The sequence below is a fragment of the Gemmatimonadales bacterium genome, from assembly GCA_019637315.1.
Taxonomy (GTDB): Bacteria; Gemmatimonadota; Gemmatimonadetes; order Gemmatimonadales; family GWC2-71-9; genus SHZU01.
The window spans coordinates 1-48077 of sequence record JAHBVU010000024.1; the positions used below are offsets into that span (position 1 = coordinate 1).

A 48077-nucleotide genomic window follows, 5' to 3' on the forward strand; every position below is an offset into this window, starting at 1 on the left:
CGTGAGGTGCTGCGCATGGCGACCCGAAACGGTGCCGAGGCGTTGGGGATTCTCGATCAGACGGGGACGGTCGAAGTCGGCAAGCAGGCCGACCTCCTGCTGCTCGATGCGAATCCGGAGGTAGACATCGCCAGTACGCGCTCGATCGTCTGGGTCATGCGGGGTGGTACCCGCTGGATCCCCAGCGACCTGCTGGCGGGCCGAGCGAAGACTCGGCCCTGAGGTACGGACGATTGGTCAGGTGCGGAAGCGGGGCCGTGACGCTGCCTAGCGACCGAGGTAGACGGTGCCAGCCTTCATCACGAAGCGGACGCGTTCGATGGCGGTAAAGTCCCGCTCGGGGTCGCCCTCGACCGCAATGATGTCTGCCCACGCGCCGGGCTTGAGCACACCAAGCCGTCCGTCCATGCCCAGCAGCCGTCCATTGTTGAGGGTCGCCGCCTGCAGTATCTGGCTCGGCGTCATACCGGCTTCCCGGTAGGCAAACAGGACGCGCCGTGCGGATACCCCTTGGGATTGCTTGAAGTCGAGATAGTTGTCCGATCCGGCGGTTATGGTCACGCCGGCCTTGAGGGCCCTCCGCAGCCGGTCACGACCTCCTTCGAGGTAGTTGCGCACCATCCCGGGGTCGGGGGCCGGACCTCCTGGGTTCTGCAGCTCGAAGTATCGGACGATCGAGACGCTGTCGATGTCGGTCGGCGTCAGCGTCACGCCCTGCTTGGCCATCAGTGCCAGCGTCGAGTCGGCAATCTGGTAGCCGTGTTCGATCGAGTGGACCCCCGCCAACGCGGCGCGATAGACGGCCGCGTCACTGGTCGCGTGCGCGGCCACTCTGACACCATGGAGACTGGCCGAGGTCACGATGGCCCGCATTTCGTCGAGGGTCAGGATGCCCGGGTTCGGCGTCGCGTTGGAGAAGATCTTGATGACACGGGCGCCGAAGGTGACGTTCTCTCGAACCGCATCGGCGGCATCGGCAGGATTACGGATGACGCGGTAGTCCTCGTTGGCGAGGTGCTCGAACCCGGGCTTGAGGCCGGGAAACTGCCCACCGAGCGGGCTGAGGCCGGGCCCTGAAGGAATCAGGCGGGGGCCATCGACGCTGCCATCCTCGATCGCGGTCCGAAGCGCCACGTCGCCAAAGCGGCCGCTGTTGCCCAGATCCCGTACCGTCGTGAACCCGGCATGCAGGAAGCTCCGGCCGCGTGCCGCACCATGCAGCGCTCGGAGGGGCAGCCCTTCGGTCACGACTGCCTTGATTCCTTCCATGGTCAGACTGGCGCCCGTTCCCTCGAGATAGAGGAGATGGGTGTGCGCGTCGATCAGGCCTGGTAGCACCGTGTAGTGCGACAGGTCGATGACCCGCGCGCCCGCCGGCCGCTCGACCCGCTCGGCAACTGCAGCGATGCGCCCGTTCTTGATCAGGATTTCGCGGCCGGAAAGGAAGCTGCCGGTTTCGCTGTCGAAGAGGCGTCCGGCGCGGACGACCGTGGTCCCGGTGTCCGGCGGCGTCTGCGCAAGGACTGGCAATGATGCCAGGAGCGAAAACGCGACTACAACAGCCAACGGCTTCATTCAGGTCTCGGTGGTGAGGGGTACGATCAGGTCTAATCCAGCAGTGTCGGTGTGACAGTCGGCGCGGCTGATGCGTCGGGGCGCGGGTTTCGCGTGGACACGAGTAAGCCATCGGCGTATACTGGGATCTCTGCCAAGAGGCCCACGAGCAGGAGCGAGCCCAGTTGAATGATACCACCGTGGTGATTGCCGGTGCAGGCCCGGGCGGCCTCTGCCTGGCTCTGCTGCTGGAGCAGCACGGCATTCCGGTCCAGGTGTATGAATCGGTGCCGGAAGTACGGCCGTTGGGTGTTGGGATCAACCTGCTTCCCCATGCGGTCCGCGTCCTTGCGAGCCTCGGCCTGACGGAGGGTTTGGAAGGGCTGGGCATTCCGACCGCTGAGCTGCGTTACTACAACAGGCATGGCCAACTGATCTGGGCCGAACCGCGCGGGCGAGCGGCCGGATACAGCTACCCGCAGTTGTCCATCCACCGGGGCCAGTTGCAGGGACTGCTGCTGGAGACGGCACGGGCGCGGCTCCGCCCCGGCTCGGTTCAGCTCGGGTTGGCCCTGGAGGGTTGGCGTAACGAGCCGGACGGCATCACGGTATGGTTCCGCGAGCGGGGCGGTTCGGTGCGCGAGGTGCGCGGCGACTGCCTGGTAGCTGCGGATGGCATTCACTCCGCCGCCCGGCGGATTCTGGTGCCTGATGAGGGGCCGCCGCGTTTCTCAGGTCGCATTCTCTGGCGTGCGGTGTCAGAATCCCTGCCGTTTTTGGACGGCCGAACCATGATTATGGCGGGCCATCAAGCCCAGAAGTTTGTCTGTTACCCGATCTCAGCAGCTCACGAGCGGCGTGGCGCGGCGCTGTTGAACTGGGTCGCTGAACTCGCCCTGCCCGACGATGCTCCGCCGCCGCAAGACTGGAATCGCCAGGTGCCGAAAGAACGGTTTCTGGCGGAGTTTCTTTCCTGGACCTTCGATTGGCTGGATGTACCGGCGCTGATCGGGGCCGCGAGCCAGATTTACGAGTACCCGCTGGTCGATCGTGATCCGCTGCCGCGCTGGACGCATGGACGGATGACCCTGCTTGGGGACGCGGCGCATCCGATGTATCCCATCGGCTCGAATGGCGCCTCACAGGCCGTGCTCGACGCCGCGTGTCTTGCGGAGCAATTGAGTAGTGGGCTTGGTTCGGCGGAGGCGCTCGCCGCGTACGATGCCATCCGCCGACCGGCGACCGCACAGATCGTCCTGACCAACCGCGCCAATGGTCCGGAGCAGATCATGCAGATCGCCGAGGAGCGCGCTCCGAACGGTTTTGACGACATTGACGCGGTGATACCCAGAGCGGAACTCGAGGATATAGCGGCTCGTTACAAGCGGGTCGCCGGGTTTACGCTGCACGACGTCAATCAGGTTGCGAGCGGGGGTCCGGAGGCAGTCAGGCGCCACGTCCGCTCGGATGGCCTTCCCCTCTGACTCACTACCAGCGCAGACTAAGTCCGAAGGTCAGGATGTCGGCCGTGCCGAGCCCTCCCTCCATCACGGTGACGAGGCCATGCCAGCGGGCTTCGAGCCCCAGGCTCGGCCCACTGCGCAGCCGCGTCAACATCAGACCTGCCCCTGCGGATAAAGCAGGCTTGATATCCTGACCCGATCCGCTGAAATCGTAGAAAGGAACCCGGTTGCCGTCGGCATCCAGCACCGCGATGCGATCACGAAAGCGCGTGTTGTACGCTCCAACGCCGGCGAGGAGGTACGGGCGCAGCCCACCCTCGGCGAGCTCCCACCGCCCGAGAAGCGCAACCCGGATCAGCGAGCGCGTCACGTCTTCGGTCAGCACCCAACCAGCCTGATTGTCGAAGTACTCGATTCGCGTCGTATGGGTGCCCAGCGACTGAAAGCCGATCTCGGCGCCATACGTCAGCCGTCCCTTCCGTCGCAGCAGTTCGCCGCTGATCCCGAGGCCCCAGACCGCGTCGTCCAGCTCGAGACTTGACCCGGCGGTAAGCGCTAGTGCTGGCGACCAACCACCGCGCTCCTGGGCGCTGCCGTCCGTCCAGGTCGCAATTGTCAGAATCGATGCTGCAAGAATTGTCCGAATCATCGCGCGGCGCCGGTTGAAGTCGGCCCTATGATACGACGGGGGGCGTGACCCGGCCGTTACCCGCGATCGCGGACCCGGTCGAGGACATCGCCGATCGCGCCGATCACGAGGTCCGGCTCCGAGAGCTGCGGAAAGTGGCCGCTTCGGGTCGCCTTTACTTGTCGACCCAGCGGCGACAGGCCCACCAGCTGCCGCTGGTGCTCGGCGCGTGCCTGGAGCGCCTCGGTCGCGGTGGCCCACTGCATTGCCGGCTGGGTCCCCGTGACGACGACCAACGGGATAACGGGAAATGGCGGGGCCTGTCGCACCTCGGCGACGGTCGTTATAACCTGCTCGATCTCGGCCAGTGGGGACGGCGGCGATACCTTCCTCAGCATCCCTCGGATCAGTCGCTGAAGTCGGGTCTCGTGTTGCGCCATTCGCTCGGGGTCTTCGGGTGCCGTCGCGTCGAGCAAGACGGCGCCGGCGACGAGAGCCGGATGGGTTCGGGCGAAGAGATTGACGATCAGGCCGCCGAGCGAATGGCCAACCATGAGATAGGGCGGGGGTTGCTGCGTTGCGGTCAGCAGGGCCGTCAGCGATGAGACGAGATGGGAGCCCACCTGGGGCACTGCCGGCTTGGAGCTTCCGCCGATTCCCGGACGATTATAGGCAAACGTCGAGGTCCGACTGCCTAACGCAGCCCAGATCCGGCCCCATCCGGCAAGCGGCCCGCCGGCACCGTTGACGAGAACGACCGTTGGTGCCCCCGATCCGGTGACGGCATACTCGAGCGTTTCGCCACGAACATCGAGCGTCCCAGTCGGTCGTACTGGATCCATGGCGGCACTCGACCCCATCCGGTCTTTGGGCACGACCCAATCTGTGGGCGAGCCCTGCCAGTGTCAAAAGCGGATGAACTCGACGGTGCATTCCCCATCGTGTGCATCATCTGGCAGGATCAGCCCCGCGCATGCCATGCAGCAAGCGCGGCCGCTTCCTGGTCGGGCTTGATCGTAAAGCGCGGAGCAGGCCGGCCGCGATGGCGCCGCCGGCGGCGCCCGTTCGCAGGAGCTGCCAGATCGACGAGTTCGCGTCAGATCACTGCCGCGCAAGCGAGATCAGGTCGGGCAGCACGTTGCCCACTCTGACGGGATCAGCATCCCGCTGGCCCAGGCCGAAGTACAGCTGGGAGAACAGGGCGTAGAGTGCGTTGTAGCGCTGGTGCGCCTCAGGGTCAGGCGCGACGATCCGGTACGGTGGGCAGAGCGCCCTCTGCGCCGCGTCGATACTGTCATAAGCGCCGGCCGCAACGAGTGCGAAGATCGCAGCGCCGAGGCTGGTGATCGATCGCTCGGGCACCAGGACGGGGGCGCCCATCACATTGGCATAGACTTGGTTCAGGGTCTCATTGTGCTGGGGAATTCCGCCGGCATGGATCAGTCGGCGGACGGGCACGCCGTGCTCCATCATGCGTTCGAGAATGATGCGTGTGTGCATGGCGGTCGACTCGATGGCCGCGAACAACTCATCCTGCGCAGTATGGCCGAGGTTCCAGCCCAGGGTCACCCCACCGAGCCAGGGATTGACGAGGATGGTGCGATCGCCGTTGTCCCAGGCCAGGCGGAGGAGCCCGGTCTGCGCAGCCCGATACCGATCGAGCCCGCGCGCGAGCTCGTCGACGGGCTGGCCAGCCCGTCTGGCGATGGCTTCGAAGAGCTGCCCTGTGGCAGACAGCCCGGCTTCGATCCCGGTGAACTCCGGGTGAATCGACCCCGGTACGACGCCCGATACGCCCGGGACGACTTCGACTGATCGGGTCACTGCCATGATGCAGGTCGAGCTGCCGATCACACTGACCGCATCGCCCTCGGCGATCCCAGCGCCGATCGCGTCCCAGTGGGCGTCGAGCGCGCCAACCGGAATCGGAATCCCGGCGCGAAGTCCAAGCCGTTCCGCCCACTCGGTCGACAGCTGGCCGGCGGTCTGATCCGAGGTGGCGTAGCGGCCGCGCAGCCAGCGAGACGCCCCCGCCAGCAGCGGGTCGACCTTCTCGAGCAGGGCATCGGGCGGCAGCCCGCCATGATCGGCATGCCACATCCACTTATGACCCATTGCGCAGACACTTCGGGGCATGGCTGCCGCGTCGGTGATGCCGCACAGTACGGCGGCAATCAGGTCGCAATGTTCGGCTACGGCAACGACCTCATCCCTTCGCTCGCGGTGGTGGCGGAGCCAGTGCAGCACCTTCGCGAACCCCCACTCGGAGGAATACACTCCGCCGCAGCGGGCCAGGCCAGGAAAACCCTCCGCCGCCGCCACGTCGGTGATTCGCGCGGCCTCCACCTTGGCGCGGTGATCGCACCAGAGATAGTAGTCGTCGAGCGGCTGCAGGCCCCGCCCAAGGATGACGACGGTGGAACCGGTCGTATCGATGGCGAGTGCTGCGACGTCGCGCCCATCGACGCCGGCCGCGCGGAGGGCATCTCGCGTGGCAAGCGTCAGCGCTTCGAGATGCGCTCCGTGCGCCTGCGTGGCAAAGTCGGGGTCGTCGGCGCGATGGTGGACCGGGTATGGCGCTACGCCAGTGCCCAGAACGCCCACGTGATGATCGACCAGCGTGACGCGGACGCTTTCCGTTCCGAAATCGATGCCAGCGACAATCATGGTGTTGTCCGGACGATTCGCTCGGTCGGGAGCGTGATCCGATGTGGCACGGAATCTCCCGCAAGAATCTTCACTGCGATGTCGATCGCTTCCCGACCACCTGTCGGGTACACGAACGTCGCGGCGAGCTTGCCGTCGGTAACGGCCTGCACGCCGCCGTCCAGACCGGGAAGGCCGTCGATCCCGACGAATCGAATTGCCGATTCGCGCCCCTTGGCCCGAGCCGCCAGCCAGGCGCCTACCGCCATCGGATCATTGTGCGCGTAGACCAAGTCGATCCGTTGGTGCGCCGACAGCGCAGCCTCCATCTGCGTCACCGCTTCTTCGCGGAGCCAGTTGGCGACGGGGTCGTGGATGATGCGAATGCCCGAGAAGGACGCGATTGCTTCGCGGAATCCTTCGCTGCGATCCCGGGCTGGTGTGGAACCTGGCAGACCTTTGATCTCGACCACGTTACCGCGCCCGCCGAGTACTTCGGCAACGAACTCCCCCGCAGCGCGCCCGATCGACCGGTTGTCGGCGCCGATGAAGGTGGTGTAGCTGTCACCCTCGATTTCGCGATCGAGCACGATGACGGGAATCCCTGCCTCGAATGCGCGGCGTACTACGGGCGTCAGCGGCTTGGCTTCATTGGGAGAGATGATCAGCAGGTCGATCCGCTGCCGGATGAAGCTTTCAACGTCAGCAACCTGGCGGGCGTTGTCCTGCTGAGCATCCGCATAGACGACCTGCAGGTTGGGGTGAGCCGCGGCCGCTGCAGCAATCTCCGCATTCATCGCAACGCGCCACGGTTCGCCCAGGTTTGCTTGGGAGAATCCGATGACGGTGGCGCCGCCGGACCCGCGGCCGCATCCCGCCGCCAGTACGAGCGCGGTGAGGACGAGCCAGCTACGCGCGCCGCCGCTGGAGCCAGACCGCCAGGAGAATGATGGCGCCTTTGAGGATGAGCTGAAGGTTGGCGTCGACATTGTTGAGACCCATGATGTTGTTGATGATGCCGATGATGAGAATGCCTACCAGCGTACCGCCTACGGTTCCCACGCCGCCGCTCAGGGACGTTCCCCCGATGACCACGGCGGCGATGGCGTCGAGCTCGTAGGCTACCCCATCGTTCGGGTTGCCCTGTTCGAGCTGCGCGGCATGAATCAGCCCGGCCAGTGCCGCGAGCGTTCCTGACAGCACGTAGACCCAGGCGGTGTGGAACCCGACCCGCACCCCCGAGAGCCGCGCTGCCGACTCGTTGTCGCCGATGGCATAGACATAGCGCCCGGCGCGCGTGCGGGCCAGGAAGAAGCCGACCGCGAGCACGGTGGCAACGAACAGCACGGCGGGCGCAGGGACATAGGGGATGATCGGCGCCGCGAGCGCGCGAACCGACTCGGGGGCTCTCCCCTCACCGAAACCCAGCGGAATGGCGGTGCCTCCGCTCAGCCAGCGGGCTGCCCCGCGAGCGGCGCTCATGGTCGCAAGCGTGGCGATGAACGCTGGTAAGCGCCACCGCGCTACCACGATCCCGTTGAGGAGCCCCCATAGCGCACCCGCGCCGAGCACCAGTACGGTGGTAGTGCCCAGGCTGTAGCCGTTCATCAGCAGCATGGCCGAGAGCGTGGCGCCGAAGGCCAGAACCGAGCCGACGGAAAGATCGATGCCACGGGTGATGACGACCGCGGTCATGCCGACCGCCAGGATGCCCTTTTCAGACACCTGGCGGAGGATATCCGTCAGATTGCCGATGTCGAGAAAGATCAGCCGGCCGCCGCGCACCGGCGAGAAGATGATGGCGAGGATCAGTACGGCGACGAGGCCCAAGGCACTGCGGTAGCGCGCGAGCCAGCTCGCTGCGCGCCGAACGGACGAGGGCGGGTCCGGCGGGGGCAACGGTCCGTCGGATCGAGGGTCGGGCATGGCGACTCCGCGTGTATCGGAAGTAGCAGGGTCGGTCGTACCAGCAGCCGCCGCGAGAATCCCTTCCTCGGTAGCGTTCGACCGATCGAACTCGGCCGTGATCCGTCCGTTGCGGATGACGAGGATGCGATGGCACTGCGAGAGAATCTCCGCCAGGTCGGATGATACCAGCAGAACGCCGAACCCACCGGCGGCCAGGCGATGTAGCTCCTGGTAGATGTCGGCCCGCGCCGCCAGATCGACCCCCCGGGTCGGCTCGTCGAGCAGCAGTACCGTGGGCGACGCAAACAGGCAGCGGGCCAGGAGTGCTTTCTGCTGATTGCCGCCGCTCAGCGTCCCGATCGGTACTTCGGGGTGGGCAGCTCGCACTCCGGTCTGGGCAATCAGCCCAGCCGCTGCCTGCCGCTCGCCTTCGCCTGACAGCACTCCGAACCGGCTGAGGCGGTCGAGCGCCGAGATCGTGATGTTCCGGTCGACGCCGAGCTGGGGAAAGATCGCATCGGCCTTGCGCTCTTCGGGCAGCATCACGAGCCCGGCGTCCCGCGCCTGGGCCGGGGTTTGCGGGGAGTAGCGGGTGCCGTCGATTGCGATGGTGCCGCTGACCCGGCCAGGGTGCGCGCCGACCAGGGACAGCAGCAGGTCGCTTCGCCCCGCACCAACGAGACCAGCCAGCCCGACGATCTCGCCGGCGCGGACCGTTAGCGAGATCTCACGCAAGCGATCCGAGCCGGGGCGTTCGGGGTCGGTCACCGACAGGCGCTCGATGGTCAGGACCTCGCGCGCACCATCGGGGACGGGAGCGAGCTCGCTGGGCGGGACGTCGCGACCCACCATCAGGCGAATCAGACTGTCGGGCGAAAGGTCCGCCGCAGGTTGGGTTGCGATCCGCTGTCCGTCGCGGAGCACGGTAATGCGGTCAGCGAGTGAGAGAACGTGCTCGAGCTTGTGCGACACGTAGACGATGCTGGTGCCGCTCGCCGCGAGGGTGCGGATCAGCCGCTCCAGTCGGGCTTCTTCGTCCGCGCCGAGCGCGGCGGTGGGCTCGTCCATGATCAGGCAGCGGGCATTCAGGGACAGGGCTCGCGCGATCGCGACGAGCTGCCGGTCGCCGGGCGACAGCGAGCCCAGCAGGACCGCGGGTGAGATGTGGGTTCCGCCGACCGCGTCGAGGTGGGTTCTCGCGGTGGTTGCCATGGCCGAACGGTCGATGGTGCCGAGTGCCGTGCGCGGTTCGTGGCCGAGCAGGATGTTCTCGCCGACGGTCAGCGAGGTGACCAGTTGCAGTTCCTGGGGAATCATTGCTACGCCTGCCGCGATCCCATCGCGCGGGGATCCCAGCCGACGCGAGACGCCCGCAATGCGCAACTCTCCCTCGTCGCCCTGGAGTTCGCCACACAGCAGGCGACCGAGTGTCGATTTCCCCGCGCCGTTCTCGCCGACCAACGCGTGGATCTCGCCAGGTCGCACGTCGAAGTCGACGCATGATACGGCCCGGACACCGGGGAAACCGATGCCGATGCCGCGCGCATCGATGAGGGGCACGCCGTCGACGGTCACCGCTCTCCGGCCGGCTGATAGCGGTCGAGCTCGTCGTCGATTGCGCCACAGAGGGTCACCTCGATCCCCAACTCTCGTGCCATAGCGGCTTTCCGGGCAAGTCCACGTCGAGCGAGGGTCGCATCAGGGGCGTAGACGACCTGGATGTGATTCGCCTGGTGTTTGGCCATCAGCTGATTTCGCGAGACGCCATACAGGACCGCGTGCATGATCGGCCATTGTGGCGTTGTGGCCTGCCACCGGCGCTCGGTCTCCCCGTCCGAAAGACGCACGACGCCACCGCGACCGATGTCCATGCGCAGCCGGTCGTCTTGAACGTAGATTCGGCTCCAGACGATCTCGCCGGGTCGACTGACCCCTTTGAGGGTCGAGCCCCCGCGCGGGAAGTACATTGGTGGTTGCCGCTCGCCCCGGGCTCCAGCGTACCCGTCAATGAAATGCGACGCTGGGGCCGCGCCGGAAATCTCGAATACCCAGACGAAGCTGTCGACGCCACGGTCCTGAACCGGAGCCCCCCAGCGAACGTCATGCAGAGTGTTCGATGGATCGAGGCCCAACTCGGTCCAGGTGATGTCCGTCAGCAGCGCATCGATGCCGGCGCACTCGTCCACTTCGTTGAAGTGCGGCACGGCGCGCCCCGCAAAGAGCGGCGTCCCGTCGAGGCCCGCGACCGGTGGCCGATCCGGGTTGTTGAGCAGCCCCTCGGTCAGGTCGGAGGCCACACAGGTGTCCTTGAGTCCCTGCTGATACTGAATGCCGATGGCCGCACACCCGAACGCATCTGCCATCCTGACAGCAGCCTCGTACATCTGGAGCCCCTCGAGCACCTGGGCTTTGGTCAGGGTGGTGGCCTCGTCCTGGCCGAGTGAAAACTGCATCCCGCGATCGAGGAGCCACTGATAATGGCGCTCCGCGTTGGCCTCGGGCACTCGCTGCATCTCGGCGTAGAGTGCGCTTTGGCTCAGGCGCTCCTTGAACAGGCCCATTGCGTGCAGCAGGTGGTCCGGCACGATGGCGTTGTACATCCCCATACAGCCCTCGTCGAACACACCCAGGATCGCCTGCCGATCTCGCAAGGCGGCGCCGGCCGCGCGTCCTGCCGCGATGTCGGCCGAGAGATCCGCACCAAGCATAGCATCCTGGAACGGGCGTGCATGAGACACCTCGTGCCGGATCGTGCCGGTCTCAAGCCAGCTCCGGAGCGCGGCGCGGGCAAACTCATCGGTGAAGTCTTCGCTCCAAATCGTGGCGTAGGGAATACCGGCCTTGGTGAGGGAGCCATTCAGATTGAGCAGACCAACCAGGCCGGGCCACTGTCCGCTCCAGTTGGCCAGCGTCAGGATCGGGCCGCGATGGCGGGTCAGTCCTGCCAGCACATGGCTGGTGTACTGCCAGACCGCGACCGCCACGATGAGGGGCGCATCGCGATCGATGCTGCGGAAGACCTCGATTCCCCTGGCCTGACCGTCGATGAAGCCATGCCCTTTCGCAGGGTCGACCGGATGGCCCCGGACTACTCGGCCGCCCATCGACGCCAGGGCCTCTGTGACGGTGGCTTCGAGCGCCAGCTGCGCGGGCCAGCAAACCTGATTGGCAGCGAGACGCGAGTCGCCACTGGCAACGAGTACGATATCGGAACGTGTCATGCGAGCCTCAGGGGCGACCCATCGTCGGTCCGCCAGTGTTCATCTGCTTCGGGATCCGGGTTGCGGCCGGCGGCAGCGGCGGAAACGGCTTGTGTGGCAGGGTCTGATACCAGAACGCCACCGTGTAGTTGTTGTCCGAACGGTGATTGGCGTGACCCGACTCGATCGAGAAGCGAAGGGATTTCTGGAAGGCAACCGGAGAGTCGGTGTGAAAGCGGTAGACGGTCCAGCCTGCGCCACGGTCGTCTCCACCGTTGACCGGGTTGCCATAGCGCTGGAACGCGAAGGTCGGCCGCTTGCTGCCAAACGCGTCGATTCCGCAGCCACCGTAACACCAGGCGCCCAGGTAATAGTCCTCCGCGCCAGTGCCGTTGATCTGCGGTGTAGTTGCGCCGTCGATGTAGAACATGTCGTCGCCCTCCCCCCACCAGTCGCCCTGGTTCTGCAAGATGCTGTGGGTCACGCCCACAAAATGCCCGCGGCCCTCCGCCTCCATGATCAGATAGTTGCCGGCGCCGTCCTTGTTGGGGCGCCGGTTCACCAGGGTGTCGCCATTGCGGGTCCAGTCTGTGGTCCATCCCGGAAAGGGCGTTGCCTGACGATACTGGGCATGGAAGTACCCCATCGACGCCGGCAGGGAGCTGTGCTTTTCCCAGTCGATGTTGTAGTAGAGAGACAAGGTCGGCAGATCCCCCTCATTGGCGACCGTGATGACCGCCCCCTTCTGGAAGGGCATCGGGAAGTAGCTATTGAGCGCCTTCTGCGAACCGACCGACAGCGGACCCGATTCGTAAACCAGGTACTTGCCCAGGCCCAGGCCGAAGAAGTCGCCGATCGGCGCCTCGACGCTCGGGTTGGTCTGGCCGTCCCAGTAGATTCGCAGCACCAGATTCTTGAGGTGCCAGCGATCGGTGCTGTTGATCGTGAACCACATGTGGGTAATGATTCCTGGCCCCGTCATGCGCGCGATGGTTCGCACCTCGCCGGGCATCAGGCGCTCGCGCCCGTTGCCATCGTCGTTGGCCCCCGATGTGTCCGCACTGGAAACCCGCTGAGAGGTGTAGGAACGAAGGAAGGGCAGGTTGTCCAACTCGCGTCGGATCTCTTGAGTCTCGATCCTGACCGGTACGACCAGGGCAACTGCCACGGCGAATGCGACGAGACGCATGAGCTCTCCGGGGTCAATGTTCGGATGCGATTTGCGGGAGGCAGGACAAGAGGTAATATGAGGATATACAATTCTGTATACAAGAACGTCCGCTGTGCGCCGCGGCGCCTGGTGGGCGAATCGACGTGACCTCGACCATTCCTGTCATGACTCGGATCCTGTCCTTCTTGGCGGTTGCCGTTGTTACGATGCCGCTCGCTGCTCAGACGCAGATGGCCGATCTCCCCGGAGTCGGCCTGCGGGCCTATGCCCGCCTCGACGAGTTGGCATTTACGCGCCCGATTGTCGGATATGGCGCCGTCACCAGCCGGGATCCGTCCGGGAAGAACGACGACGGGTTCAGCGGTGCGCACTCGTTTCTTCGGAAAGAAGGCAGCGGCCTCGTGATCGCGGATCTCGTGGGGCCGGGAGTCGTGACCCGTATCTGGACTCCCACGCCGACCGATGATCCGATCGAGTTCTACTTCGACGGTGAGAGCACACCGCGACTGCGTCTCCCGATGCGCCAGCTGTTTCTCGACGGACCAGAGCCGTTCCGGCCACCGCTGGTCGGCTTCGGCGCGGGTGGGTATTTCAGCTACGTGCCGCTGTCGTACGCCCGCTCGCTGAAAGTGGTGGTGCAGGGACCTCGGGTGCAGTTCTACCAGATCAACTATGCCAAGCTGGCCGATACGGTCGGCGTCAGCAGCTATTCGCCGGGCCGACTTCCCGACGTAGCGGCGGCAGCACGCTTGCTCGGGTCGGTTGGTCAGAACCTCTCGGGCTTTACGGCGCCGCCGGGCAGTTCGGTGTCGCGCCAGGTTGCGTCAGGGAGGCTCGACCCGGGACAGCGCAAGGTGCTGTTCGAGACTCGGCGCGGAGGTCGTCTGGTGGGTTTGCGCATCGGGCCTGCCTCGACCCTGATGGACGAGGGTCGCTCAACTCGGCTGCGAATCTTCTGGGATGGGTCGCCCGACCCCGCCGTCGATGCGCCGGTGCTGGACCTCTTCGGCGGCGCGTGGGGTCGGCCCGCTATGGCAGGGCTGCTGGGCGGCGCCATTCGAGACACAGCCTATCTCTGGTTTCCGATGCCGTACGACCGATCGGCCAGGGTCGAGCTGCTGCAAGCTGCGGATGGGCCTGCCGTCGACGTGCATGCAGAGATCTTCGAGGCCAACCTGCCGCGTCGTGCCGGCGAAGGGCGGTTCTACGCCGTATGGCGCCGCGAGAACCCGACGACCCTCGGGCAACCATTCACCTTTCTGCGGACCGGCGGGTCCGGACACGTCGTGGGATTCGTACTGCAGGCTCAGGGGCTCGGAACCGACGGCACCCTGTTCTTCGAGGGCGACGACCGCGTCGTGGTCGACGGGGACACACTGATTGCCGGAACCGGATCCGAGGATGCCTTCAACGGGGGCTGGTACGATGTGCCGGGGCGCTGGGACGGGCGCCGGTCGCTGCCGTTGTCCGGCTCGCTCGGCTACTCGAATCCGCTGACGAGGACGGGCGGGTACCGGTTCCTGCTTGCTGACGCCTATCCCTGGCTGCGCAGCATCGATTTCACGATCGAGCACGGCGAGGACACCGACAACCTGATCCCGACGGACCACGCCTCCGTCACATACTTCTATGCCGAGGCGCCCCCTGACTGGAGATCGACGGAGTTTACCGAGGCGACCCGACGGCCGGTGCGTCCGGATCGGATCGTGCTCAACGTGGGGTGGTCGTCGCCGATCATTTTCTTCTCGTCGCGGTTTGCGACGCTCAGCAAGGGCCCGGAGCCTGGTGTGGGTCGGCACCTGTCCTTCGTGGGAGACAGCATACCCGAGTTGGGGCGCCACGTCCTGAGCTTCTCGGCCCCGATTCCGACCGCCGGCCGGTATCGTGTCTCGTTGACCCCTGTGCTCGGCCCCGCCCAGGGTACGGTCCAGCTGCTGCTCGATGATCAGCCGATCGGTCGTCCGCTCGATACTCGATCGGACACCAGGAAAGCGGGCGAGCCCACCCCGCTTGGCGAGCTGGTCCTGGAGGCCGGCGAGGCGGCCATTCACCTCCGGATCAGGCCCTCGATTCCCGGATCGCAGCGTGCAGCACTCGACGTGATCCGGATCGTGCTCGAGCGGATCGGGCCGGCCGAGTAGCGTCACGACACGCCGACGCCGAGCCTCGGGAACCCTATCGGAAACCTCGCACCAGGGCCATGAACTCCGCCGGGCGCTCGACTGCCGGGATGTGGCCGGCGTCGGGAATGGTTGCCAGCTGCGCTCCCGGAATTGTCCGCGCCAGGTGCTGTCCGATGGCAAGCGGAACGAGATCGTCCTGCTCGCCCCAGATCAGCAGAGTAGGCACCTTGATCCGGGCGAGCTGCTCGTCGGACGGCAAGCCTCGGAGGAAGCCGCTGTCCTGAATGATTCGCTGTCGAGTTGCCTCATGGTCTCGGCGCGGTTGTGTTGCCGCGAAAGCGCGGGCCTCTGCCAGCGCGACCGTGTCGGCAAAACCTCGGGCTCCCGGGTCCAGATGGCGCAGCCCGATTGCTGCGCCCACCAGCACCAGGCCATCGACCGAGGGCACCGCCGAACCGACTTCCGCCGCCCGAATCGCGTAGTTGGCTGCGACCCAGCCGCCGAACGACTCGCCGATGAGCACCACGCGATCCAGACGGAGGGCGTGTATCAGCTCGGCAAGATGCTCCACGAAGGCGTTCTCGTCATAGCGCATCTCAGGCACGTCCGACGGCGCAAATCCAGGCAACTGCGGAGCGACAACGCGGTGGGTCTGGGCAAGGTCGGCAATGACTCGGCCCCACTCGAAGGCCGCCGAGCCGCTGAAGCCGTGGAGCAGGAGCAAGGTCGGGCCCGAGCCGCGTTCGACATACTGCACCCGGTGGCCGCGCACCGTGACGAAGCTGTCACGCGGTATCTGCCAGTCGGGACGCGGGGAGGCAACCTGAGCAGACCCGATCGGAATCAGGTCAGCGTATGAGAGAGAAAAAATGAACAGGGCGAGGGATGCGACCGAGACTCGACGGATCCTATCGGACCGGTGGCACGTCGGCATTAGTACCCTCAACGTAAGTTTCCAGCGCCGAATCCGGATCCGCAGGAGCGGCGGGCCGCAGCTGATCAATCAGCGCGTAAGTCTTCCGGCAGCAGATCCAGGAGCATCCCGTCGTGATAGCTCCCGTCGGGGCCCCGCTCGTAGGCGCGCATCACACCCACGCGCCTGAAACCAACTCTTTCATAGCTCCGGATGGCGCGAACGTTGTCGGCCGCAGGGTCGATCGTGATCCGATGGTGCCCCCGCACGTCGAACAAGTAGCGACAGACCAGACCAATGGCCTCCCCGCCGTATCCCTTCCCCTGATGCGCCGTCGTGAGAAAGAGGTCGATCCCGGCGTGGCGGTAGTCGCGATGCAACTTCTCCCATCCGGCAATCCAGCCAATCACCTCGTCATCCAGAAGAATCACGAAGGTGGTTATCCGCTCGGCGCCGTCGGCGTCATCACCTGAGAGAAGCTCGCGCCGATCGAAGTCATCGTCCGCTTCGCTCCAGTGCTTCGCAACGGCGGGCTCGCGCAGGATGGCAAGGAGTCTCGGAAGGTCCTCTTCGCGAGTTGACCGCAAGCGGACACGGGGCCCCGTCAGCATCAGGTCATCACGGTTCATCCTCAAAAGCTAATCGGGCTACCTCTCGCTAGGGCTCTGAACGGCCATAGATGGCGCGCTCCACCCTGCGCAGCGTTGCGATGACCCGCGCGTCATAGAAGGGGAGAACCTGGAATAGCAGGATCACGCCAATGCCGCTGCCCGGGTCGATCCAGAAGTGCGTGTTCGCCAGTCCGGCCCAGCTCAGACTTCCGGCTGAACGTCCATCCGGCCCGGCCGTTCGGGTGACCTGAAACCCAAGGGAAAACCCGTCATCACCGGCTCCCAGAGGAAACGCTTCGGAGAGAGCCGGATTGGCACCGGGCTGCAGGGCCACAGCGAGGCCCTCCAACTGGTCGCGGGTCATCTCCCGGACCCACACCGAGTCCAGCAGGCGGACGCCGGCGCGGGCCCCGTTGCCCAGGATCAACTGGACGAACCTGGCGTAGTCCTCTGCGGTCGAGTGCAGGCCGCCGTCACCGCGCCCGTCGAAGTGAACCGAGTCTGGCCGTGGCGTTGCGTGCAGTTTTCCGTTCTGTCGTCGATAGACTGCCGCCAGCCGGGCTGCGCTTGTCTTGGGCAGGCTAAATGAGGTGGTGCTCATCCCGAGCGGGCCAAAGATGCGCGCTTGATAGAACTCGCGCAGCGGCATTCCCGTCACCCCCTCGATGATCCATCCGAGGTGTGCCGTACTCATCCCGTATGTCCATCGTGTCCCGGGGTCGTGCAGTAAGGGAAAGGCTCGATCCCTGAGGTTCGTATGCCTGGCAAGCGCGAGGGCCTCGTTGCTCGAGAAGGGATAGGCAATTCCCGAGGTGTGTCGGAGCAGGTCGCGGATCGTGACCTCGCGCGCTGCGGGGCGGGTGACAGCCGATCGTTCTGCCGAGTCGACCCGAACCAGAACCTCTCGCCCGGCAAGCTCCGGCAGATACCGGGATGCGGGGGCGTCGAGGTCCACCTTTCCTTCCTGCACCAGCACCATGATGCCGAGTGAGGTGACCGGCTTGGTCATCGACTGGATCGGAAAAATGGCGTCCAGGGTCATGGGAAGTGGGCCGGAAGGGTCCAGCGCTCCGAACGCCTTATGGTAGAGAATGCTGTCGCGGGACGTGATCAGGGCGACGGCGCCAGGAACGTCTCCGTTCCGGACCGCTGCCTGCAGGACAGAATCGACGGCGGCGAAACGGGATCGATCGATGCCGTAACCGGGTGTCGATCCGCATCCGCCGAGTGCGGCAGCGATGAGTGCAAGCGCGATCGTGTTGCGAGCTGGCCGAGTCATCGTTCCAATCTACTACTGCGATGCCAGGCCTTCCTGTTGACGCAGCCGTGCGGGAAACCCGACTGAATGACTAGTCGATTCTCGTTGAACAAAGCCGCAACGATAGGATCTGTGATTACCTGCCATAGACCCTGATGATGCATCGATTCCCGGGTGCCCATAGCACGGTTTACCACGGGACAACGCAGGCTCGAGCGAGTAGATTGCATCGAGATACTTCATCCGTGAGAATCGAGGTTGGTTCTCCGGTACCACCTGCTGCAGGAGATTGAGACGTGGCTGATACGAAGGCCGAAGCAAAGTGCCCCTTTCCCCATGTCGCCGCCGGCGGCGCCGCGAACAAAGACTGGTGGCCGAACCAGCTGCGCGTAGACATGCTGAATCAGCATTCCGCCAAGTCCGATCCGCTTGGTGCGGACTTTGATTACGCCGAGGAGTTCGAGAAGCTCGACTACTGGGCGCTCAAGAAGGACTTGCTCAAGCTGATGACGGACTCGCAGGACTGGTGGCCTGCCGATTTCGGTCACTACGGACCGCAGATGGTTCGGATGGCCTGGCATTCAGCCGGTACCTACCGGAGCGGTGACGGTCGCGGGGGTGGTGGCCGCGGACAGCAGCGTTTTGCCCCGCTCAACAGCTGGCCCGACAACGTCAACATCGACAAGTCGCGTCGCTTGCTGTGGCCGATCAAGCAGAAATACGGCCAGAAGATTTCCTGGGCCGACCTGATGATCCTGGCCGGCAACGTCGCGCTCGAGGCGATGGGGTTCCGCACCTTCGGCTTCGGAGCCGGCCGTGCCGACACCTGGGAGCCGGACAACGACGTCAACTGGGGTAGCGAGAAAAGCTGGCTCGCCGGCGACCGGCGCTTCAGCGGCGACCGCGAACTCGATCCGCCGCTGTCCGCGACCCAGATGGGCCTGATCTACGTCAATCCCGAAGGACCGAACGCCAGTGGCGATCCGCTTGCTGCGGCCAAGGACATCCGGGCCACTTTCGGGCGGATGGGGATGGATGATGAGGAGACGGTGGCCCTGATCGCGGGCGGGCACACCTTCGGTAAGACACACGGCGCGGCCCCTGAGTCGCACAAGGGTGCCGATCCGGAAGGTGCCTCGATCGAGGAGCAGGGCTTCGGCTGGACCAGCAGTTTCGGTTCGGGTAAGGCGGGCGATGCGATCGGCAGCGGGCTCGATGTGACCTGGACCCAGACGCCAGCCCAGTGGAGCAACTTCTTTTTCGAGAACCTGTTCAAGTACGAGTGGGTTCAGGAGCGGAGCCCGGCTGGCGCGATCCAATGGGTGGCCAAGGATGCCGAGGCGATCATCCCGGACGCGCACGATCCGACGAAGACGCGTAAGCCAACCATGCTGACCACGGATCTGACGCTTCGGATGGACCCGGAGTATGCCAAGATCTCGCAGCGTTTTCTCGATAACCCGCAGGGATTCGCCGAGGCGTTTGCGCGCGCGTGGTTCAAGCTGACGCATCGCGACATGGGTCCGCGCGCTCGCTACCTCGGTCCCGAGGTGCCCAAGGAAGAGCTGATCTGGCAGGATCCGCTTCCCAAGCCGGACTACGCACCGATCGGGTCGGACGACGTGGCGGCGCTCAAGCGGGAGATTGCGGCCTCGGGATTGTCGGTTTCGCAGCTGGTGCAGACCGCCTGGGCGTCGATGTCGACCTTCCGGGGCGGTGACAAGCGCGGTGGTGCCAATGGCGCTCGGATTCGCCTGGCCCCGCAGAAGGACTGGGAGGTCAACCAGCCGGCGCAGCTGGCAACGGTGCTGGCTACCCTGACTGGGGTGCAGGAGAAGTTCAATCAGTCGCTGGGTGGCGGGAAGAAAGTCTCGCTGGCTGACGTGATCGTGCTGGCTGGCAACGTCGGTGTCGAAGCGGCGGCGAAGAAGGCCGGGGTTGCGGTCGAGGTGCCCTTTTCGCCCGGACGTGTCGATGCCAGTCAGAATGATACCGACGTAGAGTCGTTCAACTACCTCGAGCCGGTGGCAGACGGCTTTCGCAATTACGGCAAGGTACCTCTCGGTGCGCAAGCGGAGCATCTGCTCATCGATCGGGCGCAGTTGCTGACCTTGACCGCCCCTGAGTTGACGGTGCTCGTTGGCGGCCTGCGCGTGCTGGGCAACAACTTTGGCGGGTCGCAGCACGGTGTCTTTACCGCTCGGCCGGAAACCCTGACCAACGATTTCTTCGTCAACCTGCTGGACATGCGAACCGAGTGGAAGGCTACCTCGGAGGCGAAAGACGTCTTCGAGGGGCGCGACCGCAGCACCGGTGAGGTCAGGTGGACCGGTACCAGGGTCGACCTCGTCTTCGGTTCAAATTCGATACTGCGTGCTTTGGCCGAGGTGTATGCAAGCGCGGATGGGCGGGACAAGTTCGTAAAGGACTTCGTCGCCGCGTGGACCAAGGTCAGCAACCTGGATCGGTTCGACCTCAGGTAGCCCGAGAGATGGCCTGTCGGGCGGCGATCTTCGCGATCGATGCCCGACAGGCACCGCCACCATCTGCGTGTTCCTCCCTGCTCGATTCCCGTCGATCATCACCAGCACATCACCGGCTTTGGCGCGGGCTTCGCCGCGCTGCTGTGCATCCCGCCCGCCCGGGTCTGGACCGTATGCCGCATGAGGTCTAGCTTGCGTCATTTCAGGAACTTTACCAGCGGGGGACCGTTTGTTCACCTCATCTCGCCAGTGCAGCGATCTGACGCTGCTATCCAGTGGTGTGGCCGTGATCGCAGCGCTTCTGCTCGGTGCCTGTGGTGCACCGGCAGTGCGTCCCGCACCGCCAGAGACTGGTGCGGGAGCCGTGCCCGTCGACACGGCGGCTCCGATGCTGGTCGTCGCGACACCTGATTCCGCCAGGTGGCGCGTGGTTGCCGTTGATACGATGGCCACAGGCCTCGAAGTGCCGTGGGCAATCGCCTTCACGCCGGACGGTCGTGCGCTGGTGACTGAGCGGGTCGGGCGAATCAGGTCGATTGATGCGCAGGGGCAGCTTGACGAAACACCGTGGGCGTCGATCGATGCCTACGCGCTCGCCCAGGGTATCAACCCCGAAACCGGATTGATGGGAATCGCCCTCGACTCGACGGCAGACGGACGGGAGGTCGTCTACACGGCCGTGGTCCAGCATCGGGGCAGCCAGGTAGGCGGCGATGGATTCATCGGCCGCATCGTCCGACGGATCCTCCATGCCACGGCGCCGCAGCGTGCCTCGCCGTTCGTGACCCGGGTGCTGCGCTGGGAACGCGGTCCCGATGGCCAGGCAAGCTCGAGTATCCTCGTCGACAGCATCCCCACGAGTCACTATCATGCCGGCGGTGGCCTGCTCCGGCTGGGCGACACATTGTTCCTGGGCACCGGCGACGGCACCTGGCCCAAGTATGCCGCGCGGAGTGACGCTGCGCCGGGCAAGATCCTTCGGATCGGGTTGCGTGGCGCGGATAGTGGTCGCCTGCGAGTGGAAGCGAGCGGCTTCCGAAACGTCCAGGGTATTGCGCGGCTGCCTGACGGTCAGCTGTTGGCCATCGAGCACGGCCCAACCGGGATGACCCAGGAACGGGGCCGCGCCGGCAATGACGAGCTCAATCTGATTCGGCGTGGCGCGTCGTATGGGTGGCCCGGGGTGTCGGGTACCGATCGCGCCGATGGCGTCACGATGCCGACCGTGCTCTGGCCGCTCGCGATTGCGCCGTCAGGCCTTGCACTGCTTCCTGCCGCACCGGGCGACACGGCCGTCACTGCATTGGTCTCGTCCCTGCGCAGCGGGATCTGGATGATCGAGTTGGCTCGCAGCGCCGACAGCTGGACTGCGCGGCAAGCAAGCCTGCTGGCCGGGCTGCCGTCGTCAGGGCGGATTCGCGCAGTGTCGGTTGCGCCCGATGGGTCGCTCTGGGTCACGACGAGCAACCGTGATGGTCGAGGTGGACCGCGTGCGGGAGACGACCGGATTCTGCGCGTCCGGGTGGAGCGGAACCAGGTCGTGCCGTGATGCCCCGGACCTCACGGAGCCGGGAGCATTCGGCAGCGTGACGCCAGCAGTCCGGTCGCCGCGCTGAGGTCGAGGTCTGCGAGCAGCAGCCCTTCCTGTCCGTACGGGCACCCGGAGGTTTGCCAGAGCGATTCGTATCCTGCTCACCTTGTCCTGCACGGTGGTTCTCCCTGAATTGCGAACCCGCGGCGGCACTTAGTCCGGGGCGATCCACTGCGGGTTCCAAACAGCCTCCCACAGGTGACCGTCGGGATCTGCAAAGTAGCCGGCGTAACCGCCCCAAAACGTCTCGTGCGCGGCGCGGACGATCGTGGCTCCTGCGCGCTGTGCACGGTCCATGATCCTGTCGACCTCGGACCGCGAGGCCACGTTGTGCCCGAGCGTAAACTCCGTGGCGCTCGGCGGTGCCTGCTGAAGGCCCGCGTCGCGAGCAATGCTCTGTCGGGGCCATAAGGCAAGGCGAAGGCCCGCTTGCAGGTCGATGAACGCGACGGCGCCATACTCGAACTCGGTGCCGACCACCCCATCAGTCGGGAAGCCGAGCCCGTCACGATAGAAGCACACCGATCGTTCGAGGTCGTCCACGCCGATCGTGATTACCGTAATCCGTGGCTTCATAGCGTTCCGAGATCCCGGGTGAGAGCGGCGGCCGGAATCGGCTTGCAGCCGCTGGTGTTCTGCCCGGCCCACAGCGACGAGAAGTCTCCCCGCCCCATACTCTCTGCCTTTGCGCGCAGCGGAGCGATCGCGGCAGCCGCCAGCGGAAAGCGTGGCGCTGCTGGATTGATCGGCCCCAGTTCCTGCATCAGCCGATTGACGATGCCCCTGGCCGGCCGACCGGTAAACAAGTTGGTCAGCGCGGTTGTCCGGGAGGATTCGCTTCCGAGTGCCGCCCGATGCACCGCACTCGTCGTCGCCTCGGGGCAAAGCAGGTAGGCCGTGCCAATCTGCGCACCGGCAGCACCGAGCGCCCGGACTGCCGCTACGCCCTGGGCATCGGCGATGCCTCCTGCGGCAATCACCGGAATCCGTACCGCGCGCACGACCTGCGGAACCAGTGCCAAGGTGCCGACCTGGCTGCCGAGGTCCTCGGAAAGGAAGATGCCGCGATGTCCGCCGGCCTCGACCCCCTGCGCAATTACCGCATCGACGCCGTGCGCCTCGAGCCAGACAGCTTCCTCGACGGTGGTGGCGGACGACAAGACCTTGGCGCCCCATGCCTTCACCCGTGCTATGAGGTCAGGCGCGGGCAATCCGAAATGAAAGCTCACGACGGGTGGGCGAAACTCTTCGAGCGCGTCCGCCACCGCCGCGCTGAAAGGCAATCGCGCAGGCTGCGCGGCGACCGTGTCCGGGTCGACCCCCAACTCGGCGTAGTAGGGAGCCAGAACTGCTCGCCAGGCTCGTTCCCGCTCAGCATCCGGCTCCGGCTGGGCATGGCAGAAGAAGTTGACGTTGAACGGAGCTGTCGTCCCGGCCCGAATGGCCGTCAGCTCAGCGCGCATGGCGTCGACGTTCAGCATGGCGCAAGGCAGCGACCCGAGCCCGCCGGCGTTCGATACGGCCACAGCGAGTGCCGACCCCTGTGATCCAGCCATCGGGGCCTGAACGATCGGGAGTTCGACCCCGAACAGGTCTCGCAGATCCACGCTACCGTCCCGCCAGCGCAGCGAGCAGCCGAGCCACCGCGAGTTCCTTGGCCTTGGCCTCGACTTCCACAGTCAGCGGCCACCCGAGCCACTCCTTGGGAAAGTCGGCGGGGTCGATGTAGTCGTGATGCCGGGCTGGCTTGGGGCCTTTCCATCCCTCGATCGGACTCGAGACATGGAACAGCGGCTCCCGCCGCCAGGTTGCCTGAGCCCGTTCGGTCGCCTCGGCCACGCTCAACCCGTCGGCCAGGCAGCGGTGGTGATGTACGTCGTAGACCAGCGGCACGCCAGTATCGGCGCAGACAGGCAGCAGGTCGGCTGGCGTGTACACCTTGTCGTCGTTCTCGATCGTCAGGCGGCTCCGAACCTGCTCCGGCAAACGCTCGATGTTGCGGCGCAGTGCAATCAGCGCACTGGTCTTGTCGCCATACGCGCCGCCGCCATGCAGGTTGATCGTGTCGGCGCCCACCCATTCCGCGATCTCGGCCTGATAGTTCAGCTCGGCCAGGGACTGTTCGAGCGTGCGCGGCGTCGGCGAATTGAGCACGACGAACTGATCCGGATGAAAGGAGAGGCGTAAGCCGTGCGTGCGAGCGTACTGGCCGCACTCCCGATACCGCGCGACGATTGCCTCCGCACCTGGCAGCTCTTCGATGGCGTAGCCCGCGGTCGGATGCGTCTTGACCGGCAGGATCTGACTGTTGATCCGAAAGGCGCCGATGCCGTGGCTCGCGCAGAACTCCAGCGCGCTCATCAGCGCATCCGCGTTGATACGACAGAGCTCGGCCAATCGCGCCAGCCGATCCTCGCGCGAGAGCCGGAGCATTGCCGTTGCGGTCGTTGTCCTGAACTTGATCGGCTCCTCTGCGAACAAGCAGCACAAGCCGAGGCGAAGCTGAGATGATGCCGCCCGATTGGATCGGACCTTCCGTGCCATGTACCCTCGCTTTGTCACCCTACGACGCTGCCCGCCTAAGATAAGCCTCGATGCCGTCGAGAACCCGCTGCAGACCGAAGTCGAACGATTCTTCCATCGTTCGCGGCTTGCCGTCGGACGGCGTCGTCAGGATTGCCGCGAACTGTGCGAAGCGCGGGTCGCCCACGGCGCGTCCCAGGTCGGCACCGACCGCGGCCGCCCACTGCTGCTCGGAAATGCCGCGCGCCCGGGCACGCGCCAGGGAAACTGAGGTATCCGAGGCGCCGCGGGTATAGCCGTCGACCACGCTGATCATCTGACCGAGGTCGGCCGGCCGGAGTCGCGTGCCTGCGAAGGCCGCTGCCAGCGCCTCGAGCCAGGCCAACCAGTTCGGCCCATGCGGCGCTGCGACGAAGGGCAACTCCGCCAGCCAGGGCCTCGAGCAGAGCATCGCCCGCTTGGCGTGCGCCCATCGCGACACCTCCTCTCGCCAAGTGCCCCGGGGGTTGCCGGGCGCGGGCGGCAGTCCCAGCGCCGCGTCCACGATTGCGTCGTACAGCGCTTCCTTATTGGGGAAGTAGCGATAGACGGCCATGGTCGTAAAGCCGAGCCGCGCGGAAACGGCCTGCATCGTTACGGCGCTCAGGCCCTCCTCGTCGGCGATGTCCATCGCCGCCCGCACCACGTCCTCCGGTGCGAACGCCGCTTTCGGGCCGCGCGTTGCGGGGGAGCGATCCTCCCAGAGCAGCTGACTCCGCCGCTGAAGGGCAGGGTCGGGCGCCACCGACGCCTGCATCACGTCGTCGTGCGTCAGGGTGCCGCCGGAGGGTTTCCCCTTCCTGGTACCACCTCGCCCGCCTGATCCTGCCGACTTCTTCCGTCCCGCCATAGTGCCCGCTCCGGCGACAGTATTGACAAACCTGAAACTGTGTATATCATATACTAGTACTGTGTACGTCGTATACTAATAACACCCCGGGCGCCGCGGTAGCCCGGACGGCACCAACTCAGGAGAAGTCATATGTCTCGCTCGTACCCTGCTCTCCAGACCGGACGCCTGGTAGTCGGCGTCCTTGCCCTCATGCTTGGCTTGACCACGGCTGCCTCCGCCCAGGACACCGCATCGGCGGGCGACAAGTTCGAGTTTCGGGTCTCGGGTGGTTACCTCGTTGCCACCGGCGCCCAGCGCACCCAGGTCACCGATGCCCAGGTGACTGCTGCTCAGCTTTCCTGGGTCGTCCACCCGCGTCTGGCGCTCAACGGCACCTTCGGCTGGGCCCGTAGCCGTGATCGCATCGCCGCCGGTACGCCCAAACTCGATGTCGTGAACTGTGATGTCGGGGGGGAACTGCGCACGGCGCGATGGTCGCTCGGCGGGCCGTTCTCGCTCAGTGCATTTGGCGGGCTGGGCGTCGGGTTCCGTAGCTACAACTACCGCAGCCTCGATCTCCCGGCGACCTACAACCTTGCCGGCTACGGCAGCGTCGGCGGCGAAGTCGGGATTGGGCGCGTCGGCCTGCGACTCGAAGCCCGCGACTACCTGACCGGCTTCAAGCCGCTTGCCGGGCAGGGTGGGTCGGCTACCCGCAACGACGTCATGATCACGGCGGCACTGCGTTTCAACCTCCGTCCCGTAGCCGGAGCCTGACCATGCCACGGACGCGACGCGACTGGACCATCCCTGCCGGCCTGATGGCGCTGGGCCTCGTGCCCGCAGTCGCGGGGGGTGCGCGGCTGGCTCAGCTGGCTGGCGGAAACACCGCCGGCACGGAGGCGGCCCGCTTCTTTGCGGCCCCGTTTCCGGTGACGATCCACATCGTCGCGGCAGTCGTGTACAGCATGCTCGGCGCACTTCAGTTCTCACCGGGCCTTCGACGCGCGAACCCCGGCTGGCACCGCATCTCGGGTCGGATTCTGATTCCCGCCGCCGTCCTGGTCGCGGTCACGGGGATCTGGATGACGCTGACCTATCCATCGCCGCCGAATGACGGCACGATGGTCTTTGTGGAGCGGCTGATTTTCGGCTCTGCGATGCTGATATCCGTAGTACTCGGCGTCGATGCCATTCGCCGGCGCCGCTACGCTGAGCACGGGGCGTGGATGATCCGCGCCTATGCCATCGGTTTGGGAGCGGGTACGCAGGTGCTGACGCACCTGCCGTGGTTCCTGGTTTCGGATCTCGAGCCGGGACCGACGCCGCGGGCGGTGATGATGGGGCTGGGGTGGGTGATCAACCTGGCCGTGGCGGAGCGGGTCATCCGCCAACCGGCGTCCAGGTCTGCTCGGGCTGCTCGCGACCATTCGCCGGGTGGGGGTGGTTGGCAGGGAGCTGGTGGAGAGGCTCCGCTGGGTGAACCCGGCTCCCTGGCCAGCCGATGATCCCGGCCCGTGCTGCAGCCCAACCCGACTCTTGGATCCTTTGCCCGCGCGGGTTCACAGGCCAATCCGCACGCCAGCGCGGATGGCAAGCATTGGGGTGCGGGATTCTAGTGGCGTGATGGTGACCTGACCGTCGGGATGGTCGACGATACTGCCTGGGGCCAGGTAGCTCGCGCGGCCGCCCGCGATGTATTGCGCGCCAAAGTCCAGAAGCACCTGGCGAGTTCCCGTGTGGACCGGGATGCTCACCCCGCTTCCAAGGTTCCAGCCGAACGCGAGGTCGGACTGGTTGACGCTGGACACCAGTGGATATCCGCCGGCCGTTGGTTCGATGCGGGTCGTGGTATAGAAGGCCTGGGCAGCGATGCCGCCATGGGCGTACACCGCAAGAGGGCCGAACGACAGCTCACCCTGGAGTCCCAACGTGATCGGTACCACGGCATTGGTGGTGCGGACCATGACCTCGACCCGGTCGCCGACCGTTGCACTGAACGCGGTTCGCCGGGATTCGTGACCATACTCCATCTCGCCGACCTCGGCCCGAATGCTCAAGCGGCCCGATCGGTCGAGCGGTATGGTCAGGGCGCCGGTGATCCCGTACCCGAAGCTGATGTTGTGCCCCAGGGCGCCGAGAGGCCGGTTTTGAACTGCGGCGAGGGAGACGGTGCTCCGCCCCCTTGCCTGAGAGAAGGCCGGAAGGGACATTGGACCTGCACCGATCGACAACACGAACATGACTCCGACGATGTATCGCATGACCGTCCCTGGGTTGGAGCGTTCTTTGTGGCAGCACACGCTGCGTTACCAATGTCTCGCTTGGCGGCGAAGTCGGATTGAACACAGGGGCTGACCTCGCTGCAGGCGGCCAGTCCGGGTCTGGAGTAGGGATCTGTGCGGAGGGCTCGTGACCTTGCTGACCGGTGATGTCGAGATGTTCTTGTGGGACGGTGGCTGCGCCTTCGTTGGCAACAGCGCTGCACGCACCGGGCTGCACAGCCACCAGGCGATCCAGCTGGTGTATGGCACCGATGCCGAGATCCGCCTCAGCCCGGCCCACGACGGACCGTGGGCAAGCTACCGTCTGGCGCTGGTCGCCTCCCATCAGCCTCACATCATGGATGCCACTGATGTGTCGCTGGGTGTGACGATGTTCATCGAGCCCGAGACCCTGGAGGGGCGGGCGCTCAGTGCGCTCTGCTCGCCGCACGGCCTCACCTCGCTCGACCCCGCACCTGCCGCTGCTGCCCTGAACGAGTTGTTTGAGCGATTCCTCGCGCGGCGGGGTGACGCTGCCATCAGTGAGTCGGCGCGCCGTGTCGTAACGCTCCTGACGGATGGAGTCGAGCCGACCGCGGTGACCAGCGAGCGGATCATGCGGGCCCTGGCGTGGATCAATGCCCACATCCGAGAACCAATCACCCTCGATGCGGTGGCGGCGGCGGTCTTCCTCTCGCCCAGCCGTTTTCGCCATCTCTTCATGGAGCAGATGGGCATGGGGCTTCGACCCTGGCTTTTGTGGCGCCGGTTTATGCGGACCTGGGGGATGATCATGGACGGTGCAAGCATCTCGCAGGCAGCTCATGAGGCGGGGTTTGCGGATGCGGCCCATTTCACCCGGACATCCAACCGCATGATTGGTGTAGCGCCGTCGGGGTTCCGTGTCTCGCGGTCTCCCGCAGCGCTAAAGAAGGGACCGCCCCCGGCGGCGAAGCCATAACAGCACCACGCCGCCTGGGGTGCGTACCGTCACGACACGGGGGCCTCGCAACGGCAGCGATCGCAGTTGCAGTCGGCGGCACACCGGGAGTTCGAATCACATTTGCAGTTCGAGCCACACTCGCAGTTCGAGCCACACTCGCAGTTCGAGCCACACTCGCAGTCCGAGCCGCACGCGCAGTCCGAGCCGCACGCGCAGTCCGAGCCGCACGCGCAGTTCGAGCCGCACCGGCAGTCGGCACCGCACTGGCAGTCGGCACCGCACTGGCAGTCCGAGCCGCACTGGCAGTCCGTGCAGTTGCAGCCAGTGCCAGACGCGTCGCTGTTACAGGGGGTGGCGGATTCCACGCAAGTACAAGGACCGGCGTTTCGGGTGGTGCTGCTGTTGTCGGCGTTCATGTCCTACCTCAGGTGAAGGGTTGATCCAAGGTAGGAACAATCCTGCTGGCACACTTGAACGCAGCGGCTGAGTTCTTATGGTCGGGTCGTGATCGCAGTGGGGGACCTCGGAGCCGGCTCGCTCTTCCAAAGGTGCAGAGTTGCGTAGCTCCTCCAAGGCCGCCACGGCTCCGACCGCTCTTCGGCCAACCGAGGGGACAGCCCTCCCAGGCGGTTCCGCACCACGGCATCTCCCGTCAGGAAGGCGTCCGGCCAGCCTAGCGCCCGCATTGCGATATACCGCGCCGTCCACGGTCCGATGCCCGGCACCGCCAGCAGCCGTTCAAGCGTCTCCTCGGCCATGGGGCCCGGCTCGAGCCGAATCCGCCCCGCAGCCACCTCGGTAGCCACCGCGACCAGGCACGCAGCCCGGGTCCGCACTATCCCTAATCCAGCCACCTCTGCAGCTCGAAGCCCCGCCACCCGCTCAGCCGTGGGCGTCAGGCAGTCGAGCCCCCCCGGTGCCCCCGCGATCCGCTCGCCGTAGGCCGCCACCACTCGCGCCGTCAGTCGTGACCCTGTCACCACCGTTACCTGCTGGCCCAGCACGGCGCGCAGTACGATCTCGAATCCGTCGAACGCCCCCGGCACCCGAAGCCCAGGGTGCCGAGTCACCGAGGCCGCCAGGAGCGGGTCCTGGCCGAGCCGTGCCACGATGAGGTCGGGCCGCGCCTCGAGGTCGAACAGCTGACGCAGTCGACCCAGGAGCGCCGGCAACACAGGCGTGAGCTCGTGCGGCAGCTCGACCAGGATCGACCGTCGCTGCGGCGCATGCTGGACCGAGACCCACCCTGTATGCGCACCAATCTTGACGGTGCGATGGTACCTGCCGTCAGCTACGACCTCGACGCCGGCCACCGCGCGAGTGCCCAGGAACTCGAGCAGCGCGTCCCAGTCGAAGGGCGGCCGGTATCCCAGCGGCAGCGTCAGCGTTTCGGCTGCTGCCGCGGGTGCCTCGGTCGCTTTGCGCAATCGGGTCGGCGGCATGCCATAACGGCGCAGGAACGCGTCGTTGAATCGCCGGAGGCTGCTGAATCCGCTGGCAAAGGCCACCTCGGTAACCGGAAGCGCAGTATCGGTCAGCAGTTGCTTGGCAAGAAGCAGGCGCCTCGTCAGCGCCAGTTCGATTGGCGAGACGCCCAGTTCCTGCTTGACCAGTCGACGCAGGTGGCGCGAGCTCCACCCGAACTGCGCGGCAATTGCCTCGAGCCCGCGCGCTCCGTCCGACAACCCCTCTTCGATTCGCGCGGCGACGAGATGCGCAATCCGGCGGGCATCGTCGACCGGCGCATGACCGGGCGCCAGCTCTGGCCGGCATCGCAGGCAGGGCCGGAAGCGCGCCTGCTCTGCAGCAGCCGGGGTTTCGAAGAAACGGCAGTTCGCCGCTTTCGGAGTCTTGGCGGTGCAGATCGGGCGGCAGTAGATCCCGGTGGAGGTCACCCCGACATAGAACACGCCGTCGAAACGCGGATCGCGCGCCTGGAGCGCGGTGTAGAGCGCGGTGGGATCCCGTGTCATGCGGGAAGTCTAGGGCGGCCGACCCGAGGTTGCTAGCCATTTTCGGACATGATTGCAGGGCGGACTTTGGCTGTCCGGAAATGGCGAGCCATAGGGCCCGTCCGGTGGTAGAATGGTGTCGTTTGCCGGATCAACGCCACCTTCGAGGTTGTCGATGCCTTCACCGGACCTGACCTACACCATTGGGAGCACAGCCCTCGGTCTTGCCCTCGTCGCTACAGACGCGGGCGGCATCGTGGCCGTGCTGCTTGGAGACGACACCGAGTCCCTGCTGCACGACCTGGCCGCCCGATTTCCGAGTGCCCGCGTGACGCGCGACGACAACGTCAACGCCTCGCCGCTCGCCGCTGTGATCCGCGCGGTCGAGAAACCTGATCAGTCCAGCACAGTGCCGCTTGCTCCGCGGGGTACCGCCTTCCAGCGTCAGGTCTGGGACGCCCTTCGCAAGATCCCGCCCGGCGCCACCACCTCATATACGGAGATTGCCCGCATGATCGGCTCACCGCGGGCCTATCGCGCGGTTGCCCATGCGTGCGGCGCCAATCCGATTGCCGTGCTGGTGCCCTGTCATCGGGTCGTGCGGAGCGATGGCGCCCTGGCCGGCTATCGCTGGGGCCTCGATCGCAAACGTCAGCTGCTGGCCCGTGAGGAAGCCGCTAGAGAAACAGTACCGCTTCGGCCATGAGGCCGGGGCCAAACCCCAGCGCCACACACGGCAGCGGCGCTCCGCGCTGGCGCAGCTGCTCGAGGATGAAGAGAATCGTGGGCGAGGACATGTTGCCGTAGTCGCGCAGGACTTCCTTCGACACGTCGAGCGCATCCGGCTCCAGCGCCAGCGCTTTCGCGGTTGCGGTAAGGATCCGCGGGCCGCCGGGATGCACCGCCCACGATCGCACGCTCTGGGTACCGAGCCCGACCGTGCCGAGCCAGGTGCCCATCCAGGCGCCGAGGTGCGTGGCAATGAGATCGGGCACCCGCGGGGACAGGGTCATCGCAAAGCCGTGATCCCGCACGCTCCAGCTCATCGCATCCTCGGAGTCCGGTATCAGGCACGATCCCGTCGCCCCGATCCGCCACGCACCTGGCGCGCCGTCCGGAGCCGCCCCGCCGATCAGCGCCGCCGCGCCGTCCGCAAACAGCGCGTTGGCAACTACCTTCTCGGGATCCCAGCCGTAGTGATAGTGCAGGCTGCACAGCTCGACTGCCGCCACCAGGATCCGCGCCTCGGCGTCGCTCTCCGCGATGCTTCGGGCCGCGCGCAGGCCGTTGAGCGCCCCATGGCACCCCATGAATCCGACATGGATCCGCTCGACGGTTCTCCGCAGCTCCAGATCCCGAATCAGCTGGATATCCACTCCAGGCGCCGCGAACCCGCTGCACGATACGGTGATGAGATGGGTAATATCCTCGGCCTCGACACGGCTCGCGCTGAGCGCGTTGCGCGCCGCCTGTGCAGCAAGCACCGGTGCGTGCTGTTCGTAGAGCCGCATTCTGGTGCTGGTTGGTGGCCCCCTGTCGTCCGGAGATGTCGGGGACGGGAAGGACGGATCGCGCGCCGCTTCACCCTCCAGGCCGGTGAGCAGGATGCTGTGCCGCCGCTTGACGCCAGACATTCGATAGAGCGCGGGTATCAGGCGCCGCTGATCGTCGTCGTGCCCGCTGTAGGTGGCGGCATACAGCGCTGCATCGGCCTGACTGATGCTGAACGGCGGCAGCGCCGTGCCCTGGCCCAGGATCGTGAATTTCACCGTGTTGCCGCTGCCACCGGGAGCGCCCGGTTGAGATGCTGGATGACCGGCCGAGCCAGCACCGGCGCACGATGCAGCAGGTCCAGGCCGGTGCGGACGAGAGCGGGGTGGCGGAGCAGCGAACGAAGCACGCGGCAGACTGCTTGTCGCGGTCGAATCAGGCTGCTGTATTGTGCCTCCCAGTCGCTGAGCAGTCTTGCCTGCCAGCCAGCGATCGCGCGCTGCGCAAATGGCACCACGGCATGACCGGACGCGAGCGCCCAACCGATGCCTTCGCCCGTGAAGGGTTCGACATAGCCTGCGGCATCGCCGGCCAGGAGAAGACGCTCGGCGCCCAGCCGAGTTCGTGACCGCGTGAGCGGCGGGGTGCCACGCCATGCTGCCGCGACGAGACCCGCCGGCACGGCGAGACCCGTCTCCTCGAGGATCGTGTTGACCAGCGCCCCGATGCCGCCGGCGGTCCTGATGGCAGCCGGGTCGAGGGCAGCTGCAATGTCGAGCTCGCCTGTCTCGGTACGTACCACGCCGACGTATCCATCCGTTCCGCACGCCATATAGATCGTGCCGGCCGGATAGTCCGTCGAATCGTCGTCGAGCGTTACACCGGCGCCGATCCGGGCGGTGCCGTCGACCAGCGCCCGCGGCATCTCCCCCGCATGGGCCGACTCAGCGCCAAGCCCGGCCGCGACGAGCACCACACTGGCGCGGACCGTCAGCTGCTCGATGCCCCGACGCAGGGTGACGTCACGCCGGTTGCCGCGGACCGGGCCTGTGATGGCAGTGACCTCGGGAAGAAACACTGCACCGGCCCGCGCAGCTTCGCCGACCAGGGCGGCGTCGAGCACCGAGCGTGACAGCACGCTGCCCCTCGGGAGATGCAGCGTTGCACTCCGATGCCGGGCATGGAGCTCGAATGCCGTGAGTGGCCGCGCGCCACAGGCGGGGATGAGCCCGCCGAGCCCCGCCTCGTCCAGCACGCCGAGAGCAACCCCGCCCAGGCAGGAGCCACACACCTTGTTGCGCGGCCAGCTGGATCGCTCGACCAGGAGCACCGAGTGCCCAGCGCGGGCGAGCCCTCGCGCCGCAATGGCACCGGCCGGTCCCGCGCCGATGACCAGGGCGTCCCATCGAGCTGCGATACCGGAGAGAGGGCGCGTCATACTTGTGCGGCGTTCAGGCGTGCCGTCAGCACGAACCGCTCGGGCCAGACCGGGCGCACGGTTGCCGCCAGTCCGGCGCGGGCGGCGAGCTGCCGCGCTTCGTCGATCGTAAATGCCGACCGAACGGACTGCGGACCGTCATACCGAACGATCTCGCTCCGGGTCAGCAGTCGACATGCAAGGTGCGCAAGCCCGAGCCCCGCGCGGGAGCGCACCAGGTCGGTGACGAGCACGAGCCGGTCTGCCGCCCGCGCCATTCCCGCCAGCACGGCAACAGCCTCGTCGTCGGCGAGGTGATGCAGGAAGAGAGACGACATCACGGCGTCGTAGTTGCCGCGAATCGGATCGCTCAGGACATCCTGTTGGTAGAAGCGAATCGAAACGCCGGCGCGCGCCGCCTGCTTCGCGGCGTGGTCCAGGGCGCGTTCGCTGATGTCGCAGGCGTCGAACTGCATCGGTATCCTCGCTCGTTCCGCCCGACGAGCAATCCGGATCGTGTTGTCGCCGCCGCCGCAGGCCAGATCGAGCACGCGCAGCGGGGTGGCGGTGTCCCGGGCCAGCCTGGCCAGCGGATGCCAGACGGTTCGGCCGCTCAGGCTCCATCCATTGAGACGCGCGAGGCCTTGGAGCGCATGCACATGACGGATCCCGTCGAGGCCGGGATGATCCATCAGCTCGGGGTGTCGCCGCCGTTCGTGCATGGAACCGTGCAACCCTTCTTCCGGATTCGCTGTCAGATCGAATATATCCCCGACATCCGCCTTTGAATCCGGACGGTTCGATGTTTCTCGAGCTGCAGCAGGATCTGCGCTATGCGGTTCGCAGTCTGCGCCGCACGCCGCTGTTTACCACAATTGCGGTGCTGACGCTTGCCCTGGGCATCGGGGCGAACGTGGCAATCTTCAGTGTGGTCGAGGCTGTGCTGCTCAGGCCCCTGCCATGGACCGACCCGGCCCGCCTCGTCAGTGTGTGGGACGGCAGCCATTCCCGGGCCGAGTTTGTCGGTGTGCGGGATCGGAACCGGAGCCTGGAGGCCGTCGCAGCCTATCGGGACCGAGTCGGCATTAGCCTGGGGGATGAACGCGACGCAGTGCGACTCCCCGGTGCCGCAGTCTCGGCCGACCTTTTCCGAGTCCTCGGAGCGAGCCCGGCCCTCGGCCGGGGCTTTGCCGCCGGTGAGGATCGCCCAGGGGTCGAGCCGGTCGTGGTGGTCAGTGACGCACTCTGGCGCTCCCGCTTTGGCGCCGATCCCACCCTGCTCGGCCGGCAACTCGATCTGGACGGCGTGCAACACACCGTGATCGGAGTGATGCCCGCCGAGTTCTGGTTTCCGCGCCGGGAGGTGCAGCTCTGGATTCCGTTGGTGCTCGATCCGGGGCAGGCCGGGGTCTTCTGGGGCCAGTACGGCCAGTTCATCGTCGGGCGATTGGCGCCAGGGGTGACCGGGTCGCAGGCGCGAGCCGACGTCCGTTCGATTGCTGAGCAATTGCGCTTGGAGAACCCGGTCTGGCGCCCGTCGGAAGAGCACTACCTTGCCTCGATCGACGTCATTCCGCTCGAGCGACGCCTGGTCGACCGGTCGAGCCGCCAGCTCCTTCTGCTGCTCCTTGGCGCGGTTGGCCTGGTGCTCCTGATTGCTTGCGCCAACGTGGCAAATCTCCTGATTGCGCGCGGCGTGGCCCGTGAGCGAGAGTTCTCCTTGCGGACCGCCTTGGGTGCCGGCCGTTCCCGCCTGTTGCGTCAGCTGGGTACCGAAAGCCTCGTGCTGGCAGCCTTCGGCGGTGCGGCCGGGCTGGGACTTGCGCTCGGTCTGGTCCGGGTCCTGGTCGCCATTCTCCCGGCGGACACGCCCCGTTTGGCGGAGGTCGGTGTCAATCCAAGCGTGCTTGCGTTTACCGCGGCGGTGGCACTGCTGGCCGGGGTCGGCTTCGGTGTGGTGCCCGCGTTCAGGCTCTCCCGCTCCGATCCGGGGCTCGCCCTCGGCGACCGGAGTGGCGGGAGTAGCCGGCATCGCACTCTGGCAGGCGCGCTCGTCGTGGCGGAGATCGCGCTCGCGGTGGTGATTGCCATCGGCGCCGGACTCCTGCTCCGAAGCTTCGGTCGGATTCTCGCCATCGACCCAGGGTTCCGCACCGAGCAGGTCGTCACCGCGAAAGTCAGCCCGCCGAGAGCGCGGTGGTCGGGGCCAGGCTTCGGGCCCCAGCCGGTCGAGATCGCCGAACGACAACGCGTCTTCTACCAGATGCTGACCGAGCGGCTCGAGGCGTCACCGGGCATCACCCAGGCGGCAGTGATCAATCAGGCCCCATTCGAGAAGACCAACGAGTCGATCGCGATCTGGGTCGACGGGTTCACGACCGACCGTAACAAGCTCGAGATTTGGAACCTGCGTAAGGTCTCACCGGGCTACTTCAGCACGATGCGGATCCGGCTGATCTCGGGGCGGGACGTCAGTGATACGGACGTCGCTGGCGGGCCCCTGGTGGCGGTGATCGATCAGGCGGCCGCGGACAAGTACTACCCCGGGAGGGATCCGATCGGAGCGCGGCTCAGCTTTCCGTGGCCGGGCTGGATGACTGTCGTCGGTGTCGTCGCCAACGTGGCCAACAACGACCTGACCGACAGGCCTGAGCCCACGATCTACGTTCCGTTTCCGCAATACTCCCAAGCCGAGATGACTGTGGTCGCGGTCGCCACGGGTGGGGTGGCCGGAGCGGTGGCGACGATTCGCGCCGTGGTGCGGGAGTTGGCGCCCGACGTGCCGGTCAGCGACGAGCGCACCATTGAGGACCGGATCAGCGAGTCGGTGGCGCAGCCTCGGTTTGCCGCGCAGCTGCTCTTTGCATTCGGCGTGCTGGCGCTGCTGCTTGGTGCGGTCGGGACGTATGGTTTGTTCGCCTACCGGACCCAGCGCCGGACCCGGGAACTTGCCGTTCGCATGGCACTCGGCGCCCGGGCCGGGCAGGTCGTCTGGGTCGTGGTGCGCGAGGGAGCAGTGCTGGCCGGCTCGGGCGTCGCGCTCGGTGTGCTGCTGGCGATCGGCCTGGGCCGGGTTCTCGATGGCATGCTGTTCGGGGTGGCCTCGGTCGATCTTGTCACCTTCGCAGCCGTCGCGACCCTGCTCCTGGCAACGGCGCTCCTAGCGACTTACCTGCCGGCGCGCCGAGCCACGCGCGTCGACCCTGTGACGGTCATTCGCGACAGTTGATGTGCCGCCAGGATCCGGGCAGGGTTACTCGCCGCCGCCGGCCGCCTCGATCAGCCGCAGGGCTGGCTCGCTCACGAAGATCGGTGCGTGAAAGCGTCGGCCCCAGGACAACGGGGTGACGTCACGATAGTCGTGACGGGTGGGGTCGCCATGGCCCGGGTGCAGCCGCTTCCAGATCGAGGCCCGAACGTTAGGCTCCGCACCGTACTGCAGCAGGAGTTCCGTGAAGGGCGCGGTGTAGGGTCCGCGCTTGCCATAATTCATCCAGAAGTTGGGCTGCGATACGACCGTATTGAACAGCGGCGTGTATCCCCCGAAACCGCTCGCCCCGACCGCGGCCCGCGCGTTCGGATCCGCCCCGGCCTCGAGGAGCCACCGGGCAATTTCCAGCTCGTCATAGTCGACGCACATGTGAAGCAGCGTCGTCCCGCCCAGGGGAGTGCCGACCGTGGCGTCGAGCGGATCACGACACCCCATCTCCGCCGGGTAGATCTCGCGGTGCGTGAAGGTGCGACTCAGAAGATTCGGATCGCTCCGCAGGTGGCGCTCGAGCAGATCGATCCGTCCCCGATGCAACGCCATGACCGGCGTGTCGGGGTACTCCAAACCGTGCTCTTCATACAGGCGCAGAATCGCATGCTTTGCCGCAGGCTTGCGACTGTCCGTTTCGAGCACGACGCTCACCGGCGCCAGGAGAGTCCCGGTGCTGTCCCTCACCTGCGCACCAAGGCTGAGCAGCAGCGCCGTACCCTCGGCGCTCAACGTGTATGCTGGCCCGCCGAGTGCATCCATTGGGACTGGCGGTCGGCCGCTCAACTCATACAGCATCCGCGCGGTGCCGACCTGACCCTGCAGTGCCGCCCGATCGACCGCCGATGCGAAGTCGGTGGCGCCGAGTGCCACGAGATCCCGGATGATGCGATCGCGGCCGAGGTTGGCGGCGTAGGTCATCGGCGGACCCCAGTTACTGTCTGCACGAATCAGAACCTGCTCGGTGAGCAGATGCGGGTTGCGCCCGATCAGAGTTCGAACGGCCTCCGCGTCATCGTTCCAGATTGCGGTCGCCATCCCGACCGCTTGGCCAGCCTGGGCCAACTGGAGGCCTGGTACCAGCGAGCGATTACAAGCTGCGCATCGGCCAGCTTGGCCTCGGAAGGGGCGATGGGATCCGGATGGAACTCCTTGAACGCCTCGTGTGCCGCAGCGTCTCCGTCTCGATAGGAGCGGAGCAGGTCCTTGGCTTGATGCTTGAGCTGGTCGAGATCGGGTCGAACGGGCAGGCGACGGACGGGCACGGCAAACCTCCTTGGTACGCCCGGAGTCCGCTGGGTCGGGCAAAGGAGGGCACGAAGGAACCGGCCTCAGGTCATGCGTCGGGTGGACTCGGTCCTTCCCGCGGACGGGAGGCGCCCCGCGCGCCTGTCCGAGAAGGTACGCGACCGGTCCGATCAGCCGCAAGATTCCGCCGACCGGGCTGGGTCTCGCCCACACCTGGCCGCCCTACTCGTTACGGTGGCCGGTCTTGCGTCCGGGGCACCGTTCTTGCATTTTTATGCACTATGCAAAAAACCATCGCCCTCGCCTTCTCCGGCGGTCTCGATACCAGCTACTGCGTTCCCCGGCTCGCCGAGCAGGGCTACGCCGTTCACACCGTCTACGTCAACACCGGCGGCACCTCGGCGGCGGATCTGGCGGCAATTCGCAAGCAGGCCGAAGCGGTCGGCGCGGTCTCGCATCACGAGGTGGATGCCCGCCAGCCGGTGTTCGATCGGTTCGTCCGGTACCTGATTCAGGGCAACGTCCTCCGGGGCGAGGTCTACCCCTTGAGCGTGTCGGCCGAGCGGACCCAGCAGGCCCTCTCGGTCATCGAGACGGCTCGGAAAATCGGTGCAACCGCGATTGCCCACGGCTCGACCGGCGCCGGCAACGACCAGGTCCGGTTCGACATCGCGATTCGAGTCCTGGCGCCCGAGATGGCCATCGTGACCCCGATCCGGGACGAGTCGCTCACCCGCGATGCCGCGATTGCCTATCTCGAGGCCCGCAAGCTGCCGGTGCCACCCAAGGCGGGCGCTTTCAGCATCAACAAAGGTCTCTGGGGTACCACCTGGGGCGGGGGCTGGACCCACGATACCTGGGCCGCGCCGCCTGCGGAGCTGCTGGACCCGCCCGCCGATGCGCCGGCGCCGGTCGATGCTGTGATCGGCTGGAAAGAGGGCGTGCCCGTATCGATCGACGGTAAGGAGTACGCGGGTGCCGACCTGATCGCGGCGATCAGCGAGTACACCGAGCGCTACGGCATCGGCCACAACATCCACGTGGGCGAGACGGCGCTGGGCATCAAGGGCCGGATCGGCTTCGAAGCCGGCGCAGCATTGCTGCTGATCACCGCGCATCGCGAGCTCGAGAAGTTGGTGCTCACCAAGTGGCAGACCTACTGGAAGGATCACCTGTCGCGCTTCTATGGTGACCGGCTCCACGAGGGTCACTATTTCGACCCTGCGCTTCGGGACATCGAAGCGCTGATCAGCAGTTCGCAGCAGCGGGTGACCGGTGAGACCCGCGTTCGCCTGGCGCCAGGTCGGTTCATGGTGACGGGAACGCGAAGCCCCTTCTCGCTGATGGACAAGTCCGTCGCGACCTATGGCGAAGAGAACCGGCTCTGGACCGGTGATGAGGCACGGGCCTTCGCGCGCATCGGCGCGATCCCGTCGCTGTTGGCGGCCAAGGTGGCCGAGAAGAATTCGGAGCGGAGGTAGGAACGTGGTACGCACGACACGGGTTCGGCTCGATCGGATTTCGTCCGCAACCAAGAACGCGCGGCTCAACACCGACGTGATCCTGGGCGACGAGATCCGCGCCGAGGAGGGGCAGATTCTGGCGGTTCGGATTCTGTCCGATAAGTCGAGCTACAACACGGTCGAGGATGTCTCGGGCCGGATGGTGTCACTCCGCGCTGGAGATATCCTGGCCGGCGTGCTGGGCTCGCGGCGCGCGCTCCGCGGCTACGCGGGTGAGGTGCCGGCCACCGTGGCGGTGGGCGATACGATCAACGTGCTGAACTTGGGCGGTATTCTCGGTCGCTGCACCTCGGTCAACCCCGACATCGGCCCGCCGTTCGACGCCGAAGTGCTTGGTGCGGTGCTGACCTTCCCCGATCTCGGCGATCGGGTCGGCCGTCCGGCCTCGATTCGGGATGGGGCGGTCGCAATGCCGTCGCACGTCGATCCGTCGACGCCGATCGTGTACGTCGTGGGCACCTGCATGAACGCCGGCAAGACCGTGGCGGCCACCGAGCTCGTCCGCGGCCTGGCTCGGCGCGGTCTCAAGGTCGGCGCCGTCAAGCTGACCGGCGTGTCGCTGATGCGTGACACCCTCTCGATGCTCGACGCGGGCGCGATTGCTGCGCTAGCGTTCAACGATGCCGGTATTGCGAGCACCCATGCCGGCCCCGAGACGGTGACCGTGGCCAAGGGGCTGCTGGGCCGGTTGGCGAGTCGGCATTCCGGGTCACCGGATGTCATCGTGGCCGAGCTGGGCGACGGCATCCTGGGCGAGTACGGCGTTCAGGACATCCTGCTCGACGCCGAGTTGATGAGCGTCGGTGCCGCCCACGTGATGGCTGCTCCCGATCCGGTGGCCTGCTGGGGTGCGGTCGAGCTCTATCGGAACCGGTTCAATCTCTCGATCACGGCCTTTACCGGCCCCGCGACCGACAATCAGGTTGGCCGCGACTTCATCACCAACTCGCTGGGCCTGCCATCGTTCAACGCGTTGCGCAATGCCGCCGGGCTGGTCGATGCGGTCGAGCCTGCGGTGCGCTCGTGGATGAGCAAGCGGGGAGCGGCGTAGTGAAAGTCGCGGTGATTGGCGGCGCCGGCTACGCAGGCGGTGAGCTGCTGCGGCTGCTGTTCCAGCATCCGGAAGTCTCGGAGATCAAGGCAACCAGCCGGAGCCAGGCGGGTAAGCCGGTCGGCGACGTGCATCCGGGCCTGGCGGCGTATCCCGACGTTCGCTTTACGGGCGAAACCCCGGGTGAGGCGGCCAAAGGCGCAGATGCGGTCTTCCTGTCGCTCGAGCACGGCGAGTCGTCCAAGCTGATGGGCGAGATCGTCGACGCCGGCCCCGGGCTGATTGTCGACCTTGCGGCGGATTTCCGGATTCAGGACGGCCGACTCTACGAGACCTACTACGGCGCGCATCCCGCGCCCGAGCTGGTCCATCGATTTGCCTACGGTCTGGCCGATGTCCGCCGGCAGGAACTTCGGGGTGCCAAGGCCATTGCGGCTCCCGGCTGCTTTGCAACGGCTGCCCAGCTTGCGCTGTGGACCCTCAAAGGGGCCCCGTTGGCTGGTGAGCCGGCGGTGTACGCGATTACCGGTTCGAGCGGCGCAGGGGTGCACCCGAAGCCGACCACGCATCATCCGGCCCGGGCGCACAACGTCTTTGCCTACTCCGTGCTCAGTCACCGGCACGAGGCGGAGATCGCCGAACAGTGGCGGCAATGGACCGGCAAGACGGGCGCGACGCCCCGCCTGCTGACCCACTCCGGCCCGTTCGTGCGCGGCATCTACGCAACCGTCCATGCGCGGCTGACAGAGCCCGCCGCGGAGGCAGTCAAGGCTGTTGCGACCGCGCTGGGTGCAGGCAGCCCTTTCGTGCGGGTCACCTCCGCGCCGCCGCAGCTGACCCACATCGTGGGCACCAACGACGCGCTGATCCATGTGACAGCCTCGCCCGATGGGCATGAGGTGGCGGTCACGGTGGCGATCGATAATCTCGTCAAGGGTGCGGGCGGGCAGGGTGTCCAGGCCATGAACCTGGCCCTGGGCCTCGACGAGACTGCGGGGCTGCGCATCGCGCCGGCCTATCCGATCTGAAGGATCCCGGGTCGCACCTGGGCGGCCCCGAACATGAAAGCGAGCCGATGAGTACATCGAATACCGGTGCGTGGCTGCCGGTCTATGCGCAGTTTCCGCTTCGCGCCGAGTCGGGTCAGGGCTCCTGGCTGATCGATGACAAGGGCGAGAAGTGGCTCGACGCCTACGGTGGTCACGCCGTGGCGTCGACCGGCCACTGTCATCCGGCGGTGGTCAAGGCGATTGCAGACCAGGCCGCCAAGCTGATCTTCTACTCGACCGCCATTCCGCATGCAGGTCGTGAGCAGCTGGCCGAGCGAATCGCGGCGCTCTGCCCTGATCCGCTCAACAAGGTGTTCTTCTGCAATAGCGGCGCGGAGGCCAACGAGAATGCGCTGAGCCTGGCCCGCAAAGTCACTGGCCGGCAGCGTATCGTCTCGGTGACAGGTGGCTGGCACGGCCGCACGGTTGCCACGCTCGCCGCCACCGATGGCGCCAAGTACGAAGAGGGCGCCAAGCGGGCCGGTATGCCGCTGTCCACCAAGGTGCCCTTCAACGACGTCACGGCCATTGGTGCAGCAGTCGATGATTCCGTCGCGGCCGTGATCGTCGAGCCGGTGCAGGGTCTGGCCGGCGCGCGCGACTGCTCCCCCGATTTCCTGCGGGCGGCCCGGATTGCCTGCGATCGCGAGGGCGCCGTCCTGATTTTCGACGAGGTGCAGTGCGGCGCTGGTCGCTGCGGAGCCTTCACGGCCGCCGAGGCGTATGAAGTCGTGCCGGATGTCCTGACGCTGGCCAAGGGGCTCGCGTCGGGAATACCGATCGGCGCCATGGTGGCCACGACGGCCATGACCTCGCGCCTGTCGGTCGGCGATCTGGGCAGCACCTTCGGCGGCGGGCCAGTCGCCTCGGCCGCTGCGCTTGCCACCATCGACGTGATCGTGAAAGACCGCCTGGTCGAGAACGCCGTCCTGGTGGGCGATCACATCCGGCGCGGCGTCAGCAAGCTCCCGGGTGTCACGGATGTCATCGGTCGCGGACTCCTGATCGGGATCGTGCTCGATCGGCCGGCCTCCGCTGTGCAGAAGGCACTGTTCGATCTCAAGGTGCTGACCGGTACCTCGGGTGATCCCTCGATTCTGCGGCTGATGCCGCCGCTTTCGTTCTCACGAGCGGAAGCCAACCTGTTGATTGACGCGTTGCGTCGGGTCCTGACATGAGAAAGCGCGACTTCCTCGCCACCGAGGATCTCGGGAAGGAACATTTCGAGGCCATTCTGGATCTGGCCGCCAAGGTCAAGCGGGGTGAGGTCACCGGTGGGCTCGAGGGCAAGGTCCTCGCCGCTGCGTTCATGGATCCGAGCTTGCGCACTCGCGCCAGCTTCGAATCGGCGATGTTCAAGCATGGCGGGCACATGATCGTGCTCGAGCCGGGGCGGAGCAGCTGGGCCTGGGAAACCGAGCGCGGCGCGGTGATGGAGGGCAACACGGTCGAGCACCTCATCGAAGCGTCCCGCGTGCTCGGTCGCTACGCTGATGCCATCGGGGTCCGGGTCTTTCCCAAGGGCACCGAGTGGGTCAAGGAGCGTCAGGACCGGGTCATCAAGGACTTTGCCGCCTTCAGCGAAAAGCCGGTGATCAACCTCGAATCGGCTCGCCGGCACCCGTGCCAGGGATTGGCCGATGCGCTGACGCTACGGGAAAAGTTGGGCATTACGCAGAACAAGAAGTTCGTGCTGAGCTGGGCCTGGCACCCGAAAGCGCTGCCGACCGCCGTGCCAGCCAGCGCTGCGATCGCAGCGGCGCAGTGTGGTATGGATATCACCATCGCTCGGCCGCATGGCTTTGACCTCGATGCCGACGATATGGCCGTGATCTACCAGCAGGCCGCCGCCAACGGCGGGCGGGTGACGCTGTCACATTCGATGTCGGATGCCCTGGTCGGTGCCGACGCGGTGTATGTCAAGTCGTGGGGCTCACTGCAGCACTACGGCAATCCGGAGGCAGAGCGCGAGTTCCGCGCCGGGCTGCGCGACTGGCGGATGACCACGGCCGCCACCAAGGCGACCAACGGCGGCAAAGGCATCGTGATGCACTGTCTCCCGGTGCGCCGCAACGTGGAGATCGACGATGCCGTGCTCGACGGCCCCAACTCGGTCGTGATCGACGAGGCCGAAAATCGCTTGCACGTCCAGCGCGCGCTGCTGCTGGACTTGATCGGGAGAAAGTAATGCCGCACGACGCTACTCGGCCGCTGGCCGGGCTCAAGGGAACGCTTCGCTACGTTCGCGCCTATCGGGATCACGTCTTCGTCGTCAAAGTCGGCGGCGAGGTTGTCGAGGACGCTCATAGCCTCGATCAGGTTGCCCAGCAGCTCGGCCTCTTGTCGAGCCTCGGCATTCGGATCGTCATTGTCCATGGCGGCGGGCCCCAGGCCACGGCCCTGAGCCGCCGACTCGGCCAGGAGCCTGAGATTGTCGCGGGCCGTCGCGTGACCGACGACTCCGCGCTCGAAGTGGCCAAGATGGTCTTCTCGGGCACCGTCAATCTCGATCTCCTCTGTGCGCTCCGGCGGCATGGGGTGCAGGGCGTCGGCTTGAGCGGCGTCGATGCCGACCTGCTGAGCGCCGTTCGCCGTCCGCCGGTATCGGTCAAGGATGACAGCGGAACGGTGCGCACGGTCGACTACGGCCACGTGGGCGACATCGAGTCCGTCGATGGCCGCGTCCTCACCAACCTGCTCGACGGGCGCTTCGTGCCGGTGATCTGCTCACTCGCCGGCGACAAGGACGGTCACGTCTTCAACGTCAATGCCGATACCGTGGCCGAGCGGATCGCCATCGCGCTCAAGGCACAGAAGCTGATCTTCCTGACCGGCGTGCCCGGCGTGCTCCGCGACCGAAATGATCCCGCCTCGCTGGTGACGTTCGCAGATCCGGACGATCTGACGCAGCTGATGGAGTCGGGGGCGCTGGCGGGTGGGATGCGGCCCAAGGTCGAGGCCTGCATCCGCGCAGCTACCAGCGGTGTCGAACGGACCCATATCATCGACGGTCGTGCTACCGATTCGCTGTTGCAGGAAGTATTCACCGGATCTGGTGCGGGTACCATGATCGTGGGCAAGAAGGAAAAGGCAACCTACGTCGGGGCCGAACTTGCGGAATGAAGTCGAGTTTCTGAAGGAGTTGGTGGCGATTCCCTCGGTCAGTGGAACCGAAGCGGAGATCGCCACCTTCGTCGAGGGTCGGGCCCGCGCCCTTGGCCTCGATGTTGTCAACGACGACACCGGCGTCAAGATCATCGTCGAGACAGGGCGGCCGGGTCGGACCCTCGCGTTCATTTCCCACCTCGATGTCGTTCCCGCGGGCGAAGGGTGGACCCGCGATCCGTTCACGCCGACGGTCGAAGGCGATCTCCTCTACGGTCGCGGCTCAGGCGATGCCAAAGCATCGGTGTCAGCGATGTTCATGGCGGCGCTCGATTTTGCCGAGCGACGTGGGGAGGACGTGGGCGGCCGCCTCGTGGTCGTCTTCGGACTGGGCGAAGAGACGCGGAACACGAGCATGGGTCGCGCGGTTGCGACACTGCCGCCGATCGATGCAACCGTCGTTGGTGAGCCTACCAACCTGCGGATCTCCAATGCGCAGCGCGGCTTGATGATGGTCGATCTGATTGCCAAGGGCGATCAGCGTCATGCCGGCTACGCGTCCCAGGGCGGCTTTACCAACGCGATTACCGAGCTGGCCAGCGACCTCGTCAAGTTGCCCGACCTGCTGAGTGAGCGGATTCACCCGATTCTGGGCCGGGCCACGGTCACCGCAACGATGATGTCGGCCGGGGTGAGCCGCAACGTCACGCCCCCGTCGGCCAAGGCGATCCTCGATATTCGGAGCACGCCGTCGTGGGAGCATTCCGAAATCGCCGAGGTGCTTCGTACGGCGCTCGACTGCGAAGTCGTGGTAACGTCGGAACGGTTGGTGCCCTGCGAGACGCCAGCACAGTCGCGGCTGCTCGATGCGGCCCGACGCCTCAATCCGACGATCGAGACCTTTGGCAGTCCAACCTGTTCTGATTGGGTGTTCGTCCGTCACACCGACGCCGTCAAAGTCGGACCTGGCACCAGTACGCGGTCGCACACGCCAGACGAGAGCGTCGACCTTCCCGAAGTGGTCGCTGCACGCGGATTCTATCGGGCTCTGGCCGAGGAGTACCTCCGATGAAAACACTCTGGTCGCAGGCGACGCCGCCGGATGAGCTGATGCTCGCCTACACCGTGGGCGATGACCGTCATTGGGACGGCGTGCTCTTGCAGTGGGACGTGATCGGCAGTCTCGGGCATATCGAAGGGCTTCTGGCCTCTGGGCTGATCTCGCGGGCCGATCGCGACAAGATCAAGGCCACCCTGCGCAAGGCGCTCAAGGCCGTGCGTGCCGGCAAGCTCGTCATCGGCCCGGAGCACGAAGACGCCCACTCGGCCATCGAGGCCTGGGTCACCAAGCGAGTCGGCAGTGCTGGTGAGCGCATCCACACCGGGCGGTCGCGCAACGATCAGGTCGCGGTCGATATCCGGCTCTTCCTCAAAGATCGGCTGCTGCACCTGCACTCGCTGGCACTCGGCTTGGCGCGGGCGCTGCTGACCTTTGCCGACGACCATCAGGACGCGCTCTGGCCTGGCTATACCCATCTGCGGCGTGCGATGCCCTCGAGCGCCGGACTCTGGGCGGGTGCGCTGGCCGGCAGCCTGATCGACACCGCGGGGTCGCTCGACGCGGTCTGGCGCGGGGTCGATCGCTCGCCGCTGGGCAGCGGGGCTGGCTATGGTGTTCCGTTGCCGATTCAGCGTGAAGTGGCAGCCTCTGCGTTAGGCTTCGGCGGTCTCGAACACAACGTTGCACAGGTACAGAACGGCCGCGGCAAGCTCGAGGGTGCTGTGCTCTTCTGGTGCGTTCAGCTTGGCCACGACCTGTCGAAGCTCGCAAGCGACGTAATTCTGCTGAGCGGCGAGGAATTCGGTGTGCTCGAACTGCCGGCGGCGTTTGCGACCGGGTCGAGCATCATGCCCCACAAGCGGAACCCCGATGTCTTCGAACTGACCCGGGGACGAGCTGCGTCGCTCGAGGGCGATCTTGCCGCTACGCTGGCGTTGCGCGGCAAGCTGACGAGCGGCTACCATCGCGACTTTCAGCTGCTCAAAGAGCCCCTGGTGCGCGGGCTCTCGCGCACCGAGGAAATGCTCGCGATGATGGCGCAGGTCGTGCCTGCGCTGGGCGTCAACCGAAGCCGCGGTCTTGCCATGCTCGAAGGCGGCGTTCTGGCTACCGACGAAGTGATGCGTCGTGTCGAGCGCGGAACCCCGTTCCGGCAGGCTTATCGCGAAGTTGCCGCTGCGATCAAAGCCGGTGAGGCACTGCCGGCGCCGACACCCAAGGAAATCGTGGCGCGTCGCAAGTCGACCGGCGGCCTCGGCAAGCTCGACCTTGCCGTTCCGAAGAAGCAGTTGGCGGCAGCGGCCGAATGGAACACGGCTGAGCGTCGTCGCTTCGTCAAAGCGGTCGGCGCGCTGGTCGGGAGGAACTGATGATCCGCGGCGACCGGCGCCAGCGTCACCTCAAGATTCTCGAGCTGATCGAGACCCACGCGATCCGGACCCAGGAGGAACTGGCGGATGCGCTGGCCCGTGAGGGCTGGGAGGTGACGCAGTCATCGGTTAGTCGCGACATCTCGGCGCTCAACCTCGTCAAGGTCGATGGGGTCTACTACCGACCCGCGGTGACTCGACCCCCACGCCTCGATCAGGACGAGCAGCGGATCGTCGAGGGGGTGCTGGCCTTCAACCCCGCGGGTGACGTCCTGATCGTGATTCACACCCCACCCGGCGAGGCCAATCGCGTCGGCATTGCTATCGACCGCCTCGCCTGGCCCGACGTCCTGGGCAATATCTCCGGCGACGACACCATCTTCCTCGCGACCAGGAATCAGGTCGGCCAGCGCAACGTCATCAAGCAACTCGCTGAGTTGACGTCGTCCTAGCCCACCATCGCTTGAGAGCGGGCTAGCGCAACGGCATCGGCCCCGGCTGGGAAGCGCAGCTGATCCGTCGTGTCGGTTGCGGCGCGGTATACGCCCTCGGCGACATCGGACTCGGCGGTCACAGTGGTTACCTGCGCAAAAGCTCCCATGATCGGGGCCACGAACTCGGCATAGCTGTCCGGAAACAATCCGGCCATCCGCGCCTGCCCGTTGTCCGTAAATCGCGTACTCGGCGCGTACCCCGGTTCCACCAGCTTGACTCGCACCCCAAATCCCGCGAGTTCGTGCGCCAGCGAGCCGGTAAACCCCTCGATGGCGGTCTTGCTGGCGGTATAGGCGGCAGCCAGCGGGTGCGGAGCGAGCGCGACGCTCGAGGTTACGTTGACCACCACCCCAGCTCGGCGCGCACGGAACTGTGGCAGGACGGCCTGCGTCATCGCCATGACGCCGAAGGTGTTCGTCTCGAACACTTCTCGCACGGTCGCCATCGGGGTGACCTCGAAGACGCCGATCACGCCGATGCCAGCGTTGTTGACGAGCGCGTCGATCGGGCCAGCGGCGTCCAGCGCCGCCACGATGCTCGCCGTGCTGGTGACGTCCAGCGGCAACACCCGAAGCCGATCAGAAGGCGGGAAGAGGTCGGTACGAGGCGTCCGCATCGTCGCAACGACTTTCCAGCCCCGAGCAAGGAAGTGGCGCGCGGTTTCAAGGCCGTAGCCCGAGGAGGTACCCGTAATCAGCACAGTTTTCATGGTTCCGTCTCATTGGTTCGAAGGGTTAGACGTCAATATGTAAACGCTCGTATACGTTATTGGTGTTGCGGGAATTTGTCAACACCTGTATACCTTTTGCATGTCCAAGACGAAATCGCAGGGCAAAACCCCAGGCCGGCGCGGCGTGCGGGGCGGTGGCGAGGCAACCCGGCAGGCCATTCTCGATGCCGCCCGCCA

42 protein-coding genes are annotated in these 48077 nt (G+C 66.1%); 19 read left to right on the plus strand and 23 right to left on the minus strand.

All coding sequences use genetic code 11. The annotated features are described in order from the left end of the window. A partial coding sequence (locus tag KF785_16015; protein ID MBX3148270.1) for an amidohydrolase family protein occupies positions 1 to 222 on the plus strand: 222 nt, incomplete at its 5' end. Positions 223 to 267: 45 nt separating this feature from the next. Here KF785_16015 and KF785_16020 read toward each other — a convergent pair. Beyond that, positions 268 to 1575 carry an amidohydrolase family protein gene (locus tag KF785_16020; protein MBX3148271.1) on the minus strand — a complete coding sequence of 436 codons (1308 nt, stop codon included), beginning with the start codon at positions 1573 to 1575 and terminating at the stop codon, positions 268 to 270. Between the two features lie 164 nt (positions 1576 to 1739). Between KF785_16020 and KF785_16025 the strand changes: the two genes are divergently transcribed. After that, positions 1740 to 3038: a flavin-dependent oxidoreductase gene (locus tag KF785_16025; GenBank protein MBX3148272.1), complete on the plus strand. Its 1299-nt coding sequence runs from the start codon at positions 1740 to 1742 to the stop codon at positions 3036 to 3038. Positions 3039 to 3042: 4 nt separating this feature from the next. Here KF785_16025 and KF785_16030 read toward each other — a convergent pair whose 3' ends face one another. The 7 genes from KF785_16030 to KF785_16060 all read right to left on the minus strand — a co-directional run bounded on the left by KF785_16030 (position 3043) and on the right by KF785_16060 (position 12588). Further along, positions 3043 to 3666 carry a hypothetical protein gene (locus KF785_16030; protein MBX3148273.1) on the minus strand — a complete coding sequence of 208 codons (624 nt, stop codon included), beginning with the start codon at positions 3664 to 3666 and terminating at the stop codon, positions 3043 to 3045. A gap of 56 nt (positions 3667 to 3722) precedes the next feature. Next, positions 3723 to 4487 carry an alpha/beta hydrolase gene (locus tag KF785_16035; GenBank protein ID MBX3148274.1) on the minus strand — a complete coding sequence of 255 codons (765 nt, stop codon included), beginning with the start codon at positions 4485 to 4487 and terminating at the stop codon, positions 3723 to 3725. Positions 4488 to 4746: 259 nt separating this feature from the next. Next, positions 4747 to 6312 carry a ribulokinase gene (locus KF785_16040; protein MBX3148275.1) on the minus strand — a complete coding sequence of 522 codons (1566 nt, stop codon included), beginning with the start codon at positions 6310 to 6312 and terminating at the stop codon, positions 4747 to 4749. After that, positions 6309 to 7280, minus strand: a complete 972-nt coding sequence (locus tag KF785_16045) for a substrate-binding domain-containing protein (GenBank protein ID MBX3148276.1) — start codon at positions 7278 to 7280, stop codon at positions 6309 to 6311. The genes KF785_16040 and KF785_16045 overlap by 4 nt, the downstream gene beginning before the upstream one ends. Further along, positions 7201 to 9774, minus strand: a complete 2574-nt coding sequence (locus tag KF785_16050; GenBank protein ID MBX3148277.1) for an ATP-binding cassette domain-containing protein — start codon at positions 9772 to 9774, stop codon at positions 7201 to 7203. The genes KF785_16045 and KF785_16050 overlap by 80 nt, the downstream gene beginning before the upstream one ends. Continuing rightward, complete coding sequence (locus tag KF785_16055; GenBank protein ID MBX3148278.1) at positions 9771 to 11420, minus strand: hypothetical protein; 1650 nt, start codon at positions 11418 to 11420, stop codon at positions 9771 to 9773. The genes KF785_16050 and KF785_16055 overlap by 4 nt, the downstream gene beginning before the upstream one ends. 7 nt (positions 11421 to 11427) lie before the next feature. Further along, on the minus strand, positions 11428 to 12588 hold the full coding sequence (locus KF785_16060; GenBank protein MBX3148279.1) for a DUF2961 domain-containing protein: 1161 nt from the start codon (positions 12586 to 12588) through the stop codon (positions 11428 to 11430). Positions 12589 to 12713: 125 nt separating this feature from the next. Between KF785_16060 and KF785_16065 the strand changes: the two genes are divergently transcribed. Continuing rightward, entirely contained in the window at positions 12714 to 14711 is a 1998-nt protein-coding gene (locus KF785_16065; protein ID MBX3148280.1) for a DUF2961 domain-containing protein, read from the plus strand. 34 nt (positions 14712 to 14745) lie between these two features. Here KF785_16065 and KF785_16070 read toward each other — a convergent pair whose 3' ends face one another. The 3 genes from KF785_16070 to KF785_16080 form a co-directional block, all read right to left on the minus strand. Next, on the minus strand, positions 14746 to 15627 hold the full coding sequence (locus KF785_16070) for an alpha/beta hydrolase (protein ID MBX3148281.1): 882 nt from the start codon (positions 15625 to 15627) through the stop codon (positions 14746 to 14748). Between the two features lie 65 nt (positions 15628 to 15692). After that, entirely contained in the window at positions 15693 to 16235 is a 543-nt protein-coding gene (locus KF785_16075) for a GNAT family N-acetyltransferase (GenBank protein MBX3148282.1), read from the minus strand. Positions 16236 to 16263: 28 nt separating this feature from the next. Next, positions 16264 to 17496 (minus strand): beta-lactamase family protein, encoded by a 1233-nt coding sequence (locus tag KF785_16080; protein MBX3148283.1) that lies wholly within the window; start codon positions 17494 to 17496, stop codon positions 16264 to 16266. 275 nt (positions 17497 to 17771) lie between these two features. On the opposite strand from KF785_16080, the gene katG reads away from it, so the two are divergent. After that, positions 17772 to 19958, plus strand: coding sequence for a catalase/peroxidase HPI (gene katG, locus KF785_16085; protein MBX3148284.1), 2187 nt, complete (start codon positions 17772 to 17774; stop codon positions 19956 to 19958). A 286-nt stretch (positions 19959 to 20244) separates the two neighbouring features. Beyond that, a complete protein-coding gene (locus KF785_16090) occupies positions 20245 to 21507 on the plus strand; it encodes a PQQ-dependent sugar dehydrogenase (protein MBX3148285.1) in 1263 nt (420 codons plus the stop codon). A 195-nt stretch (positions 21508 to 21702) separates the two neighbouring features. Here the strand turns inward: KF785_16090 and KF785_16095 are convergent, their stop codons facing one another. Genes KF785_16095 through KF785_16110 form a run of 4 tightly spaced genes read right to left on the minus strand, consistent with a single transcriptional unit; the run spans position 21703 to position 24961 of the window. Beyond that, complete coding sequence (locus KF785_16095) at positions 21703 to 22125, minus strand: VOC family protein (GenBank protein MBX3148286.1); 423 nt, start codon at positions 22123 to 22125, stop codon at positions 21703 to 21705. Then, a complete protein-coding gene (locus KF785_16100; GenBank protein MBX3148287.1) occupies positions 22122 to 23105 on the minus strand; it encodes a nitronate monooxygenase in 984 nt (327 codons plus the stop codon). The genes KF785_16095 and KF785_16100 overlap by 4 nt, the downstream gene beginning before the upstream one ends. A gap of 52 nt (positions 23106 to 23157) precedes the next feature. Further along, the gene (gene uvsE, locus KF785_16105) at positions 23158 to 24093 is read right to left on the minus strand and encodes a UV DNA damage repair endonuclease UvsE (protein MBX3148288.1); all 936 of its coding nucleotides are present in this window, start codon (positions 24091 to 24093) and stop codon (positions 23158 to 23160) included. A 19-nt stretch (positions 24094 to 24112) separates the two neighbouring features. Beyond that, the gene (locus KF785_16110; protein ID MBX3148289.1) at positions 24113 to 24961 is read right to left on the minus strand and encodes a TetR/AcrR family transcriptional regulator C-terminal domain-containing protein; all 849 of its coding nucleotides are present in this window, start codon (positions 24959 to 24961) and stop codon (positions 24113 to 24115) included. A 132-nt stretch (positions 24962 to 25093) separates the two neighbouring features. Here KF785_16110 and KF785_16115 point away from each other — a divergent pair, with 132 nt between their 5' ends. Beyond that, positions 25094 to 25720 (plus strand): hypothetical protein, encoded by a 627-nt coding sequence (locus KF785_16115; protein MBX3148290.1) that lies wholly within the window; start codon positions 25094 to 25096, stop codon positions 25718 to 25720. 2 nt (positions 25721 to 25722) lie between these two features. Then, on the plus strand, positions 25723 to 26451 hold the full coding sequence (locus KF785_16120) for a DUF2306 domain-containing protein (protein ID MBX3148291.1): 729 nt from the start codon (positions 25723 to 25725) through the stop codon (positions 26449 to 26451). Between the two features lie 54 nt (positions 26452 to 26505). Here the strand turns inward: KF785_16120 and KF785_16125 are convergent, their stop codons facing one another. Next, the gene (locus KF785_16125; protein ID MBX3148292.1) at positions 26506 to 27207 is read right to left on the minus strand and encodes a hypothetical protein; all 702 of its coding nucleotides are present in this window, start codon (positions 27205 to 27207) and stop codon (positions 26506 to 26508) included. A gap of 148 nt (positions 27208 to 27355) precedes the next feature. Between KF785_16125 and KF785_16130 the strand changes: the two genes are divergently transcribed. After that, on the plus strand, positions 27356 to 28168 hold the full coding sequence (locus KF785_16130; protein ID MBX3148293.1) for a helix-turn-helix transcriptional regulator: 813 nt from the start codon (positions 27356 to 27358) through the stop codon (positions 28166 to 28168). A gap of 473 nt (positions 28169 to 28641) precedes the next feature. On the opposite strand, the gene KF785_16135 is transcribed toward KF785_16130, so the two are convergent. Then, on the minus strand, positions 28642 to 30123 hold the full coding sequence (locus KF785_16135) for a helix-turn-helix domain-containing protein (protein ID MBX3148294.1): 1482 nt from the start codon (positions 30121 to 30123) through the stop codon (positions 28642 to 28644). A 112-nt stretch (positions 30124 to 30235) separates the two neighbouring features. Between KF785_16135 and KF785_16140 the strand changes: the two genes are divergently transcribed. After that, complete coding sequence (locus KF785_16140; GenBank protein ID MBX3148295.1) at positions 30236 to 30808, plus strand: methylated-DNA--[protein]-cysteine S-methyltransferase; 573 nt, start codon at positions 30236 to 30238, stop codon at positions 30806 to 30808. On the opposite strand, the gene KF785_16145 is transcribed toward KF785_16140, so the two are convergent. The 3 genes from KF785_16145 to KF785_16155 are packed head-to-tail and all read right to left on the minus strand — an operon-like array spanning position 30780 to position 33702. Then, positions 30780 to 31871, minus strand: a complete 1092-nt coding sequence (locus tag KF785_16145; GenBank protein MBX3148296.1) for a type III polyketide synthase — start codon at positions 31869 to 31871, stop codon at positions 30780 to 30782. The two genes, KF785_16140 and KF785_16145, sit on opposite strands and share 29 nt — an antisense overlap. Continuing rightward, the gene (locus KF785_16150; GenBank protein MBX3148297.1) at positions 31868 to 33031 is read right to left on the minus strand and encodes an FAD-dependent monooxygenase; all 1164 of its coding nucleotides are present in this window, start codon (positions 33029 to 33031) and stop codon (positions 31868 to 31870) included. Before KF785_16150 ends, KF785_16145 begins: the two co-directional genes overlap by 4 nt. Further along, positions 33028 to 33702 carry a methyltransferase domain-containing protein gene (locus tag KF785_16155; protein MBX3148298.1) on the minus strand — a complete coding sequence of 225 codons (675 nt, stop codon included), beginning with the start codon at positions 33700 to 33702 and terminating at the stop codon, positions 33028 to 33030. The genes KF785_16150 and KF785_16155 overlap by 4 nt, the downstream gene beginning before the upstream one ends. Positions 33703 to 33812: 110 nt before the next feature. On the opposite strand from KF785_16155, the gene KF785_16160 reads away from it, so the two are divergent. Continuing rightward, entirely contained in the window at positions 33813 to 36239 is a 2427-nt protein-coding gene (locus KF785_16160) for an ABC transporter permease (protein ID MBX3148299.1), read from the plus strand. Positions 36240 to 36263: 24 nt separating this feature from the next. Here the strand turns inward: KF785_16160 and KF785_16165 are convergent, their stop codons facing one another. Continuing rightward, positions 36264 to 37307 carry an ankyrin repeat domain-containing protein gene (locus KF785_16165; GenBank protein ID MBX3148300.1) on the minus strand — a complete coding sequence of 348 codons (1044 nt, stop codon included), beginning with the start codon at positions 37305 to 37307 and terminating at the stop codon, positions 36264 to 36266. Beyond that, on the minus strand, positions 37259 to 37534 hold the full coding sequence (locus tag KF785_16170) for a hypothetical protein (GenBank protein ID MBX3148301.1): 276 nt from the start codon (positions 37532 to 37534) through the stop codon (positions 37259 to 37261). Before KF785_16170 ends, KF785_16165 begins: the two co-directional genes overlap by 49 nt. A gap of 264 nt (positions 37535 to 37798) precedes the next feature. Here KF785_16170 and argG point away from each other — a divergent pair, with 264 nt between their 5' ends. The 9 genes from argG to KF785_16215 are packed head-to-tail and all read left to right on the plus strand — an operon-like array spanning position 37799 to position 47127. After that, on the plus strand, positions 37799 to 38998 hold the full coding sequence (gene argG, locus KF785_16175; GenBank protein MBX3148302.1) for an argininosuccinate synthase: 1200 nt from the start codon (positions 37799 to 37801) through the stop codon (positions 38996 to 38998). 4 nt (positions 38999 to 39002) lie between these two features. After that, positions 39003 to 40091 carry a DUF1611 domain-containing protein gene (locus tag KF785_16180; GenBank protein ID MBX3148303.1) on the plus strand — a complete coding sequence of 363 codons (1089 nt, stop codon included), beginning with the start codon at positions 39003 to 39005 and terminating at the stop codon, positions 40089 to 40091. After that, positions 40091 to 41119, plus strand: a complete 1029-nt coding sequence (gene argC, locus KF785_16185; protein MBX3148304.1) for an N-acetyl-gamma-glutamyl-phosphate reductase — start codon at positions 40091 to 40093, stop codon at positions 41117 to 41119. Before KF785_16180 ends, argC begins: the two co-directional genes overlap by 1 nt. A 47-nt stretch (positions 41120 to 41166) precedes the next feature. Beyond that, a complete protein-coding gene (locus tag KF785_16190; protein MBX3148305.1) occupies positions 41167 to 42318 on the plus strand; it encodes an aminotransferase class III-fold pyridoxal phosphate-dependent enzyme in 1152 nt (383 codons plus the stop codon). Further along, on the plus strand, positions 42315 to 43328 hold the full coding sequence (locus KF785_16195; protein MBX3148306.1) for an N-acetylornithine carbamoyltransferase: 1014 nt from the start codon (positions 42315 to 42317) through the stop codon (positions 43326 to 43328). The genes KF785_16190 and KF785_16195 overlap by 4 nt, the downstream gene beginning before the upstream one ends. Then, the gene (gene argB, locus KF785_16200; GenBank protein ID MBX3148307.1) at positions 43328 to 44263 is read left to right on the plus strand and encodes an acetylglutamate kinase; all 936 of its coding nucleotides are present in this window, start codon (positions 43328 to 43330) and stop codon (positions 44261 to 44263) included. Before KF785_16195 ends, argB begins: the two co-directional genes overlap by 1 nt. Then, positions 44253 to 45317, plus strand: coding sequence for a M20/M25/M40 family metallo-hydrolase (locus KF785_16205; protein MBX3148308.1), 1065 nt, complete (start codon positions 44253 to 44255; stop codon positions 45315 to 45317). The genes argB and KF785_16205 overlap by 11 nt, the downstream gene beginning before the upstream one ends. Then, on the plus strand, positions 45314 to 46675 hold the full coding sequence (argH, locus tag KF785_16210) for an argininosuccinate lyase (protein ID MBX3148309.1): 1362 nt from the start codon (positions 45314 to 45316) through the stop codon (positions 46673 to 46675). Before KF785_16205 ends, argH begins: the two co-directional genes overlap by 4 nt. Further along, positions 46675 to 47127, plus strand: a complete 453-nt coding sequence (locus KF785_16215; protein MBX3148310.1) for a hypothetical protein — start codon at positions 46675 to 46677, stop codon at positions 47125 to 47127. The genes argH and KF785_16215 overlap by 1 nt, the downstream gene beginning before the upstream one ends. On the opposite strand, the gene KF785_16220 is transcribed toward KF785_16215, so the two are convergent. After that, complete coding sequence (locus KF785_16220) at positions 47124 to 47879, minus strand: SDR family oxidoreductase (GenBank protein ID MBX3148311.1); 756 nt, start codon at positions 47877 to 47879, stop codon at positions 47124 to 47126. The two genes, KF785_16215 and KF785_16220, sit on opposite strands and share 4 nt — an antisense overlap. Positions 47880 to 48077 lie beyond the last annotated feature (198 nt).

Bases quoted from the DNA above. Each gene is read 5' to 3' on its own strand.
- KF785_16020 (MBX3148271.1), bottom strand. From the start codon at position 1,575: ATGAAGCCGTTGGCTGTTGTAGTCGCGTTTTCGCTCCTGGCATCATTG.
- KF785_16030 (MBX3148273.1), bottom strand. From the start codon at position 3,666: ATGATTCGGACAATTCTTGCAGCATCGATTCTGACAATTGCGACCTGG.
- KF785_16035 (MBX3148274.1), bottom strand. From the start codon at position 4,487: ATGGATCCAGTACGACCGACTGGGACGCTCGATGTTCGTGGCGAAACG.
- KF785_16040 (MBX3148275.1), bottom strand. From the start codon at position 6,312: ATGATTGTCGCTGGCATCGATTTCGGAACGGAAAGCGTCCGCGTCACG.
- KF785_16045 (MBX3148276.1), bottom strand. From the start codon at position 7,280: ATGTCGACGCCAACCTTCAGCTCATCCTCAAAGGCGCCATCATTCTCC.
- KF785_16055 (MBX3148278.1), bottom strand. From the start codon at position 11,420: ATGACACGTTCCGATATCGTACTCGTTGCCAGTGGCGACTCGCGTCTC.
- KF785_16060 (MBX3148279.1), bottom strand. From the start codon at position 12,588: ATGCGTCTCGTCGCATTCGCCGTGGCAGTTGCCCTGGTCGTACCGGTC.
- KF785_16070 (MBX3148281.1), bottom strand. From the start codon at position 15,627: ATGCCGACGTGCCACCGGTCCGATAGGATCCGTCGAGTCTCGGTCGCA.
- KF785_16075 (MBX3148282.1), bottom strand. From the start codon at position 16,235: ATGAACCGTGATGACCTGATGCTGACGGGGCCCCGTGTCCGCTTGCGG.
- KF785_16080 (MBX3148283.1), bottom strand. From the start codon at position 17,496: ATGACTCGGCCAGCTCGCAACACGATCGCGCTTGCACTCATCGCTGCC.
- KF785_16095 (MBX3148286.1), bottom strand. From the start codon at position 22,125: ATGAAGCCACGGATTACGGTAATCACGATCGGCGTGGACGACCTCGAA.
- KF785_16100 (MBX3148287.1), bottom strand. From the start codon at position 23,105: ATGGCTGGATCACAGGGGTCGGCACTCGCTGTGGCCGTATCGAACGCC.
- uvsE (MBX3148288.1), bottom strand. From the start codon at position 24,093: ATGGCACGGAAGGTCCGATCCAATCGGGCGGCATCATCTCAGCTTCGC.
- KF785_16110 (MBX3148289.1), bottom strand. From the start codon at position 24,961: ATGGCGGGACGGAAGAAGTCGGCAGGATCAGGCGGGCGAGGTGGTACC.
- KF785_16115 (MBX3148290.1), top strand. From the start codon at position 25,094: ATGTCTCGCTCGTACCCTGCTCTCCAGACCGGACGCCTGGTAGTCGGC.
- KF785_16120 (MBX3148291.1), top strand. From the start codon at position 25,723: ATGCCACGGACGCGACGCGACTGGACCATCCCTGCCGGCCTGATGGCG.
- KF785_16125 (MBX3148292.1), bottom strand. From the start codon at position 27,207: ATGCGATACATCGTCGGAGTCATGTTCGTGTTGTCGATCGGTGCAGGT.
- KF785_16135 (MBX3148294.1), bottom strand. From the start codon at position 30,123: ATGACACGGGATCCCACCGCGCTCTACACCGCGCTCCAGGCGCGCGAT.
- KF785_16140 (MBX3148295.1), top strand. From the start codon at position 30,236: ATGGTGTCGTTTGCCGGATCAACGCCACCTTCGAGGTTGTCGATGCCT.
- KF785_16150 (MBX3148297.1), bottom strand. From the start codon at position 33,031: ATGACGCGCCCTCTCTCCGGTATCGCAGCTCGATGGGACGCCCTGGTC.
- KF785_16155 (MBX3148298.1), bottom strand. From the start codon at position 33,702: ATGGATCATCCCGGCCTCGACGGGATCCGTCATGTGCATGCGCTCCAA.
- KF785_16160 (MBX3148299.1), top strand. From the start codon at position 33,813: ATGTTTCTCGAGCTGCAGCAGGATCTGCGCTATGCGGTTCGCAGTCTG.
- KF785_16165 (MBX3148300.1), bottom strand. From the start codon at position 37,307: ATGGCGACCGCAATCTGGAACGATGACGCGGAGGCCGTTCGAACTCTG.
- argG (MBX3148302.1), top strand. From the start codon at position 37,799: ATGCAAAAAACCATCGCCCTCGCCTTCTCCGGCGGTCTCGATACCAGC.
- KF785_16190 (MBX3148305.1), top strand. From the start codon at position 41,167: ATGAGTACATCGAATACCGGTGCGTGGCTGCCGGTCTATGCGCAGTTT.
- KF785_16195 (MBX3148306.1), top strand. From the start codon at position 42,315: ATGAGAAAGCGCGACTTCCTCGCCACCGAGGATCTCGGGAAGGAACAT.
- argB (MBX3148307.1), top strand. From the start codon at position 43,328: ATGCCGCACGACGCTACTCGGCCGCTGGCCGGGCTCAAGGGAACGCTT.
- argH (MBX3148309.1), top strand. From the start codon at position 45,314: ATGAAAACACTCTGGTCGCAGGCGACGCCGCCGGATGAGCTGATGCTC.
- KF785_16215 (MBX3148310.1), top strand. From the start codon at position 46,675: ATGATCCGCGGCGACCGGCGCCAGCGTCACCTCAAGATTCTCGAGCTG.
- KF785_16220 (MBX3148311.1), bottom strand. From the start codon at position 47,879: ATGAAAACTGTGCTGATTACGGGTACCTCCTCGGGCTACGGCCTTGAA.